Annotated in this window: 67 protein-coding genes; 52 read left to right on the top strand and 15 right to left on the bottom strand. The window is 65.2% G+C overall.

Going from position 1 to position 52,658, the window contains the following annotated elements:
- Positions 1 to 66: 66 nt before the first annotated feature.
- Positions 67 to 867: a hypothetical protein gene (locus BDIM_RS03125; RefSeq protein ID WP_040344639.1), complete on the bottom strand. Its 801-nt coding sequence runs from the start codon at positions 865 to 867 to the stop codon at positions 67 to 69.
- 41 nt (positions 868 to 908) lie between these two features.
- Complete coding sequence (locus BDIM_RS03120) at positions 909 to 1,511, bottom strand: helix-turn-helix domain-containing protein (protein WP_169312118.1); 603 nt, start codon at positions 1,509 to 1,511, stop codon at positions 909 to 911.
- Between the two features lie 25 nt (positions 1,512 to 1,536).
- Here BDIM_RS03120 and BDIM_RS03115 point away from each other — a divergent pair, with 25 nt between their 5' ends.
- From BDIM_RS03115 to BDIM_RS03010, 23 genes are all read left to right on the top strand, one after another.
- Positions 1,537 to 1,755 carry a hypothetical protein gene (locus BDIM_RS03115; RefSeq protein WP_003164116.1) on the top strand — a complete coding sequence of 73 codons (219 nt, stop codon included), beginning with the start codon at positions 1,537 to 1,539 and terminating at the stop codon, positions 1,753 to 1,755.
- Position 1,756: 1 nt separating this feature from the next.
- A complete protein-coding gene (locus BDIM_RS03110; protein ID WP_003164115.1) occupies positions 1,757 to 2,092 on the top strand; it encodes a hypothetical protein in 336 nt (111 codons plus the stop codon).
- 41 nt (positions 2,093 to 2,133) lie between these two features.
- On the top strand, positions 2,134 to 2,586 hold the full coding sequence (locus tag BDIM_RS03105; protein WP_040344638.1) for a hypothetical protein: 453 nt from the start codon (positions 2,134 to 2,136) through the stop codon (positions 2,584 to 2,586).
- 47 nt (positions 2,587 to 2,633) lie between these two features.
- Positions 2,634 to 3,284, top strand: a complete 651-nt coding sequence (locus tag BDIM_RS03100) for a hypothetical protein (RefSeq protein WP_143276843.1) — start codon at positions 2,634 to 2,636, stop codon at positions 3,282 to 3,284.
- Positions 3,284 to 3,724: a RusA family crossover junction endodeoxyribonuclease gene (locus BDIM_RS03095; protein ID WP_040344637.1), complete on the top strand. Its 441-nt coding sequence runs from the start codon at positions 3,284 to 3,286 to the stop codon at positions 3,722 to 3,724. The genes BDIM_RS03100 and BDIM_RS03095 overlap by 1 nt, the downstream gene beginning before the upstream one ends.
- Complete coding sequence (locus BDIM_RS03090; protein ID WP_003164110.1) at positions 3,721 to 4,353, top strand: GcrA family cell cycle regulator; 633 nt, start codon at positions 3,721 to 3,723, stop codon at positions 4,351 to 4,353. Before BDIM_RS03095 ends, BDIM_RS03090 begins: the two co-directional genes overlap by 4 nt.
- Entirely contained in the window at positions 4,350 to 4,709 is a 360-nt protein-coding gene (locus BDIM_RS03085) for a hypothetical protein (RefSeq protein ID WP_040344635.1), read from the top strand. The genes BDIM_RS03090 and BDIM_RS03085 overlap by 4 nt, the downstream gene beginning before the upstream one ends.
- The gene (locus tag BDIM_RS03080; RefSeq protein ID WP_003164108.1) at positions 4,706 to 5,035 is read left to right on the top strand and encodes a helix-turn-helix domain-containing protein; all 330 of its coding nucleotides are present in this window, start codon (positions 4,706 to 4,708) and stop codon (positions 5,033 to 5,035) included. Before BDIM_RS03085 ends, BDIM_RS03080 begins: the two co-directional genes overlap by 4 nt.
- Positions 5,032 to 5,217, top strand: coding sequence for a hypothetical protein (locus BDIM_RS03075; protein WP_003164107.1), 186 nt, complete (start codon positions 5,032 to 5,034; stop codon positions 5,215 to 5,217). The genes BDIM_RS03080 and BDIM_RS03075 overlap by 4 nt, the downstream gene beginning before the upstream one ends.
- Entirely contained in the window at positions 5,214 to 6,635 is a 1,422-nt protein-coding gene (locus tag BDIM_RS03070; RefSeq protein WP_003164106.1) for a DnaB-like helicase C-terminal domain-containing protein, read from the top strand. Before BDIM_RS03075 ends, BDIM_RS03070 begins: the two co-directional genes overlap by 4 nt.
- Positions 6,632 to 7,651 carry an HNH endonuclease gene (locus BDIM_RS17000; protein ID WP_040344633.1) on the top strand — a complete coding sequence of 340 codons (1,020 nt, stop codon included), beginning with the start codon at positions 6,632 to 6,634 and terminating at the stop codon, positions 7,649 to 7,651. Before BDIM_RS03070 ends, BDIM_RS17000 begins: the two co-directional genes overlap by 4 nt.
- The gene (locus tag BDIM_RS03060) at positions 7,648 to 7,884 is read left to right on the top strand and encodes a hypothetical protein (protein WP_040344632.1); all 237 of its coding nucleotides are present in this window, start codon (positions 7,648 to 7,650) and stop codon (positions 7,882 to 7,884) included. Before BDIM_RS17000 ends, BDIM_RS03060 begins: the two co-directional genes overlap by 4 nt.
- The gene (locus BDIM_RS03055) at positions 7,881 to 8,699 is read left to right on the top strand and encodes a hypothetical protein (protein ID WP_040344631.1); all 819 of its coding nucleotides are present in this window, start codon (positions 7,881 to 7,883) and stop codon (positions 8,697 to 8,699) included. The genes BDIM_RS03060 and BDIM_RS03055 overlap by 4 nt, the downstream gene beginning before the upstream one ends.
- Before the next feature lie 4 nt (positions 8,700 to 8,703).
- Entirely contained in the window at positions 8,704 to 9,423 is a 720-nt protein-coding gene (locus BDIM_RS17375; protein WP_143276825.1) for a YecA family protein, read from the top strand.
- Positions 9,424 to 9,580: 157 nt separating this feature from the next.
- Positions 9,581 to 9,928, top strand: coding sequence for a hypothetical protein (locus BDIM_RS03050; protein WP_003164103.1), 348 nt, complete (start codon positions 9,581 to 9,583; stop codon positions 9,926 to 9,928).
- 210 nt (positions 9,929 to 10,138) lie between these two features.
- Positions 10,139 to 10,837: a hypothetical protein gene (locus BDIM_RS17370; RefSeq protein WP_143276827.1), complete on the top strand. Its 699-nt coding sequence runs from the start codon at positions 10,139 to 10,141 to the stop codon at positions 10,835 to 10,837.
- Between the two features lie 138 nt (positions 10,838 to 10,975).
- A complete protein-coding gene (locus BDIM_RS16995) occupies positions 10,976 to 11,554 on the top strand; it encodes a DUF922 domain-containing protein (protein WP_169312117.1) in 579 nt (192 codons plus the stop codon).
- 234 nt (positions 11,555 to 11,788) lie between these two features.
- Positions 11,789 to 12,217: a terminase small subunit gene (locus BDIM_RS16765; RefSeq protein WP_050796576.1), complete on the top strand. Its 429-nt coding sequence runs from the start codon at positions 11,789 to 11,791 to the stop codon at positions 12,215 to 12,217.
- Positions 12,214 to 13,449 (top strand): phage terminase large subunit, encoded by a 1,236-nt coding sequence (locus tag BDIM_RS03030; RefSeq protein WP_003164099.1) that lies wholly within the window; start codon positions 12,214 to 12,216, stop codon positions 13,447 to 13,449. Before BDIM_RS16765 ends, BDIM_RS03030 begins: the two co-directional genes overlap by 4 nt.
- Before the next feature lie 263 nt (positions 13,450 to 13,712).
- Entirely contained in the window at positions 13,713 to 14,846 is a 1,134-nt protein-coding gene (locus BDIM_RS03025; RefSeq protein WP_169312116.1) for a DUF4055 domain-containing protein, read from the top strand.
- A complete protein-coding gene (locus tag BDIM_RS16760; RefSeq protein ID WP_003164097.1) occupies positions 14,843 to 15,280 on the top strand; it encodes a hypothetical protein in 438 nt (145 codons plus the stop codon). Before BDIM_RS03025 ends, BDIM_RS16760 begins: the two co-directional genes overlap by 4 nt.
- Positions 15,280 to 16,275 (top strand): minor capsid protein, encoded by a 996-nt coding sequence (locus BDIM_RS16755; RefSeq protein WP_003164096.1) that lies wholly within the window; start codon positions 15,280 to 15,282, stop codon positions 16,273 to 16,275. Before BDIM_RS16760 ends, BDIM_RS16755 begins: the two co-directional genes overlap by 1 nt.
- A gap of 7 nt (positions 16,276 to 16,282) precedes the next feature.
- Positions 16,283 to 16,513 (top strand): hypothetical protein, encoded by a 231-nt coding sequence (locus BDIM_RS03010; protein WP_003164095.1) that lies wholly within the window; start codon positions 16,283 to 16,285, stop codon positions 16,511 to 16,513.
- Here BDIM_RS03010 and BDIM_RS17365 read toward each other — a convergent pair.
- Positions 16,510 to 16,728, bottom strand: a complete 219-nt coding sequence (locus BDIM_RS17365) for a hypothetical protein (RefSeq protein ID WP_143276828.1) — start codon at positions 16,726 to 16,728, stop codon at positions 16,510 to 16,512. The genes BDIM_RS03010 and BDIM_RS17365 overlap by 4 nt on opposite strands.
- Positions 16,729 to 16,872: 144 nt before the next feature.
- Between BDIM_RS17365 and BDIM_RS03005 the strand changes: the two genes are divergently transcribed.
- From BDIM_RS03005 to BDIM_RS02910, 21 genes are all read left to right on the top strand, one after another.
- Positions 16,873 to 17,655, top strand: coding sequence for a hypothetical protein (locus BDIM_RS03005; RefSeq protein WP_003164093.1), 783 nt, complete (start codon positions 16,873 to 16,875; stop codon positions 17,653 to 17,655).
- A gap of 76 nt (positions 17,656 to 17,731) precedes the next feature.
- Positions 17,732 to 18,736, top strand: a complete 1,005-nt coding sequence (locus BDIM_RS03000) for a major capsid protein (RefSeq protein ID WP_143276830.1) — start codon at positions 17,732 to 17,734, stop codon at positions 18,734 to 18,736.
- A 64-nt stretch (positions 18,737 to 18,800) separates the two neighbouring features.
- Positions 18,801 to 19,151, top strand: a complete 351-nt coding sequence (locus BDIM_RS02995) for a hypothetical protein (RefSeq protein ID WP_003164090.1) — start codon at positions 18,801 to 18,803, stop codon at positions 19,149 to 19,151.
- Positions 19,151 to 19,600: a hypothetical protein gene (locus BDIM_RS02990; RefSeq protein ID WP_003164089.1), complete on the top strand. Its 450-nt coding sequence runs from the start codon at positions 19,151 to 19,153 to the stop codon at positions 19,598 to 19,600. The genes BDIM_RS02995 and BDIM_RS02990 overlap by 1 nt, the downstream gene beginning before the upstream one ends.
- A complete protein-coding gene (locus tag BDIM_RS02985) occupies positions 19,597 to 19,944 on the top strand; it encodes a hypothetical protein (protein WP_003164088.1) in 348 nt (115 codons plus the stop codon). Before BDIM_RS02990 ends, BDIM_RS02985 begins: the two co-directional genes overlap by 4 nt.
- The gene (locus BDIM_RS16750) at positions 19,944 to 20,339 is read left to right on the top strand and encodes an HK97 gp10 family phage protein (RefSeq protein WP_003164087.1); all 396 of its coding nucleotides are present in this window, start codon (positions 19,944 to 19,946) and stop codon (positions 20,337 to 20,339) included. Before BDIM_RS02985 ends, BDIM_RS16750 begins: the two co-directional genes overlap by 1 nt.
- Entirely contained in the window at positions 20,336 to 20,767 is a 432-nt protein-coding gene (locus BDIM_RS02975; protein WP_003164085.1) for a hypothetical protein, read from the top strand. Before BDIM_RS16750 ends, BDIM_RS02975 begins: the two co-directional genes overlap by 4 nt.
- Before the next feature lie 81 nt (positions 20,768 to 20,848).
- A complete protein-coding gene (locus BDIM_RS02970) occupies positions 20,849 to 21,268 on the top strand; it encodes a hypothetical protein (protein ID WP_143276832.1) in 420 nt (139 codons plus the stop codon).
- Positions 21,268 to 21,642, top strand: coding sequence for a hypothetical protein (locus BDIM_RS02965; RefSeq protein ID WP_003164083.1), 375 nt, complete (start codon positions 21,268 to 21,270; stop codon positions 21,640 to 21,642). Before BDIM_RS02970 ends, BDIM_RS02965 begins: the two co-directional genes overlap by 1 nt.
- Before the next feature lie 32 nt (positions 21,643 to 21,674).
- Positions 21,675 to 21,896 carry a hypothetical protein gene (locus BDIM_RS02960; protein ID WP_143276833.1) on the top strand — a complete coding sequence of 74 codons (222 nt, stop codon included), beginning with the start codon at positions 21,675 to 21,677 and terminating at the stop codon, positions 21,894 to 21,896.
- A 24-nt stretch (positions 21,897 to 21,920) separates the two neighbouring features.
- Positions 21,921 to 22,349 carry a hypothetical protein gene (locus BDIM_RS02955; RefSeq protein ID WP_040344627.1) on the top strand — a complete coding sequence of 143 codons (429 nt, stop codon included), beginning with the start codon at positions 21,921 to 21,923 and terminating at the stop codon, positions 22,347 to 22,349.
- Positions 22,350 to 22,533: 184 nt separating this feature from the next.
- Positions 22,534 to 23,055 (top strand): hypothetical protein, encoded by a 522-nt coding sequence (locus tag BDIM_RS16745; protein ID WP_143276835.1) that lies wholly within the window; start codon positions 22,534 to 22,536, stop codon positions 23,053 to 23,055.
- Positions 23,052 to 24,443: an ImmA/IrrE family metallo-endopeptidase gene (locus BDIM_RS16990; protein WP_081461821.1), complete on the top strand. Its 1,392-nt coding sequence runs from the start codon at positions 23,052 to 23,054 to the stop codon at positions 24,441 to 24,443. The genes BDIM_RS16745 and BDIM_RS16990 overlap by 4 nt, the downstream gene beginning before the upstream one ends.
- 77 nt (positions 24,444 to 24,520) lie before the next feature.
- A complete protein-coding gene (locus BDIM_RS02945; RefSeq protein WP_003164078.1) occupies positions 24,521 to 27,082 on the top strand; it encodes a phage tail tape measure protein in 2,562 nt (853 codons plus the stop codon).
- Positions 27,082 to 27,669, top strand: a complete 588-nt coding sequence (locus tag BDIM_RS02940; protein WP_143276836.1) for a hypothetical protein — start codon at positions 27,082 to 27,084, stop codon at positions 27,667 to 27,669. Before BDIM_RS02945 ends, BDIM_RS02940 begins: the two co-directional genes overlap by 1 nt.
- Complete coding sequence (locus tag BDIM_RS02935; RefSeq protein WP_003164076.1) at positions 27,669 to 28,322, top strand: hypothetical protein; 654 nt, start codon at positions 27,669 to 27,671, stop codon at positions 28,320 to 28,322. The genes BDIM_RS02940 and BDIM_RS02935 overlap by 1 nt, the downstream gene beginning before the upstream one ends.
- A 6-nt stretch (positions 28,323 to 28,328) precedes the next feature.
- A complete protein-coding gene (locus tag BDIM_RS02930) occupies positions 28,329 to 28,757 on the top strand; it encodes a DUF6950 family protein (protein ID WP_003164075.1) in 429 nt (142 codons plus the stop codon).
- Entirely contained in the window at positions 28,757 to 32,386 is a 3,630-nt protein-coding gene (locus tag BDIM_RS02925) for a fibronectin type III domain-containing protein (protein WP_003164074.1), read from the top strand. The genes BDIM_RS02930 and BDIM_RS02925 overlap by 1 nt, the downstream gene beginning before the upstream one ends.
- 9 nt (positions 32,387 to 32,395) lie before the next feature.
- Positions 32,396 to 32,731, top strand: a complete 336-nt coding sequence (locus tag BDIM_RS02920) for a hypothetical protein (protein ID WP_040344626.1) — start codon at positions 32,396 to 32,398, stop codon at positions 32,729 to 32,731.
- Between the two features lie 80 nt (positions 32,732 to 32,811).
- Entirely contained in the window at positions 32,812 to 33,147 is a 336-nt protein-coding gene (locus tag BDIM_RS02915) for a hypothetical protein (RefSeq protein ID WP_050796573.1), read from the top strand.
- Positions 33,144 to 33,656, top strand: a complete 513-nt coding sequence (locus BDIM_RS02910; protein ID WP_003164071.1) for a hypothetical protein — start codon at positions 33,144 to 33,146, stop codon at positions 33,654 to 33,656. The genes BDIM_RS02915 and BDIM_RS02910 overlap by 4 nt, the downstream gene beginning before the upstream one ends.
- A gap of 136 nt (positions 33,657 to 33,792) precedes the next feature.
- Here the strand turns inward: BDIM_RS02910 and BDIM_RS02905 are convergent, their stop codons facing one another.
- A complete protein-coding gene (locus BDIM_RS02905; RefSeq protein WP_003164070.1) occupies positions 33,793 to 33,981 on the bottom strand; it encodes a hypothetical protein in 189 nt (62 codons plus the stop codon).
- Between the two features lie 89 nt (positions 33,982 to 34,070).
- A complete protein-coding gene (locus tag BDIM_RS17360; RefSeq protein ID WP_003164069.1) occupies positions 34,071 to 34,223 on the bottom strand; it encodes a hypothetical protein in 153 nt (50 codons plus the stop codon).
- A 49-nt stretch (positions 34,224 to 34,272) separates the two neighbouring features.
- On the opposite strand from BDIM_RS17360, the gene BDIM_RS02900 reads away from it, so the two are divergent.
- Both BDIM_RS02900 and BDIM_RS17355 read left to right on the top strand, forming a co-directional pair.
- Positions 34,273 to 34,893, top strand: a complete 621-nt coding sequence (locus tag BDIM_RS02900; protein ID WP_003164067.1) for a glycoside hydrolase family protein — start codon at positions 34,273 to 34,275, stop codon at positions 34,891 to 34,893.
- Between the two features lie 243 nt (positions 34,894 to 35,136).
- Positions 35,137 to 35,442, top strand: coding sequence for a hypothetical protein (locus BDIM_RS17355; protein ID WP_040344623.1), 306 nt, complete (start codon positions 35,137 to 35,139; stop codon positions 35,440 to 35,442).
- A gap of 92 nt (positions 35,443 to 35,534) precedes the next feature.
- Here the strand turns inward: BDIM_RS17355 and BDIM_RS02885 are convergent, their stop codons facing one another.
- From BDIM_RS02885 to BDIM_RS02870, 4 genes are all read right to left on the bottom strand, one after another.
- Positions 35,535 to 35,882 (bottom strand): hypothetical protein, encoded by a 348-nt coding sequence (locus tag BDIM_RS02885; RefSeq protein WP_143276839.1) that lies wholly within the window; start codon positions 35,880 to 35,882, stop codon positions 35,535 to 35,537.
- 270 nt (positions 35,883 to 36,152) lie between these two features.
- The gene (locus BDIM_RS02880) at positions 36,153 to 38,567 is read right to left on the bottom strand and encodes a TonB-dependent receptor (RefSeq protein ID WP_003164062.1); all 2,415 of its coding nucleotides are present in this window, start codon (positions 38,565 to 38,567) and stop codon (positions 36,153 to 36,155) included.
- Positions 38,564 to 39,565 (bottom strand): FecR family protein, encoded by a 1,002-nt coding sequence (locus tag BDIM_RS02875; RefSeq protein ID WP_003164061.1) that lies wholly within the window; start codon positions 39,563 to 39,565, stop codon positions 38,564 to 38,566. The genes BDIM_RS02880 and BDIM_RS02875 overlap by 4 nt, the downstream gene beginning before the upstream one ends.
- Before the next feature lie 91 nt (positions 39,566 to 39,656).
- Positions 39,657 to 40,190 (bottom strand): RNA polymerase sigma factor, encoded by a 534-nt coding sequence (locus BDIM_RS02870; RefSeq protein ID WP_040344619.1) that lies wholly within the window; start codon positions 40,188 to 40,190, stop codon positions 39,657 to 39,659.
- Positions 40,191 to 40,391: 201 nt separating this feature from the next.
- Between BDIM_RS02870 and BDIM_RS02865 the strand changes: the two genes are divergently transcribed.
- Both BDIM_RS02865 and BDIM_RS02855 read left to right on the top strand, forming a co-directional pair.
- A complete protein-coding gene (locus tag BDIM_RS02865) occupies positions 40,392 to 41,180 on the top strand; it encodes a DUF3313 family protein (protein WP_040344617.1) in 789 nt (262 codons plus the stop codon).
- Positions 41,181 to 41,404: 224 nt separating this feature from the next.
- Positions 41,405 to 41,881: a DoxX family protein gene (locus BDIM_RS02855; protein ID WP_081461820.1), complete on the top strand. Its 477-nt coding sequence runs from the start codon at positions 41,405 to 41,407 to the stop codon at positions 41,879 to 41,881.
- Between the two features lie 112 nt (positions 41,882 to 41,993).
- On the opposite strand, the gene BDIM_RS02850 is transcribed toward BDIM_RS02855, so the two are convergent.
- Positions 41,994 to 44,786 carry a M14 family metallopeptidase gene (locus BDIM_RS02850; protein ID WP_040344615.1) on the bottom strand — a complete coding sequence of 931 codons (2,793 nt, stop codon included), beginning with the start codon at positions 44,784 to 44,786 and terminating at the stop codon, positions 41,994 to 41,996.
- A gap of 399 nt (positions 44,787 to 45,185) precedes the next feature.
- Between BDIM_RS02850 and BDIM_RS02845 the strand changes: the two genes are divergently transcribed.
- Together BDIM_RS02845 and BDIM_RS02840 are read left to right on the top strand one after the other, a co-directional pair.
- Positions 45,186 to 46,469: a dicarboxylate/amino acid:cation symporter gene (locus tag BDIM_RS02845; protein WP_003164054.1), complete on the top strand. Its 1,284-nt coding sequence runs from the start codon at positions 45,186 to 45,188 to the stop codon at positions 46,467 to 46,469.
- A 394-nt stretch (positions 46,470 to 46,863) separates the two neighbouring features.
- Complete coding sequence (locus tag BDIM_RS02840; protein WP_003164052.1) at positions 46,864 to 47,433, top strand: helix-turn-helix transcriptional regulator; 570 nt, start codon at positions 46,864 to 46,866, stop codon at positions 47,431 to 47,433.
- Positions 47,434 to 47,443: 10 nt separating this feature from the next.
- Here BDIM_RS02840 and BDIM_RS02835 read toward each other — a convergent pair whose 3' ends face one another.
- Together BDIM_RS02835 and BDIM_RS02830 are read right to left on the bottom strand one after the other, a co-directional pair.
- Positions 47,444 to 47,695, bottom strand: coding sequence for a hypothetical protein (locus BDIM_RS02835; RefSeq protein WP_003164051.1), 252 nt, complete (start codon positions 47,693 to 47,695; stop codon positions 47,444 to 47,446).
- 172 nt (positions 47,696 to 47,867) lie between these two features.
- On the bottom strand, positions 47,868 to 48,398 hold the full coding sequence (locus BDIM_RS02830) for a hypothetical protein (RefSeq protein WP_003164050.1): 531 nt from the start codon (positions 48,396 to 48,398) through the stop codon (positions 47,868 to 47,870).
- Between the two features lie 149 nt (positions 48,399 to 48,547).
- Between BDIM_RS02830 and BDIM_RS02825 the strand changes: the two genes are divergently transcribed.
- Both BDIM_RS02825 and BDIM_RS02820 read left to right on the top strand, forming a co-directional pair.
- Positions 48,548 to 49,750, top strand: a complete 1,203-nt coding sequence (locus BDIM_RS02825) for a threonine ammonia-lyase (RefSeq protein ID WP_003164049.1) — start codon at positions 48,548 to 48,550, stop codon at positions 49,748 to 49,750.
- Positions 49,731 to 50,273 carry an FKBP-type peptidyl-prolyl cis-trans isomerase gene (locus BDIM_RS02820; protein WP_040344613.1) on the top strand — a complete coding sequence of 181 codons (543 nt, stop codon included), beginning with the start codon at positions 49,731 to 49,733 and terminating at the stop codon, positions 50,271 to 50,273. Before BDIM_RS02825 ends, BDIM_RS02820 begins: the two co-directional genes overlap by 20 nt.
- 83 nt (positions 50,274 to 50,356) lie before the next feature.
- On the opposite strand, the gene queG is transcribed toward BDIM_RS02820, so the two are convergent.
- The 3 genes from queG to BDIM_RS02805 all read right to left on the bottom strand — a co-directional run.
- Positions 50,357 to 51,532: a tRNA epoxyqueuosine(34) reductase QueG gene (gene queG / locus BDIM_RS02815; protein ID WP_050796571.1), complete on the bottom strand. Its 1,176-nt coding sequence runs from the start codon at positions 51,530 to 51,532 to the stop codon at positions 50,357 to 50,359.
- 25 nt (positions 51,533 to 51,557) lie between these two features.
- Positions 51,558 to 52,244 (bottom strand): FtsZ-binding protein FzlA, encoded by a 687-nt coding sequence (gene fzlA, locus BDIM_RS02810; protein ID WP_003164046.1) that lies wholly within the window; start codon positions 52,242 to 52,244, stop codon positions 51,558 to 51,560.
- A gap of 64 nt (positions 52,245 to 52,308) precedes the next feature.
- Positions 52,309 to 52,658 (bottom strand): cation transporter dimerization domain-containing protein (locus BDIM_RS02805; protein ID WP_040344612.1); only part of this gene is annotated, 350 nt, incomplete at its 5' end.

The raw sequence follows: 52,658 nt of genomic DNA, 5'->3' as shown, positions 1-52,658 counted from the left end.
TTTAGCCTCGCCCGTCAGTTCGCCGTCAGCAGCAGGTGGCGCTCTTCGCCGTTGCGGAGGTCAGCTCTATTTTTCGTCGCCATCCGCTGGCTTTGGCGCCTCGTCGAGGAATTCGACAAGCAGATCAACTGCCTCTTTGGGGTAGTCGTAATCAGAGTCCCATTCCTTTCGTGAGCGCCATGATCGGCATGTTGAGCCTACGTCTATGCCCGCCTCACAACCGCGCCAGTACGTCGAATAGAATTTTGAGAGCCCCTGGTAGGTCGCCAGGGATCGGCGGCCATCCTCTGCGACTTCGTAGCCGACACCGGCCAAGATCGACTGAAGCGTGAGGAGGTCACCTCGCGGTATTTTGTCGACTTCATCGACCACGCGAGTCCAAATCTCCCCGTCCTGCGTCTTGGGGTCGGTCATGGGCACATCACATGCCGTGAAGACCTGGCGGATAGCCGCGCCAGAGCCGCTCAACGGCACTGTGTAGCGGTGGGGAGTTCCGGCGAAGTCGTCATGCTCGAACACCATAGAGGAGCCAGCGGCCATGCGCCTTCCAACCTCGCCCGGATCCCAGGCGAAAAGAGCGTCTCGTGAACTGGCGGCGTCCCACACGTTAGAGAACACCTCGCCGCGATCGACGCGGTACCTGACGGTAGCGTCACTCTCGCCGATATAGCCGACAGCGAAGATTGCATCGAGGATGCCGCCGTTGCAGCGAACCGCCACTGATATCTGACGAGAATGGTAGACCGCCCGGACACGACGTTCGTCCGTGAACGCATCCCTATCGGTTTCTACGCGCCAAGCCTGGGCGCTCGCGGTCGTTGCAAAGAGCGCGGCAATAGCCGACGCGATTAAAGGCCACTTCAACATTGCCTCTCCCCCAAGGCTCTGCCGACATTCAGCGTGAATGGTTAGCCGGTCGTTCCGGTGCGCCGCGCCTCGGCTCGCTCAGCTACTTTCGCTTCCGCTGGGCGCACCACTGAGAGGGCGGCCTCCAGCGCAGCAGTGTCGACGTCGGTCGGATCGAAATCCAGAATGAATCCAGCGGTCGTTTCGAGCGGTACGGCCAAGCGTCGAAGCCACTTGTCCGACGGAGGCCGAGGCGTAGTTTCAAGCAGTTCGATCGTGGCGGGCGGCACACCTATTTTGTCGGCCAACTCGTCGATCGTCATGAAGCGAAACTTGCGCCAAGCCGCGAGATGGTTGCGCTCGGGCTCCTCCAGTTCGGAGCCAAAAATGTCTTCCACGGACAGGTCGAACGCGCGGGCAATCTTGGCTTCATTGACGCCCGTGAGGCTGGCTGTCTGCTTGCCCGTTCCGTCTCCGACGTATGACCTGATGGTGTTGTAAGACACGCCGGATGCGCTGGCCACGCGGCTCTGGTTGAGGCCGCTCGCCTTCATCCAAGCGATAAAATTCTCGCGTCGAACATCCTGGAGTGACATTGCCTGTAAGTGTTGCAGGCAATACGGATTCCCGTAACCGCGAAGTTCCGTAGTTCCTATTGCAAACATCTACGATATTCCGTAGATATGGGCCATGAACCACGTCACCACGGCCCTAACCGAGATTGAGCGTGCCGCCAAAGCGGAGGGCCTAGCTGCGCTCTCCCGTCGATCCGGCGTCCCATACACCACCCTGATCGATTGGCAGAAAGCAGGTTGGCGCCCCCGCGCGGTGGCGACTCTGGAGCGTCTGGCCCACGCGGCGGCGGCCATCCCGGCCAACGACGACGCCCCCGCCAGCGAGGCGGCGTGACATGCTGTCATCGGCCGCCCTCCAGTTTCGACGCCAGGAAGCCCTGATCAACGCGGGGACGGTTTACGGCCTGATCATCGGCGCCAATGAACTGGCCGTCCAAGGTCGCGAGGCGGATGCACTGAAGGTGCTGGCGACGATCACCGGCGCGCTTCCTTTCGAGATCGACGCTATCCGCGAAGTCCTCGCCGCCGAGCGTGAGGCCGCAAAGGCTCGTGATCTCACGCAGGGGACGCTCGCTCCCTTCTTCGGTCGCGTACCCGCTGAAAAGCCGAATGCCGCGAACGACGAAACCCAACCGCCTTCTCCCGAACAGCCAACCCCGACCGTCGCCTGAGCGAGAGCGCGGGTCAGTTGGAAACGACCACGGAACGTCCAGTGAACAAGATCAGCCACAGAGAACACGCCCGGCTCGCCGGAGAGCTCATCGAAGCCTGTGGAGGCTTGGAGGAGGCGGCGAGGGCGTGCCGGGTCCGCAGGTCGTCGCTGTCGAACTACGAGAACCCCAATGAGCCGTCGACGATGCCGGCGGACGTGATGGTTGATCTGGAGCGTCATTGCGGGAGGGCGATCTACAGCGCAGCCCTGGCGGACCTCTGCAAGCCCAAGCCGCTCACGGGTTGCCTGAAAGAACTCGCCTTCGACCTCGCCCAGGAGAGCATGGACGTCGTCGCCGTCGTCCGCGAGGCGCTGGCGGACGGGCGCTTGTCCAACAACGACCTCGACGCCATCGCGGCGGCCGAGCGTGACGCCGAAGAGGCCCTTGAGCGGGTGCGCGGCGTCCGCCGAGCCATTGAGGCCGCAACTCCCACTCCGCAGCGAGCGGCGTGACCGAACGGGACTGACCGCCCCGTTGAGCGGTCTTGATGGAGGGCCAGATGGCCAAGAAGCTCGAAGCTGACAATGACCAGTACCCCGACGTTCAAGGGACGATCGGCGCCATTCCGAACGAGCCGGACAACGGCATGCCGTCGCATGACGACATCCGCATGGCCGCAAACGAAATGGTCCAGTGGAACGAGAAGCGGAAGAAGCTGAACGCCGAAGTCAGCGCGTTCCGCAAAGGCCTGAAGGCGAAGGGCATCAAGCTCGGCGTTCTCGACGAACAGGTCCGCCTGCTTGAATGGACCCCGGAAGAGGTCAAGCAGTTCTATGCTGAGCGTGACTGGTTCGCCGAAGCCATGCGCCAGCCCATCGGTTCGCAACTGGAGCTGTACGGCACCGACGCCACGCCCGATCCGGTCCGCGAACAGTTGAAGTGGCGCAACATCGGCTTCCGCGATGGTCTGGCCGGCAAGGGCTGGGCGAACGAGGCGCCCAAGGAATGCCCGCACGACTGCATCCAGTCCTATGGCGAGGGCCATGAGGAAGGGCAGGCCACGGTCCGCCGCGCCTTTGCCGCCCGCTTGGCGCAGGCGCCAGTCACCGACGATGACGACCAGATCGACATCGAGGACGTGGCCAACGACGACCAGCCTGACGCGCGCGAGATCGACGGGCGCCTGGACGACGAAAGCGAGGCCGCCTGATGTCGGGGCTGGCCTTTACCATTCCGGGCGACCCTCGCGGTAAGGGCCGGCCCCGCGCCACGACCATTGGCGGCCATGCTCGCATGTTCACCGACAGCAAGACCGCCAGCTACGAGAACCTCGTCAAGCTGGCGGCGTCTCGCGCTCTCGGCGGCAGGGCGCCGCTCGATTGCCCCCTGACGGTCGTTGTCACCGTCCGCATGACCCCCGCCGCGTCCAGCAGTCGCAAGAAGCGCGCCTCCATGCTGGCGGGCGAAATGGCCCCGACCAAGCTCCCCGACCTCGACAATGTCGTGAAGGCCGTTCTCGACGGCTGCAACAAGGTCGCGTTCAGAGACGACGCCCTGGTCGTCAGCCTGATCGCCCGCAAGCGCTACGCCGAGGTGCCGGGCGTGGATGTCGAAATCTCTCCCACCATCCTTCGAAAGGCCGCCGCATGAGCACGATCCTGAACGCGTGGCACGACCACGAAATCGAGACGATGAAGAAGATGTGGCTGGCCGGGAACTCGGCCACGGAGATCGCGCGGGTGTTGCCGTCCCGATCCCGAAACTCTGTCATCGCCAAGGTGCACCGTCTTGGTCTGACGCGCGAGCGCATGGAGGCGAAGGCGTCTCCCCCGGCTTCGACTGGCCGCGCCCCAGCCGTGAAGCGCAACCGCAGCACCGGCGGGATAAGGATCGACAAGCCTGCTCCTGCATCCAGCTTCGGCCGGTTCGCGCCTTCCAGCCCCCAAGAGGCGGCCAAGAAGCGCGAGCATTTCGCAAAGCATGGCGCCGGGATCATCGACGGCTTTGCCGAAGCTGCGAATGACACCTCGATCCTGCTGATCGACCGCCGCCGGTTCCAGTGCTCATGGCCGGTCGGAGAGGTCTCGGGCGCCGGACAGATGTGCTGCGGTCAGCCGGTCGATCCGAACGCCACCGGCGCGACTGAGACCTACTGCCCGACACACCATAAGCGAGCGGTCGGCAGGGTGCTCGCCGCGTCCAAGGCTTTCGGGTTCGGTCAGCGGCGCCCGGCCCGTCGCGCGGAGTCCACCCCCTGGGATCAGGGGAGGGCTGCGTGAGCCAGCGTGAGAAGTACCTCGTTGAACGGATCGATCGCAGCCGGGAGAACGCGACCAACCAACAGGCCCGCTCGTCTCGCGCGATGTTCCTGCGCATGACCGCGCGCCGGACAGTGCGCTCGCTCATGCAGGACGTGACGGATCCGCAGGAACAGGCGGCGCTTCTGGGCGACCTGATCGACATCGCCGCAGAGTTCCGTTGGCCCCTGATCGGCCGCGTCGAGACCGCTACCGCGCTCAACTCGGTCGCAGCCGATGTGTTCGCGATCTACCGCCTGCCCAAGGCTGTGAAGAACGCGGCTGCTGAACACGCCTGGAGCAGACTGACGGCGGCGAATGATGGGGGTGAGGTATGAACGCCCTAGAGAGGCTGGGCCTTGAAGTCGCTGCGTTTCAGCTTCTCGGCACCCGTACGAAGGCGGCCTCGCTATGCGCGCTGCTGCATGCCTCCGGCGTGCCGATCAGCTACGAGTCCATCGCCAACGCCCGTGCATGGATGGGCCAAAGCGAAGCCGTCGATCCCGGCAACGTCGCCAAGACGCGTATCTGCCTTCTGAGGGAAAGCCTTGAGGACGTGGGCCTGGGCGGTCTCATTCAGACCTACCGGGGCTTTGGATACGCCCTGCCTGAGCCCGGCCGAGCTACGGTTCTAGAAAGGCTGATGGAGGTCGCAGGAGCATGAACCGTCGCGACCTTCTCGACCTCGAACTGAACTACGCCCGGATGCTTCGCCGTGAGGCCAAATCCCGCGCCAAGCGCTATCCAGCCATCGCTGAACAGTTGAACCGCTGGGCGGACGCCGCCGTCGGCCGTGCCGAAGCCATCCGGTCGGGGCCGCTCTTCGACACGGAGCGCGCGGCATGATGGATGATCCCCGCGACGCCGAAGATGCGGCCAACGCGCTCCCGCTGAACCTGGAAGCTGAGCAAGCCCTGCTGGGCCAGCTGATGTTCGACAATGACGTCCACCGGCAGGTGCATGACGTCGTCACGGCCGAGGACTTCAGCGAGCCGTTCCACCAGCGGCTCTACGCGGCCATCGACGGGCTTGTGACGGCTGGGAAGCTGGCGGACCCGACCATCCTTCGGACTGAGTTCGAACACGACCCGGCGTTTATCGAGTTCGACGGGCCGTTCTACCTGATGGACATGGTCGACCGGGCGCCGCCGGCAAACCGCGCCCGCGACTACGCCGCCGTGGTGGCGGATACGGCCGTGCGCCGGCGCCTGATCAAGATGGCTGCCGAAACGATGCATCAGGCGCGCAACCCGGAAGTGACTGGCTATCAGGCCGTCGCCCAGGCCCGCGCCGAGTTGGAAGCGGCAGAGCGCGGTGCTGCGCCCGAAGACGCCCTGTTCGTGAACGCTCATGACGCCGCCTTGGCCCGCATGGACCGGCTGGAGCTGGAAGTCGCTACCGGCAAGCCCAAGGGCGTGCAGACCGGTCTGTCATCGATCGACAAGCGCCTCGGCGGCCTGATGCCCGGATCGGTGATCGTCATGGCCGGGCGCCCCGGCATGGGTAAGACGGCGCTGCTCGGCAACGTCCTCTACGGCGCCGCCCTGCGTAACCCGACCAAGCTGTTTGCGGGCTTCTCGCTGGAGATGGACACCGACCAGCTGAACGACCGGGCCCTGTCACGTCTGACGGCCACCCATGAGCAGCCCGTCAGCTTCTCGGACATCGCCAAGGTGGCGCCGCTGACCTCGTTCGACCTGCAGACCCTTCATGCCGTGAAGGGCGAGATCCCGAAGAACCTCTGGCTGCGAGACAGGGCAGGGGTGTCCGTCGAGGACGTCTCCCGCGCCGTCTGGGCCATGAAGCGCCGCGGCGACCTGGCCGCCATCGGGATCGACTACCTCCAGCTCATGCGCCGTCCTGCCCTGGCTGGGCGCAACGAGGCGTCCGCCATCGCCGAGATGACCGGGGCTCTGAAGACGCTCGCCCGCGAAGCCAAGATCGCGATCATCCTGCTGTCCCAGCTGAACCGCTCGGTCGAGCAGCGCGACGACAAGCGCCCGATGCTGTCGGACCTGCGGGAGTCCGGCTCCATTGAGCAGGATGCCGACGCCGTCCTCTTCCCCTTCCGCGAGGTCTACTACCTCCAGAAGGCCGAGCCGAAGGCCGGGACCGAAGAACACATGCTCTGGGAGGCCGAGGTCGCCCTGAAGCGCACGGTGATGGACGTCATCATCGCCAAGAACCGCCACGGCTCCGAGGGCTCCGAGCCCCAGCAGTACCGGGCTGAGATCGACCTCATCACTGACAGGAGCGCGGCATGAGCATAGCCGACACCGTCCGGCGCTTGGTTGAAGCGGGCGCGACGCCTGAGGTGATCGCCATTGCTGTCGAGGCCATCGAACAGGCTGGGCAGAAGACTGTGCGAGCGAGTGGAGAGAGGACGCGTGGCGCCGAGAGGCAGGCTCGATACCGTGAGCGTTTGGAAGCTTCGGGGCTCACCACAACGGAGTGGAGAGCGCTTTCACGCCGGATCATCGAACGCGACGGCGCATGTGCGTATTGCGGGTCTGAAAGCAGACTTTGCTGCGATCATGTCGACCCGCTCATCCAAGGCGGCGGTAGCGACGAGGCGAACCTTGTCGCTGCCTGTTCAACCTGCAATCAGGCGAAGAGCGGCCGGACTGTCGAGGAATGGAAGGGCGCCGCTTGGGCCTCTGCATGGCGGGAAAAACGTTATGTAACGGCTCGCGAACGTCACGAGACGTTACAGGATGAAGGAGCCTCCCTCCCTCTCCCTCCTTCCCCCCAGACCCCCCAACCACCCACACCCTCCCGCGAATATAACCCCCCTATATCCCCCCAAGCCGGTCAGCCTGCCGAGCCATCTCGCCGGAAGCCGAAACGGGCCATCCCCGATGGTTTCCCGTCTGCCGAGGCCATCGCCGAGCAGCAGGCCAAGGCCCGATCGGTCGGGGCGAACCTCGACGTGTCCAACCAGGCCGAGCGTTTCCGGAACTGGTCGATCGGCAATGACGCCCGGTACGCCGATTGGGCCGCGACGTGGCGGAACTGGTGCGACAGGGCGATCAAGAACGCTCCGAAGACGGCCGTCGCCGCCGCGCAGAGCCGGGCCACCCCGTCCGAGACCGACCGCTGGCGCCGCTGGCTGCGGGAATACCGCCTGAATGGCCACTGGCCGTCCGACGATGCCGGGCCCAGGCCGGGACACCCCGCCTGCCGCGTGCCGGCTGCCTTGCTGGCTGAGTTCGGGCACGCCCCGCCGGCCGGCGCAAACGATCACAAGCCCGACCTGTTCGCCCAAGGAGACGCAGCGTGACCGACCTCTACGAAATCCAGCGGTACGTCGTAGCGCGGATCGACCAGCGCCCGGACGGCTCGGCGTCGCGGTTCGCCCTCATGGATGCGGCCGACGCCATCTGCAGAGCCATCGCCGCAGAGGCCCGAGAGGTCGGCGCCCAAACTGCCCATCTCGACCCTGCGCACCACCCTGAAACCCAGCAATCTCGGGCTCCAGACATTGGCGCCGAACTCGGAGGACACCGCCCATGAGCAAGGCTGACCGCGCCAAGAAGCGCCAGCAACGGAAGCGCTACGCCAGGCCCTCCATGCCGAGGTCCATCGGGGCGAACGACAACATTGAGGCTGCGAACGACAACACGGCGCCGGTGTCGATCCGGGGCGTCCGACTGACCGACAGCCAGGCGCTGCGGTTCATGGCGGCCGAGGCCAAGGTCGCGTCGCCGGACCTGGATCAGCAGCGGGACGGCCAGCGCATGTTCCGCGCCCTGGACGCCGAAATCGACGCGCGCATCCTCGAGCGGGATGCCAAGGAGAACCTCGAAGAACTACGGAGCCTGGAAGCCCTGCGCGGCTTCGACATCGGCGTTTCCGAACATGAGAAGGCCAGGGGGGCACCGCGAGCATCGCGGGATGGCCTGGAGACCCTGCTGACGGCCGGCTCGATCACGCGGACCCAACACGCGGCTGGAATTCTCTATCGAGCGGATTACGAGCGCATCGATCCAGAAAAGCAGCTTACGCCTCCGCAGTTGGACCCTGAGAAAATCAACGTCGTCCGAGGCGGTGACGGATGGGATCAGAAGCGTCGAGAGATTGAGGAGCGTGTCTTCGGCATTCACTTGATGATCTGCGGCGTCAATGCGCCGACCGAGACAGAGCGGCGGGCCGTGCCTAGGCTGCCGGCCGGTCATCCGGCGATGCGCGCGATCCATGCGCTGAACGAGATCGCTGGGAAAGGCCAGAACGTACTGGACCTGGCGCGTAATGGATCAGTCCGCGCCCGCATCCGCGAGGACTTGATTTTCGCGCTGGACGCGTGCGCTATCGCCTATGGATTGGAGTAGTTCATTGGCCAAGAACAAGAAGTTGGCACCCCCGCGCGTCACCGTCAGCGCGGCCCGGTTCCACGAACATCTCTCCGAACAGATCGGTTATCTCGAGTCATCCTGTTCAGGATTCGATGGTGGTCGGACCGCGGAGTTCAAACGCATCGCCGCAGCCATCCGCACCCTGGTTCACGACACGGGGTCGTCTACCTCTCTGCTCGCTCACCTAGGGGAGAAAAACATACCCTTCGTGAACACCGCCTTCCCTTACGACGAGCGAAATCTACTAAATCACCACGGTTTAATTGGATTGGGCATGACCGCAGACCGAAGCGGTTACGTAGCCCACTGTCAAATGCCTGGCGGACGACCGTCGCTGGACGATCAGTCTTTCGAGGATTGGTGGAGTGAGCCGGTTATCAAAGATGGCTCAAACCGGTTCTTGACGCGGCGAGACCTCATTCTGATTGCTGCAAACCAAGACGGCGGCTCGCATGTCGATGGAACGATTGACCAGACATATGACGACTTAGCGCGGCAAAACTCTCTGGGCTGGATGGCAAGTGATGGCCAAATCGAGACGCCGCTCGCACAAGCCGAAGCGTATTCAATCCGTCAGATTGGGTGGGAGGTGCTTGAGACGCTTCGCCAGCGGGAAGCTAGGTTGCTGGCCAACGAGAAATGCGCTTGCGGTAGTGGCAGGAAGCATCGTTACTGTTGTGGAAAGCTGACCAAGGCTTGACACCGGACAGGTAATCCCTGACATCAGGCAAATCGGGCGTTTCGCCCAAAGCAAGGCTCCTCCCTCTCGGGCGGGGCCTTTTCTTTTGCCCGCTGCATAGACGGGGGCCGAGGCGTTTGCCGCGCCTCAAACCGCAGGCTGGACCCCTGCACCTTGGATGGCCGTCGCCATCCTCAGTCCCGTCACCGATGCATCCGGCGGGACAAGCAAGAGCAGTCCAAACGACATGGAGTCAAAACCAAACGGGGCGCCGCTCGGCGTCCTGCGACCGATTCTGACGGTGGCCAGCCAGGCGGACTTTGCGGAGGCGATGAAGCAAAGGCGGCTAGAGCTAGGGCTAACCCTATCCGACGTCGATCACATGGCTGGTTTCCATGATGGCTACGCTTCACATCTGGAGCGTCCGTTCACCCGAACTGGCAAAAAGAGCTTCAAGCTGACCCTGATGGCGGGGGTCTGGCTTGATACGCTCGGTTTGGACCTTTGCCTCTTGAGGTCGAGATGAGGGTCGTGACATCCAGGAAGGCCTGGTCGACCAAAACAAAAAATGGGCGATGGACCTTGGAGGCGGGCGTCCCGCGCTACGTCCCAGAAATCGTCGCACTGGCGGCTGAAGCCGAAGGCGTGCTTCGCCAGGATCTGCCATGCAGATCGAGTGCGTTGGAAAGCGCAGTCAAAGGCCATCTTTAGGGGGCTCCATCAACAGGAGCTCCCCATGTCCAACCCTACCGACCTCGGCGAAATCGTTGTCAACGGACAGCGCCGCCCGAACGGTTCGAGCAGCCCGTTCCCGTCATTGCCATCTCCTGGCGTGGTGCTGCCCACCCCGGAAATTATCAAAGATCCGAATGGGGGCGGCGGACCAAGCCCCTGCAGCGTTCCAGCTCGCAAGCGCGAATGGAACATGGATGCCACTGCGGCCTCTGCAGTAAGCGCATTTCTTGCGGATGCACTGAGCGCTGGTGAAGCCAATCTCGAGTTTCGCGAACGCGGAGCCTACATTTTGCGCAATCCGGACGGCACTTACTCGCTAGGACCGATCGCTCGTGGTTCCACTTTTGGGCCAGCCGGTTCTAGCGAGCAGCCGATCACGAGTCTGGAACCGGCGCTTGTCGGTGACAGGTCCCGCATTGTGGGTGTAATCCACAACCACAACGTCGGTCAGCATCTGCCGTCCGCTCCCTCGGGCACCTATCCTGGCGACCAGGGCGGCATGCAAACGCTGCAGAACATCATGAACACCTACAGCACGGGGAGCGGCTCCAAGGCTCGGATGTACATCATCGCGAAGGCCGCGGATGGATCCTACAAGATCTCGGTCTATTCCCCGACGACCATTCAGTACGATGAAAACGGAAATCCCCCGCCCATCGGGCCTGAGGTCAATCCGAACGCTCAGAACTGTCCGGCCTGATTCTGATGGCCCCGCCCGTTCACTCGGGCGGGGCTTCCCCTGACCAAGTTCGGTCCTACGGGAATGGCTGGATCAGGGTGGGATTTTCCTTTCCGCGATTTCTGTTATGCAACGCATCTTCGTTGGGAAGAGTGTTCGATGATCGCAGTTGTCTTGCTGTCTGTTGGGCTCGGTTTGGGGGCTGATGACGCGCCCCCTCCTCCAAGCGCCCGCTTAATAGAAGCGGCCCCCGCTGCGGCGAGCCTGCCCAACACCACTATTATTGGTTATTCGGTGTCAGCGCGTAATCGCAGCGCTGTGCGACGTGCGATTAACAATTCACGTCCGGCTGATCGCTCGGGCGCTCGTCATGATGCTTACACCACCTGGTATTTTCAACCGACATTCATGCGTCGAAACGGCGAGTGCGTCCCCGAGAGCGCCGATGTACATTACAATATCACAATCACGCTGCCAGATTTGGAAACCCGAGATCAACTCAGCCGGGGAGACAGGGCAGCTTGGGATCGATATTTCGGCGCTCTAGTCAATCATGAAGTGAATCATGCACGCATCGTCAACGAGGGGGCGAGGCGCATGCTGGCGGCGATGCGTGCATCCACTGACTGCGAAGCCATGCAAGCGGCTGTCCGGGCTGGCAGGGAGGAGGTCAGTGCTGCGTCTGCCCAGTACGACCGTCAGACTCGCCACGGTGCCCTAGAGGGTGCGATCTTCTAGATCGCCACTAACCCGTGATCAGCCAGCAAGTGTGGATCGGCGGATACTAATAGGAGATGGCTATGGTCCCCATGAAAGCCCTCGTCGGCTTCTCCCTGGCTGACGGATCGGCCGCCGCTGGCGCCACCTTCAACGCCAAGGACGCTAAGGCTGCTGATCGCCTAGAGGCGGCAGGCGTTGCGGAGCGGGTGAAGGCTGACACGCAAGCATCGCCGAGGACCGAAGCGAAGTCGGATGGCCGCTCTAAGTAATAGCCGCCACGAGCGGTTCGCCCAGGCGCTCGCCAAGGGGTTAAGCCAGAGCGAGGCCTACGAAGAGGCAGGCTATAAGCCGAGCCGCAGTGCAGCAGCTCGCCTAGCCGCCGATGTGAACATTTGTGAGCGGGTCTCCGCCATTCAGACCAGGGCGGCAGAGCGCACCGAGATCAGCGTCGCCAGCATCACTGAGCGGCTCCTGGCTATTGCGACCAAGGCAGAGAAGAGCGGGGATGCACCGATGCTGCAAGCTGCCCGCGCCAGCCTCATGGACGCCGCGAAGCTGAACGGACTCGTCGTCGAGAAGGGCGACCATCAGCACAAGCATACTGGCCTGTCGGTCACCTACGTCACGTCGGATGATCCATTGCCCGCGCCGAGCCCTGAGGACTACGAGACGGAGGGATGATCTACGAGCCCATCCCGGCCTTCCGGTTCCTGACCGCGAAGCCGCTGGGCTCCTACCGCTTCCGGGCGGCGCACGGCGGACGGGGCTCAGCCAAGTCCTGGTCAGTCGTTGATGCGGCGATCTTCCATACGGTGACAACGCCTCGGCTGCGTGTGGTCTTCCTGCGGGAGATCATGGCGAACCTGACGGAGTCGTCGCTGGAGTTGGTCCGCAAGCGGCTGGAGCACTTCGGACTGCTGGGGTCCTATTTCCGCGAGGTGAACGGCACCTTCCAGGGCCTCGGCGGTCAGAAGATCATGTTCATCGGCCTCTGGAAGGGCGGGAAGCCCGAGGGCATCAAGTCGCTGGAGGGCGCGGGGCTCACGATTCTCGAGGAGGCGCAGGAGGTCCGCCAGGCGTCGCTGGACGTGCTGCTGCCGACCATTCTGCGCACCGCCATATCTGAGCTTTGGGCGATCTGGAACCCGCGCCTCGATACGGACCCGATAGACGTTTTCTTCCGAGGGCCGGTGAAGCCCAAGGGCGCTATCGTCCGCAAGATCAACTACGACCAGAACCCACACTTCCCGGATGCTCTGCGCGAGCTGATGGAGTTGGACTTCTCGAAGGACAAGCTGCGGGCCGCATGGATTTGGCTCGGCGGCTACATGCCCTCGGTTCAAGGGGCGATCTGGAACCGCGAGGGGCTAGACGAGGCCTGGCGTGAGGGCCGCCACGCCCCGGAAGGAAGCTGGGGCCGCGTAGTCGTCGGGGTCGACCCCTCGGGCGGCGGAGATGACGTCGGGATCGTCGTGGCGGCCGAGTACGGCGACGGCGCCATCATCCTGGAGGACGCGACCTGTCCGGCAACCTCGCCCATGGCCTGGGCCACGGCCACAGCCAAGGCCGTGGATCGCTGGGGCGCTGATTGCGTGGTCGCGGAGAAGAACTTCGGCGGCGACATGGTGGAAAGCACCCTGCGCGCCGGTGGCGTCAAAGCCCGCGTCGTCATGGTCACGGCCAGCCGAGGCAAGCAAGTCCGCGCTGAGCCTGTTGCCGCGCTCTACGACCAGAAGCGGATAAGGCACCGCGAGCAATTCCCGCTGATGGAGGCCGAGATGCTGATGACCACCCCGGCCGGATATCAAGGCGAAGACTCGCCGAACCGCATGGATGCTCTGGTGTGGGCCGTGACCGACTTGCTGGTAGTTGAGCAGCCGAAGCCCGCCCGCAAGGTGAAGGTCAGTTTCTGATGGCGGTGAACGATCGCGATCCGGCTTGGGCTGTCCATGCTGACGCCCGAAAGAAGGTCCATGACCTCCTGAGCGGCCGAGAAGACGCTCTGAGCTATGTCCGTGCGCTGCCGGGTCATGATGACGCCACGGCGAAGCGGTTCAGAGAAGGGGCCTACTATCTCCCGGTGACGGCGCGCACGGCCGAGGCATTCAGCGGTCTGGTCTTCGGCAAGACCCCTACACGCTCGAACCTCGACGCTCTGGACGCCTATCTAGGCGACGTGACCGGCTCGGGCCAAGACATCGATCGGTTCGCCGAGCAGGGCTTCGACGGAATCCTATCGACCGGCGCCGTCATGGTGCTGGTGGACTATCCCGACGCTCCTGCGGGAGCGACGAAGGCTGACGCTGAGGCCGATGGGGTCAGGCCCACGCTGAAGCTCTACGACGCTACGGCGATCCTTGCGGCCCGCGTGCAGAAGATCGGAGCGGCGCTGAAGCTCTCGCACATCCGGGTGGCTGAGGTCGTCGAAGAGAAGGACGCGGCGGACGAGTTCAAGCTGAAGCAGGTCGGTCAGGTCCGCGTGTTGGATCTGGATGTGGCTGGCTTCTACCGGCAGCGCATCTTCCGTCAGATCAACGGCCAATGGGCGCAGTTCGGTGAGACGATTGAGCCCAGGCGCCAGAACACCCGGCTACACGTCATCCCGGCCTTCTTCTCTAACCCGCGCGACGGCGAACCCAGCCCGGCCCGCCCGCCATTAGACGACATCGCGGACATCAGCGTCGCGCATCTGAACAATTCGGCGGCGCTGGAATGGGCGCTGCTGTGGACTGCCAACCCGACGCCAATCTTCAAGGGGCTCGCCCTCGGCGATGATGAGGAGATCAAGCTGGGGTCGTCCGAGGGTATTGCGGTGTCCGCGGATGGCGACGCCAAGTTCATGGAGTTCACCGGCTCGGGTCTGTCGGAACTGCGTCTGGCGCTGGAAGCCAAGCGGAAGGACGCGGCTCTCATGGGCGCCCGGATGCTGCTGGAGACCGGTCGGGCGGCTATTGCGGCAGAGACGGCGCGTATCGAACGGGCGGGTGAGACGTCGGTCGTATCCGGCATAGCCAATGCCCTGTCGGACTGCCTGACGAAGGCGCTGACGTTCATGGCCGATTGGGCTGGCGTGTCGAGCGAGGGCATCCAGTATTGGCTCAACACGGATCTGAACCCGGCCGGCCTTTCCGCACCGGAACTGACCGCTCTCCTTGCCGCCTGGCAGTCGGGCGCCATCACGCTGGAAGACCTGTTCGAGAACCTGCAGCGTGCCGAGATCGTGGACCCGGCGAAGAGCTTTGAGGATCACCGCGAGGCGCTGGACGAGGAAGGCGAAGGGCTCGGCACCGTGAAGGACGACGCAGTATGACGAAGGCCCCGGCGCGAGACGCCGCTGTCATCTGGTGCGATCGGGGCTGGCAGCCGGTCTATTTCGGCTTCTGCCCCTCGCGGAAGGCCTGGGCCCGTGAGATGCGCCGGATGGGCTGCAAGGAGCCGTATCCGGGCAGTGACGGATGCGCCACGACCTTCACGAAGAAGGACGGCAAGGTCTGCATCATCGTGACGCTGGGCAAGGCGCAAAACGCCGAGGGTCGCACCCGCGTCGAGATCGCAGGTCTGCTCTGTCACGAAGCCACGCACATCTGGCAAGAGGTGCGCAAGGTCATGGGCGAGAAGGATCCTTCCATCGAGTTCGAGGCTTACGCCATGCAGGCCATTTTCCAAGGGCTCTATCAGGCGTGGCTGGATACGGCGGCGCCCGACGAAATGCTGGCTCGGGGCGCTAAGCGGGAAGCCGCCTGATGGCCTCCCCGGCCGAAACCCTGATCGACGAGGCGGTCAAACACCGGATCGCCTTGTCCCGCTATTCCACGGCGACTGTCCGCAAGGTGCTGGCCCTGTTGAACCGCACCGACGCGAGTCTGGTCGAACGCATCCTGCGCGCCGACAACGAGGGCCGCGATCCCGCCCAACTGGAACGCCTGCTGGAAGAGGTCAGGGCGCTTCAGTCCGATGGCTGGAGCGTGCTTCGCGGCCGGCTCAACGAGGAAGTGGCCGCTCTGGCGGATGCGGAGCGCCTCTTCACTGAGCGCATGGTTCACTTCGGCCAACGATCGGCAGGGCTGGCCACGGTCACGAACGCACCGACGACGGCCCAGGTTGTGGCGGCCGTGAACGCTAGACCGTTCCAAGGCCGGTTCCTGCGGGGCTGGCTGGACGAGGCTGAAGCTGGTGCCACCAAGCGCGTCAGGGAGACGCTGAGGCAGGGGTTTGTTGAAGGCCGATCTGTCACGGCGCTGGTCCGCGAGATCAGAGGGACGCGGGCGCTCCAATACAAGGACGGGGTGCTGGAGATCAGCCGACGCGGAGCCGAAGCCATGGTCCGCACGGCGCTTACGCATACGGCCGCCGTCGCATCCAAAGAGACCTACGCGGCCCTCGGCGTGGATCAGGTCCGCTTCATCGCCACGCTGGATGCGCGGACGACCATCACATGCGGCGCGCTGCACAACACGGTGCACCCGCTGGAGAGCTTTCCCTGGCCGCCTCGGCACGTGAACTGCCGATCAACAACGGCTCCGGTCATCAAGGGTCTACCGCCCATTGAGGCGCCATCCTATTCGGATTGGTTGATGCGCCAGCCGGTCGAAGTGCAGAACGAGGTGTTGGGCGTCCGCAAGGCCCAGCTGTTCCGCTCGGGCAAGCTGACGCTGGATCGCTTCGTCGACAGCAAGGGCCGCGTCCTCACGCTGGAGGAACTGAAGAAGCGTGACGCGGCGGCGTTCGAGGGCCTATAGTCTCGGGGTGAGCACGCCCTTCAAGGTCATCGACGGGACGCTGGAGCCGGAAGGCCCGCTGAAGCGCATGAAGGCGTCGGTTCCTGATACGCCGCTTGTCCGCTGCCCTCGCTGCACGGGCCTCGCGATGATCGAGGTGAAGCTCGGCATGGTCTGGAAGAACGGGAAGCCGACCGGCGGCCAGAAGCAGATCGTGTGTGCGACCTGCTTGGCGCGCGGCGAACACGTGGTCGTCTAGCGACGACCAATACCTTTGAAGGCTTTCCTTGCCGAAGCTAAAGCCGCCTTCCGCACCGCCTCGACGGCGGCCTTTCTAATCGCGCCAAACCGGCCCACGTCGATGCCGCATTGCGGGCAAGAAACGATCTGGTCGTCCGTCATGGAGTCTGAAAGCGGAACACCGGCGCCACACTCCTTGCAGGTGGCGGTGACTGGAATTTCATGAGTGGTCATTGGGCCCTCCTATCCATTGATAACACGGTTTTGGCGCGTCGTTAGCGGCGGGTCTTTTCATGTCCCGAGCAGAGCCGGGGCATCCACCAGGGCGTGAGCTGAGCAGCGCCCCCTCTGTCCGCTGAGCGGGAGGAACTACCTACCATGAACACCACCAAGAACCGCCTTATGGGCGGCGGCTCCGTGCTGCCTGTCATCGGCCGGATGACGCCACGCGAGCGCGCCATGGGCCGCTATCTGCGCGGGCCCGACGATCACCCGCCCGCTGGTCCCGGAACCGGCGAGGAAGACGAGCCCAAGCCGATCGATCCTGCCGCTCACGCTGCGCTGGCCTCGGCCCATGAGCGCCTGAAGAAGGACGCCAAGGCCGACCGCGACGCGCTGAGGGAACTGAATGACCGGCTCGCCGCCATCGAGGCCGAGAAGGAACAGGCCGAAGCCGACAAGGCCAAGGCCAGCGGCGATGTCGAAGCCGTCCGCACCCAACTCGAGACCAAGCACGGCCGGGAACTGAAGGCCGTCACCGACCGCGCCGAGAAGGCCGAGCGCCAGGTCGAGAAGCTGGTCATCGACAACGGCCTGTCCGCCGCCTTGGACGAGGCCCGCGTGAAACCTGAACTGAAGCGCGCGGCAGCCGCCCTTCTGCGCGAAGGCGTCGAGCTCAAGGACGATGATGGCGAGCCCGTTGCCTACAAGGGCGGTCTCCCGCTGGCCGAAGCCATCAAGCTCTGGGCCGAAGGCGACGAGGGCAAGCCCTTCGTGCTGGCCGGCAACAGCGGCGGCGGCGCCCCGGGCGGCAAGGGCGCTCACTCCGGCCCGAACCCCTGGAAGTCGGGGCCGACCTTCAATCTCACGGATCAGGATCGGATCGAGAGGGAGAAACCCGACCTCGCGGCCCGACTGAAGGCTGAAGCGGGCGCGGCCTAAGCCGCCCGCGCACTCGATGCGCGCGCCATCACGGCCGCGTCTGAACCCTTACCTCACATAGGAGACGGACATGGGCGTGACCCAGCTTTCCGACCTGCAATTCGGTCCCAACTGGGAGCGATACACCACTGAAGCGGCCACGCGCCTGAACGCCTTCGCGGCGTCGGGAGTGCTGGTGCGCGATCCCTACCTGGACAGCCTCGCGGCTCAACAGGGCATCACCTACAACCTGCCGCACTATAAGCGCCTGGTGAAGAACGAGCCGAACATCTCGTCCGACGACCCGACGCAGAAGGCCACGCCGCAGAAGATCGGGACCGGCGTCGAGGTGGCCCGCAAGCTGATGCGGAACAACGGCTGGTCCTCGGCTGACCTCAACACCGCCTTCATCGCCAATGACCCGATGGCAGCGATCGGCAACCAGGTCGGTGAATACTGGGCCGCGGTGAACCAGGATACCGTGCTGAACACCGCCCTGGGCCTGCTGGCGGACAACATCGCGAACGACAGCGGGGACATGCTGATCGATGTCGCGACGGACGCCAGCGGCACCCCGACCGACGCTGAACTGTTCGGCACGGACATCATGATCAACGCCGCTCAGACCATGGGCGACGCGAAGTCCAAGCTGGTAGCCATCGGCATCCACTCCGTCATCCATGCCCGGATGCAGAGGCTTGGCGCTTTGGTCGATCATTACGACCCTGAGACCGGCGCTCTGGCCTTCCAAACGTTCCAGGGCAAGCGCGTGATCATGGATGACGGCATGCCTGTCACCGTGGGCACGAACCGCGTGACCTACACGTCGATCCTGTTCGGGGCCGGTGCTTTCCGCCACGGCGCTGGCTCGCCGAAGACCCCCACTGAGGTCGAACGCGAAGCCGCTGGCGGCAACGGCGAGGGCATCGAGACCCTGTGGAATCGTCGCCAGGACATCGTGCATCCGACCGGGTTCGCCTGGAAGGAAGCGAGCGTCGCCGGTGACAGCCCGACCTATGCCGAACTGAAGGCCGCCGAGAACTGGGATCGCGCCTTCGAGCGCAAGAACGTCCCGCTGGCGTTTGTCCGCACCAACGGGTGAGCACCATAACAACCTGAGCGACAGGGCGGCCTCCGGGTCGCCCTTCGCCTTTCTGGAGGCCTCTATGGCTGACCTGAACTTCCTCAACCGGGTGGCGCAGAACGGCGGGACGATCCCGACCGACCTTCGCACCGAACCCGAGATCAACGCCGATCAGGACGAGATCGACCGCCTGCGCGCCCGCATCACGACCCTGGGCGGCAAGGCGCACCACAAGGCAGGCGTCGACAAGTTGACGGAGGTGCTGAACGCCCTGCTGGACGACACGTCCGAGGGCCTGTCGCGCCGCGAAATCAACGCCGATCTGGAAAACCTCAAGGTCGAGTTCGATCCTTATGGCCCGCGTGAAGAGCTGTTGAAGCTGCGCGACGAGGCCAAGGCCGCTGCGGCTGCCTCCGAAGGCGGCGGCGCCTGATGCTGATCGTCGAGAATGGCGTGGTGAGCTGGCCCTCGGGTCCGCTCGCTACGGTCGATCAGGCCGACGCTTACGCCCAGGCTCGCGGCTGGTCCGATTGGGCCGTCCTGACGCCTGAGCGTAAGAGCGGCGCCATTCTCGACGCCAGCACCTATGTCCGCGCTTCCTGCCGACCCCCGGCCAAGGTCAACACTGCGGTCGAGGAACAGATCAGCGAGGCCATCGTCGAGGCCGCCCGGCTGTCTCTGACCTCGCCCCTGCTCGGCGGCGACAAGGCAGCCCAGGCGGCGCGCAAGTCGGTGAAGGCCGGCTCTGTTGCCGTGGAATACGAAACGTCATCTGCGGAAAGCCGCAGCGCGGCGCGGCTGGCGCTGGTGGCGGGCCTTCTGCGCTATGCTGGCGTCTATGCGATCGGCTCCGGCGTCAACGTCAGGCTGGCTAAGTCATGAGCATCCTCGACGATCTGCCCGACGTGATCGCCGAGGCGCTGGACGACGTGTTCCGCGATGGCGTGCTGAAGGTGCCGGGCGAACCGACATCGGACGGGCAGGGAGGCTGGATACCGGGCACCCCGACCTCATACCCCTGCAAGGCGCTGGTCGATGACTACAGCGACATGCGGAGGGCAACGGCGGGCATCCCGGCCCATGACCGCAAGATCATCATCCTGGCGGCCAGTCTGAGCGTGGCTCCGGCTGTCGGGCACACCATCACCGCTGAAGGTCGGGACTGGCAGATCGTCGCCCTGTCTCGCGACCCGGCTAAGGCGACCTGGGAGGTTCAGGGGCGCTGATGGCGACGGTCACGATCAACCTCGCCGCTCTGGAGCGCATCGCTGAAGAGAAGGCCGTGAAGGGCATCCAGCGCGCCGCCTTGGCGGGCGAAGCAATCACCAAGGCTAACCTGTCGCGCCCCGGCACCGGCCGCATCTACGGCAAACATCAGGCCTCGGCCCCAGGGGAGCCGCCCGCCGTCGACACCGGCCGTCTGCGCAACGCGACCCAAGCCGACACGCAAGTCCGCCGGGATGGCGACGACATTGTCGGCCGCGTGGTGGCGAACACAGAATATGCCCACGCGCTGGAAGTTGGGACCGAACGGATCGCGCCGCGCCCCTTCCTCGGCCTGCTGGCCACCGACCATACCGACGACCTGCGGGACGCCTTTGTCGCGGGAGCAAGCGATTGAACTCCACCGCCACGATCTTCGCCCGCCTGGCCGCCGTCGCCTCGTCTCTGGCGACCTGGAACAACGCCCCGGCCATCTTCAACGAGGCGGCGCCCGACGACTTTCTCAGCCACGAGCCGAAGCCGTCGAAGCCCTTCCTCATCATCGCCGTGCCGAGTCGTGACGAAGCGCTGGAGACATTCACCGAGACCGGCCGCCTGATCGTCCAAGACGTGCGCGGTTATCAGCGCCGGACCGGCTCAGCCGCCCAACTGGACGCCATGATGCGTCAGGTCCGCGACCTCTTCCACAACCGCCCCGGCGACCTCATCGTCTCCGGCGGCAAATGCGACGTGGCCCGCGTCACCGGCCCGGTCCAATCCCCGACAACGGACGAGGCCTACACCGGCCGCCGCGTCACGATCCGACTGGATCTCCGCAACACCTGAACCCCGGCCCAGCCGGTCATCCCCAACGCGCCCAGGGCAGGCTGTGCGCGGCCTTTTCCATGCCTGCAAAGGAGCTGAGCAATGGCAACTCTTGTCCAAGGCGCTGTGAAGGTCGAGATCGATACTTCAGCGACCGAAACGCCCGACTGGACCGTCATCCCCGGCGTCACCACGGCCTCGTACACGGGCGGCACGCCGCGCGAGACCGACGCCACCGATTTCGACACGCCGGTTGGCGAGACGGAGACGCTCTACGGCGCCCGGACCAACCCGCCGTTGACGTTCCAGATGCACCTCCAGCCCGGCGATGCGACCCAAGAACTGCTGTTCGCGGCATACGCCTCGGCCGAGGACGTGAAGGTCCGGCTGAAGGCGTTGACCAAGGCGACCGAATTCGTCGGCCGCGTCGTCATCGGCGAGAGCCACAGTGTGGATGGCAAGATGATGTCGGACGTCAGCGTCATGCCCAAGGCGGCGCCGGTTCGTAGGTCGGCCACCTGATGAGCGATGATCGTCGTGGGGTCGTGGAGTTGCCTCTGGGCGACCGAACGATCCCCCTGCGCTTCACCTGGCGGGCGATTGACCAACTCGGCCGCGTCGGGGTCATCGAGACGCTCGACGTGGCCGCGTCTGGCAAGCCGGGCGACATGGAGGCGCTGGCCCGCCTGATCGTGGTCGCCAGTGGCGGCCAGATCCGTGAGGAAGAGCTGCTCGACGGCTTCGGTCTTCCGGCCGCTGAGGCCTACCTCGCCGTCCTGAAAGCGTGGGCCTTGGCTTCGCGGCGGCCGTCTGGGGTTGAGCGTGCCGTAAACCCTCTGATCCGCCTCTGGACGTCGTTGAGGACGCTTTGGAGGCGGCTTTTTCGGTCGGCCTGACTGAGGCTGAGTTCTGGGACCAGACGCCCTACTTGACCCATCTCGCCATTCGGTCGCGGGGGCACCGAGCCATTGAAATGGCGACGGCCCACGGATGGATGAGCGAGCGATTTGCTCGGGAGCCGCGCCTTTCGCGCCTGTCCTATTATCTGGAGGATCGCGAGGAGGAGGTTGCAGACGCGGGTGATGCGCTTATCGCCAGCTTTGCGATGATGCATGGGCTTGGAGTTGATGAGGCTTCCGACGCCGAATAGGGTTCGCCGAGCGGAGGGTGAGTCATGAAGCGATGGGCGGCGCTGGCGGCGGTGGGGGTTATCTCGGGGTGCGGACAGCCACTGACGGGCGACATCAAGGCTGATTACATCGAGTCTGTCTTCTCCGACGCCAAGCGGGAGGCTCTCCGGCGCGGAAAGCGCGACACCCTGGATAGGTTCTCCGTGAGGGTCGAAACCTCTGATAAGTTCGGCAACGACGGCGATGCTCCCGCTCTGTCGTTCTCATGGGGGCGATCTGACCTCGAAAAGGTCAACTGGAAGGGGATCGCTGATTACCAATTGCTGGATCTGGCGTCGGTCCGCATTGATCATCCCAACGGCGTCGTGGCTTTCCACGACTGGTGCGACGAAAACGGTCGGTCCCTAACGCCGAGACTTTGTGGCCCGGAACGCGCACGTGCGGAGGAAGAGTGGGTATCTCGAAACGGATAGCCGCCACCCAGGAGATCACCATGACTGAGGAGGGGACTATTGACTGGAGCTTAAGCGTGTTTAAATTACAACGTTCGATGCGCTGCCCGAGGATTCGGCTACCGTAGTCCTATTGCCGCTTGGCATTGCGGAGCTTTTGGGCTTAGTGCGCCGTTCGCTGGAGGGGGACAGTGTGGCGACCATCTTGACCGAAGCAGCCTTTGCTAATTACCGCCTCAGCTATGGGCCTGCTCGCGACCCTATCACAGACAAGATTGCGAACGATGACGAGCTGATTCTCCAAACGGAGGACCAAGGGCTCGAGCCTTGGGAGGATGGCCCAGGACAGCATCTAATGCCTCCGCCGCCAACCAGCAGCCAGTTGGAGGGGAACCCTAGATATCTCTGGGTCGTTCGGGACACCGACGTAGTCGCGTCGCCTGAGTATTGCAGCTTCGGTCAACAACTGTGCACCGGATCAGTTAAGCACACCAATTTAACCGGCGGATCGGCCGCTTACGCTGGTGGCGAAATGATTAAGATTGATGACCGCACCATTTGCGTGATCGGATGGTCCGGGCGCTATCCCGTGCGGTGCGCCGCCGAGTTGGATGCTTTAGCCAAGGCGTTTCGCGAATCTGGCTATTCGGTGTGGTCGATGGGCTTTGACGAGGAAACGATGATGCCCAACCCCTTCGTAGGGGTACAGCCGAGGCTGGTCGCATGATCCAGGCCGTGGATCTAGACGCAATTTTCGGCCCTGGAGAGGGGTCGGCCAGTGACCGCGCCAAGCGTTCGACCCGGCAATACGTCAGGAGCCAGGTCCAGATCGGTCCTTATCGCGAAGGCGCGAAGGGGCGGGTGCTAAGCGCGTTTGAAGTCCTAGTCGCTTATGGCGAAGGTGCCCTTTCGGCTATCCACGCAAATGGTGCTTTTCCGCTCATAGCGAGGAGCGGCGAGCCTGCGGCGACGCTGAAGGGGCGTCGTGAGGAAATGGGAATCGAGGTCGCTCAACTGTCTCGAGCGGCGGGAGTGCCCGAGAAAATGATCCGGCAGGCCGAGACGCCAGACGCCGTCGTCCCTGTAAGAGATCTTGAAGCCATTTCTAGATACCTTGCTCTAGATGAGCGCATGGTCGGCCACGTTCCCAAAGCTAAAGGAGACCAAGCGCTTGGTGTTAGGCTGAGAGAACTTAAAGAGCAAAAAGACGCGGTCCGTTTTAACCCGCCTACTGTATTGAAATTAGCTGAAGCGGCTTGGGTAATATCAAAGCAGGCCACTCTTGCGAAGGCGTGCTCCGAGCCCGTCTTCTGCCGGTTTGCGGAGCCTGATACTTCCTACCATTATCCAGCTTGGCAGCACGGCTTTAGACTTGCGACGAAGACCAGAGACCATCTCGGACTGGGAGATGCCGAGCCGGTTAAAAGTCTCCGAACTCTTCTCGAGAGCCAACTCGCCGTGCCTGTTGTTCAACAAGATTTGGGAACTGTCTTTGCTGGCGCTACCCTGGCGAATGGCAAGACGCGAGGAGTTGTTGTAAACCAGCAAGGTGCGAATAGTAACGTTTGGGTTAGGCGGATGACGTTGTGTCATGAGCTTGGCCACCTGCTGTGGGATGATGATAGTCGACTAAATCGCCTCACGGTCGACAGTTATTCGGATTTGAACGCAGGCTATGGGAATAGAGTAGATCCTGTAGAAATTAGAGCAAACGCGTTTGCGGTTGCGTTCTTGGCTCCCCCTGTTGGTGTGAGGGGGCTGTTCAGATCTGACTCTGATGATGTTTCGGCTTTGACCAAGCTGTGCAACGTCTATGGAATTAGTTTCACTGCCGCCAAATATCATGCTTCGAATGTTTTGGGGCGTGAAGTGTCCTGGCCTGACGGAGTGGATACGCCTCTTCCGTCAGACGAGTGGGAAGCGGCAGAGAATATGGCCGTCGACTATTTTCCTATTAAGTCAACGCCAATCACCCGTCGTGGTCGTTTCGCTTGGTTGGTCGCAAACGCAGCTAAGAATAATCTAATCAGTTTTGACACAGCCGCCAGTCACCTCAACGCTAAGCCAAGTGAGGTTCGAGGTAGCTTAGATGCTATTCTAGATTTGACGCGTTAATACACTAATCACGGCCCGCCCCGGCGGCTCTCTTTTCTCAAGGCTCGCTCCGGCGGGCCTTTTTCTTTGGAGGCTCCATGGCTGAAGGCAATGTCGTCGGCTCGGCCGAGTTTGAACTGCGAGCGACGACCGACAAACTGAAGTCCGACCTGGCCCGCGCCGAGCGCGAGACCAGGGCCGAGATGAAGAAGGTCGAGGATGCCGCTAGTCATGCCCAGGCGGAGCTGAAGCGCGCATTCTCGGATGCGGGGCATAGCGAGTTCGAGCGCTCCATGCGGATCATCCGCAACGCCTCCGACCACACCGAGGACGAGGTGCGGGCTGCGGCCGAGCGTGTCGCCAAAGACCTGAAGGGTCGATACCGCGACCTCGGCTCCGATATCGGCCAGACGTTCGCGGGCATCTCGCGATCCGCCCAACTCGCCTTCGCAGCAATCACTGCCTACTCGCTGAAACTAGCAGCCGACGCCGAGGAGATCGAAGCGTCGTTCGATATGGCGTTTGCCACTGGAGCACGGGGCGCCCGTACCTTCTCCGAAGCTCTGGCTGACGCCTCGGGCCGTGACGCCGTGGTTCTGCGAGAGCAGATGACCAAGCTCCAACTGGTTCTGACCGGGACCGGCGTTGCTGCTGAAACCGCGACGAAGATGGTCGAAGCTCTGGCGGCGCGCGGCGTGGACGCCGGGGCGATGTTCAACGTGTCGGACGCGGAGTCCCTTCAGAAGATTGTTTCCGGCCTTACGGGCGAGACCGAACCACTCAAGGCCTTCGGCGTCGTCATCAGCCAAGCGGCTGTCGAGGCTGAGCTTCTTCGCCTTGGCTTCAAGGGCAACGCATCGGAAGCCGACGAGGCTGCGAAGTCCATCGCGCGGGCTAACCTCATCATCGAGAAGCTTGGGGTGTCGGAAGGACGCGCGGCTTCGGAAGCGGACTCGGCCACCGGCAAGACCCGCGCGATGACAGCGGAGTTCAACAAGGCTGCGCGTTCGCTAGGCCAAGAGCTTCTCCCCGCCATGACGCAGGTGTTTGGCGCGGCCACGAACGTCTTGAAGGCCTTCAACGACCTTCCGGGAGGTGTCCAAGTGGCGGGCCTTGCGTTGCTGGGCTTGGTCGCAGCCGGTGGGCCGATTGCAGGCGTCCTCGCCGGTCTGGGTAAGATCATCAAGCTCGCAAACGATACGCGCCTCGCGCTGGCAGGCGTAGTAGCAGGTGGCGCAAAGGGTGGGGCAATCCTTCCGCTGGCCGGTTCGGCTGCCCTTGGGGCGGGTCTGCTGGTCAGCCAAGGGTCGTTCGCGCCGGCCCCAACACGCGATGAGGCTGCGGTTCAGCGAGACCTGGCATTCAATCGAAGCAACCTCGCTCGCCTGGAGCAGGAAGGCGCCTCAGCAAGCCGTCGCCAGAGGATTGAGCGCCGGATCACGTCAAACTTGGCGGAACTGTCTCGCATCCAGAAGGCCAGCGACGCCGCAATCCCGTCCGCTCCTGAAGTCGATACATCGGTGCCGGGCGGCTTCTCGCTTCCCCCGGCATTGCTGCAACCAGGCGGGGCCAAAGAGGATAGCCGCAGCGGTCGTGGCCGCACCGGCCTGACAGAAGCCGACATCGCCGCTATGCGCGAGGCGCTCGACCTCCAGAACGCCCTGGACCTAGCCCGAGCCAGCGGCAACAGCGCTCAAATCAAGGCGCTGGAGCGTAAGCAGGAGCTGGCGCGACTGACTGCCGATTTCGAGCGAGCTGGATATGCTGACGCCGCCACCAAGGCGCAGGATCACCTGAAGGCGCTTGATGCCATTCGCGATCGTTCCGAACAGATCGCTGATTGGGAACAGAAGAGCCTTGCATTCTGGGAGGAGCTTGGTGAAAGCGTCCGTCGCCAGAACGACCTCCTCCTCGATCGCCTGGGCTTCGAAGCCGAGATCGCCCGACTGGAAGGCGACCCCGACCGCATCAAGGAGCGGGAGCGCGAACTCTGGATCGAACAGCGGATCAACGACCTGCTGTCACTGCGGCCCGAACTGACAGCGGAAGCGCGCCGCGCCCAGGCCGAGAACGAATGGCAGCGCCTGGACACAGCCGACCAGACCGGCCGGATGCGTGACGAGTTCCGCTACGCCTTCACCGATGGGATCAAGGCCGCCATCGACGGCGACCTGGGCAGCTTCTTCGACAACCTCGCCGACCGCTTCACGACGCGGATGCTCGACAATTTGGCGGACGACTTGTTCGACCTCCTGACCGATGCGGCCAAGGGCCTGGGCAAGGAGGGCGGCGGCTTCTGGTCGTCAATCGCCAGTGGGATCGGTTCTCTCTTCAGCTTCGGCGGGGGCAGGGCGACCGGCGGCGCCATGAACGGCGGCAACTGGTATCGCGTCGGTGAGCACGGCCCCGAGGACATCCTCATGCCGCGCAACGGTTTCGCGATGCCGTTGGGCGCTCTGGCCTCTGGCGGGTCAGGACAGGCTCAAGTCCAGCGCGTCCAGCACGAGGTCATCGTCAGGCCGGAGCGGGACAGCTTCATTGCGCTATCGACGGAGACGGCCGCGCCCCTGTCGGCCCAGGCCGGCGTGGCCTCCTATCAAGCGAGCGAGGGGCAGCGGCAGCGGGCCGTTCGGATCGCGCCGTATCGCAGGGGGCGTTGATGCCGGTTCTCACCCTCCCATCCACGCCTGCGCCTGCGGGCATGGGCATCGAACTGCTGACCAACAAGAACGTGCTGGTCTCGGCTCTTGGGGGCGATGAACAGGAGCGTCAGCGCAAGGGCTCACGATACGCCCTGACCTTCACCATGCCGCCCATGAGCTACGTCACCTCAATGGCGTGGGATGATCTGAACGCCGAGGGCGCGACGGTTCTGATGGCGGTCTATCAGCCGGGGTTCGACGTTGGGTCTCCCGGCGCTCCGCGCGTGAACGGGGCAGGGCAGGGCGGCATCTTCCTGACGGTTGATGGCCTGACCCCCGGCTACGTGGTCCGCAAGGGCCAGTTCCTGAACGTCGTCACTCTGGGGCGCCACTACCTCTATCGGGCGGCTGCGGATGCGACCGCGAACGCATCGGGCCAGGCGCAAATCCAGTTGCGGACCATGCTGCGCTTCCCGCCCCAGGACAACGACGTTGTGAAGCTGGCGGAGCCGATGATTGAGGGCTTCGTGCGCGACATGAAAAGCTGGGAGGTCGGTGTCGACCGGCTGGTCGCGATCCAGTTCAAGGTGAGGGAGACCGCCTGATGGATCCTGTCCTTTCCAACGCACAGCGCCAGCCCGCCTATGTGCCGTGCGTGCTGGTTCGGATGGAGTTGCGCTCTGGCGTGGTGCGGCTGACGGACGGCGGGTTCGCGGTCTACGGCGGCGAACTCTACCTCGCGGCGCATCCCGGCATCGGCTCGCTGGACACCATCGGCCAACTGACCGAGGGCGGCTCCGGCACGACGACCCGCTCTGAACTGATGATCAACGCCGAGAGCGACGTCGCTGTCGCGGCGCTGGCCGATCCGCTGAACCAGACTGGCCTTGTCCAATGGTGGGAAGGCTCGATTGATCCAGCGACGGGTCTGCTGATCGGCCAACCCCTCCTGAAGTTCCAGGGGCAGTACGACAAGGCTCGGTTTAGCGTCGACGAGAGCAGTTGGTCGGTCGTCATCGAGTGCGGCACCGAGTCGGAGCTGCAGTTGATCCCGAACACGGACTGGCGCGCGAACGACGCCATGCACCGGAAGATCTGGGGCGAGCTGGGCCACGCCAATGTCTCGCGCCTGACCGATGCTGACTACTGGCGCACCGAGGCGCCTCCGGGGGCGATCAGCTCCAGCCGTCCCGCGCCCGGCGGGGGAGGTGGCGGCGGATTCCGCGACTGGCCTGGCGTCATCCAAAACCAAGTCTGAGGTCTCATGAACATCTGGGATGAAAGGGTGCGTGTCGCCCGGCAATGTGCTGCGCGCTTCATCGGCAAGCCCCTCGACTTCAAGCAGTACGACTGCGTGCGTCAGGCCCGCTACGTCATGCACCTGCGCAAGCAGTCCACGGGTCTGCTCAAGGGTGTGAAGTGGGGATCCGAAGCGGGGGCCTATCGCGCCATGCGCAAGCTTGGTTTCGCATCGCTCATCGAGGGCGTGGACGCGGCGGGCTTGCTGGTGATCCCGTTCTCCATGGTCCGCCCCGCCGATCTGGTGGCGATGCAGGGTGACGACGCCTTCGGCTGCAGCATCGGGGTCTACCTCGGGGACGGCTACGTCAGCGGCTACCAGGACGGCGCCGATGTCGGTGTGTCGATCAAGCTCGCGCCCGATTTCGTTCCTCTGAAAGTCTGGATGGTCTGATGGCGAAGGCTGTGAAAGCGGTCGGCACGGCGATCATGATCGTCGGTGCAGTCGTGGCGACCGGAGGCATGGCGCTGGCGATGGGCGCCGGCGTCGGTTTGCTCGGTTCGGCCAGCCTCGCGACCAGCGCTGTCCTGTCGGTGGGAAGCTTCAGCGTCTCCGCGGGTGCCTTGCTGTCGGTCGGCAGTCTTGTATCCAGCATCGGCGGTTCTCTTTCGCAGCCGAAGGTGTCGAGCGCGGGAGGCGCGCTTGGCTGGGTTGGTGATCCGAACGGCCCTCTGCACTTCGCCGCCGGACGGATCGCGGTAGGTGGCGATCTGCGCCACAAGGCCGCCTATGGCCCGAACGACCGCATGTATTTCAGCGCGGTCACGGTCGTCTCCGATGCCGGGCCGATCGACGCCTTCGAGAGCTTCACGGCGAACGACATCCCGGTCACCTTCGACGCCAGCGGCAAGGCTAACAGCTCCTACTATGCCAATGTCATGTGGCGCAGGACGCAACTGGGTTTCCAGCCTGAGGGATCGTACCTCGCCTCGCCGTCGGGCCTTCAAGGAGGGGCTTCACTCCCGAACTGGGGTGCGAGCCACAAGCTGTCAGGCAAAGCGGCTTTCATCCTCACGCTGTCCGAGAACAGCAAGCAGTCGGCCTACAAGGGGCAATATCCCAAGCCTCGCACGATCATCCGCGGGCTGCGCGTCTATGACTGGCGACGCGACAGCACCTATCCGGGCGGCTCCGGCCCCCAGCGTCTGAATGACCCGTCCACCTGGGGCTACAACGCGAACCCGATCCTGTGGTCGGTGAAGTGGCTGCTCGGGCTCTGGGAAGGTCCGACCGGCAAGGGCGCGCCGCAGGTCGACTATCAGGTCGGAGGCATCGGCACCCGCTGGGAGAATATCGACGTCGCCGCCTTCACTGAAGCGGCCAACATCGCGGACACGCACGGCTGGACCTGCGCCGCCTGGCCCTCGACCGACGACGACAAGGCTCAGGTGCTGGATGCCTTCCTGCAGGCGGGCGGGGCCTATTATATCGAGCGCGCGGGCAAGGCGTCGTGCATCCATCGTGCGGCTCCGCGCGTCAGTGTGGCCACGATCACGGCGGCTGACACGGCCGGGCCTATCGAACTCGACACCAGCGCCAGCTACCTCGACCGGAAGAACACCGGCGTCGCGACCTATCTGTCCGAGGCCGACGGATGGAAGATGACGGCCCTGCCGGAAGTCTCTTCATCCCAATGGGTGACGGAGGATGGCGGCCGCAAGCGGTCGGTGCCTGTCACCTACAGCTATGTCGACAAGGCCAAGCAGGCCGCCGAACTGATGTGCTTGGCGCTCGCTCATACGCGAGAGGGCATCTCTGGACGCATCCCGCTCAAGTCCTACATGCAGGGCATCGGGCCCGGCTCGGCCTTCACGATCACCGAACCTGAGTTCGTGCTGGATGGGCTGAAGTGTCTCTGCCTGGAAACCAGCTACGACGCGAACACCGGCGTCCACATGGTAACGTTCGTGTCGGAGACGGACGCCAAGTATCCCTACGCATTCGGGCAGACGCCCAATCCCCCGCCGCCGCCTGCCTTGACGCCGGTCGACCCCACGCACGTGTCGCCCCCGCTCCCCGGCGACTGGACGATCACCCCGCGCCCGCCTGCGCCGGGCGGCGGCCAGCTTCCCGGCTTCGACCTCGGCGGGATCGTTTCGAACGAGACGGCGACTGCGGTCATCGTTGAGTACGGGCCGACAGCGACGGGGCCGTGGACACAGGCCTATCAGGGGCCTCCGACGGTCACGACGATCCCGATCGACGGCCTCCAGCCGGGCGCGACCTATTTCGTCGCTGTTCAGTACCAGCGGGACCAGAACTACTCCGAACGGTACATCTACGGCCCCTACACGGCCCCGCTGCTAGATCCGTCTCCTACCGCCCCGACCATCGTCAGCATCAGGAACGACATAGAGGCGGCCTTCGGCGACATCTTCGACGTGTCGGAGCTGCTCGCCGATGCCCGGACCCAGTTGGACGCCCAGGGCGCAGAGATCGCGGCAGCACGGGCAGGGGAGGCCAACCTCAGCGCCCGCATTTCTGGCGTCAACCAAGCGCGCATCGACGGCGATGAGGCCAACGCCCTGGCGATCAGCGGCGTGGCGGCCCGAACTGCCAAAACCGAGGCCGACATCATCGATCTCGAAAACGCCCTGGCCAATGAGGTGACAGCACGGGCGGAATCCGTGAGCCAGGTGACGGCCAAACTCGCGGGGCGAGCCAATATCCAGATCAACGGCGGCTTCGAAAAAGGGCTCGCGGGTATTGGCTGGGGCGGCGCGTCAGTCGTTGTAGATGACGCCTGGGGCCGCAGCGTGCGGTTCATTCCTGGAGGCGGCGGAACGCAGGTCATGACGTGGCCCGCAACAGAGGTCTTTCCGTCCCGGCAATACGTCTTTTCGGCGGATATGGCGCTCTTCATGGCCGATCCCAACGAGCCGGTTGAGTCATTCTTTGCCGTTGACGGGTTCAGTGGATCGACACCGCTAGGCGCAATCCCGACTACAGTTCAAGGGCAGCTCAAAGGCACCCATGATTTCGACGGCAGCGATGCGCGTCGGCAAGCTTACGCGATCTCCTTCACGACGCCCCAAAACTGCGACCGCGTAGTTATCAAGGGTGTGGTGGCTGACCCGATCAGCGCGATCAACTATTGGTCGATCCGACAAGGCAAGCTGGAACTCGGAGGGCTGCCTGCAACGCGCTACTCGGCAGAGGCCAGCCAGGCGCAGCTTTACGCCTCCGTCACCGAGCAGTCCCTCGCCATCATCGATCTAGAGAACCAGCAGGCGCTGGCGAGCTTCCGCAAGATCGCTGAGGCTAGCGGAGCGGCGCCCGCCTATTATGAGTTCGTCTCGTCCACGAGCGGCGGGTATGCAGCCATTGCAGCGCCGGTCGTCGCTTTGCTCAACACCGTGCCTGGTGGCGATCCCCTGGTTGCGATGGAAGCCGAAGACGGCCGCGTGCGTTTCTCGGAGCCCGCCAGCGTGGTCAAGGACGGGCGCCGAGCGACGATCGGGCCGGGCTTCGGGGTGGCTGGCGACCTGCTGCTTTGGTCTGGTCCCACGACGGTCGGTTACGGCTCCGAGACCGTGGACAACGGCATTCTGGGCATCTCGGCTACGGACGGCTTCTTCGGGGGTAAGACGTCCAACGGCCCTTTTGACTCAGGCCCTCCGAGCGCGTCGGTCATAGGTCTTCCTGCTGGCTGGAACACGGTCGCAACTGTGGCGAGCAAGTACGTCTACACCAACGGCGCTTTCCTGTTGCGCGCTGACTGGCAGGCGACCCTGACGCCTAAATCTCCGCCCTCAGAGGCGCCTGTCTACGGCCTGAACTGGCGAGTGATCAGCACAAACCTGGATGGCGGCGATCAGCGGGTAGTGTCCAACGGCTATGTCGCTGGAGCAGGCGGCATTGCCAACGCTCCCATGGGCCAGCCCTACACCCTGATCGAGGGGCACGTCAGCAACAGAGGCAACCGTCGCTTCCACCTGCAACTCGCCATGAGCGGGACCGACGACGTGGTCGCCGCGTCGGCCAGAAACGCCCGCTTCCAGGGCGTCTACTATCAGACCTAGGAGATTGTGATGACAGAATTGACCGACGCCGAGAAACTGGCTGCCGCCGAGGCTGCCATGTCCGCAGCAGCAGAAGCCGCTAAAGCCGCGCGCCTGCCATCCGCCAGCGCCGCTGTGGCGCTGCTGGAAGGAAAGACTGGATCCGCCTTCCTGTCTGACCTGAAGGCCGCCATCGCCGCCAGCGTAGACGACCTCCCGCGGCCTCTCGGCACGCCCGGCGCAGAAGGCACGAAGCAAATGCTCCAGCGCATCGTCACATCGATGCAGAGTGGTCTGGATGCCGCGCAGGCTCGTGTTCAGGCGCTGCAGCCGACGCCCGCACCCGAGGCTGCCCCCGAAGCCTGACGAACCCGGTTCGTCCCCTGAAGCCCGCGCCCTGAGCGTCGGCTGCCTCTCACCTATGGCCGACATTCTTGGAGGGGCGGATGCTCGACCCGAGGGATTTCCCCGCGTTCTGGGGGCTGTGCGGCGGCGTGCTTTTCGGCGCCGTCGGTCTGGTCACCGCCTATTCCGCCAAGGCCGGCAATCCGCTGGCCCAGCGCAAGGCGTGGCTGCATCTGGGGCTCGGCGTCGTGGCCGGTCCCATTCTGGCCGAAGCGTTCACGCCCAGCCTGATCGCCGTCGTTCCCGCGCTCGACATGCGCGGGGTGGCGATGACCTTGGGCTGGATCGCGGCGAACGACCCTCGCGGCTTCTTCGGCTTCACCAAGCGCCTGGTCTATGCGGCGCTTCACGCGGTTCTAAAGGAGACACAGCGATGACCGCTCACGACTGGATGGTTCTGGCGACGGGGCTTGTTTTCCTGTCGGCCGGGGCGGTGCTGAGCCAGGTGTTCCGCCTGCTCGGGCCGACCTATCACACCAAGATCACGGCCCATTGGGCGGTGCGGGGCTTCTTCTTCGCCTCGACGCTCATTCTCGTGGCGCGGGGCCTGTCGTTCGTCTTCCCCGGCCGGGCTTTTGCGGTCCAGCACATGAGCGCCCTTGTTCCGGCATCCGCCTTCGTCGTGCTTGGCCTCTCGCTCGTCCTGCTGGAATGGGTGATGCGGGACCGGGCGCCGCCGCCGTGGACGGAGCGCCTGCTGGGCTTCGCTGTCCGCCGGGGCGTCTCTGATCAGGTGGTGGCGGAGATGGCCTTCGCCCTGCCGCCTGAACCCCACGGGCGATCGGCAAGCGAGCGGGAACCTTGCCGCTGTGTGCGCCTGTGCATGATGGCCGGGGCCGGTCTCGTCATCCTGATCATCGTGGCCGTGCTGCTTACGGCGGCGTGACGGCCCCGGTCGCTAGAGCAGGCGCTCGTTCCCGGTCAGTCGTTTGAAGAGGCTGTCAAGCGCCGCAAGCAGGTATCCACCAAGTCCAGTCATATCAGGCCAACAGGCTGTGCAGGATTTGGTTGCTAACCGGCCATCAGCTGTGATTGTCGGCCTTCTGCTTGGCGGCGCTCCCGCACCGTTCCCGAAGCTGTTGCCACGTGGCCTTGCCTTCCAGCCCGAACAAATCTGACTGCGTGTAGCCTTCCCGCAAAAGAGCCCTGCGCACTTCGCTGGGAATGCGGAAGTTGCCGCTGTCGGCCAACTCCAAGGCGCGCTCGATCACTGACGTTTGCCTCATTCCAGACCTCCCCTGTCAGGCGAGTCTGAACGCAGATGTCTCGGCTAAGGTTGCGGCGCGGGGCGAGGCTGGGCTCAACCCACGGCGATCCAGAAGAGCACGCCGAAGATCGCCAGACACAGGGCGATCAGCACAGACTCCATCACCCAGCCGACCCGGTTTCGATGCTTGCCCGGCATCTCGCGCCCCTTTTGCTGAACGGTGGTTTTTAGGCGGGATCGACGCACCTGTCCATCCTGCGAGCCGCCCCCATCACAATCTGAACTGGAGACCGACATGGACCGTAAGGCCCTGTTCGACGCCGTGCGCCCCCATGCGCCGGGCGGAAAGCTGAAGCCCGACTGGGTGCCGATGATCGACGCCCTTGCCGATGCAATGGGCCTGCCTCGGGCGGCCGACGCTCCTGGGGATCCCGACCCAGAACTGATCGCTGCATTGAAGAAGGACGAAGGGCTGCGGCTCAAAGCCTATCCCGATCCGCTTTCGCCTCGCGCAAGGACCGGCAAGGGCTCCGGCGCCCCATGGACGATCGGGTACGGCCGAGCGCGCGGCATTCAGGAAGGCCAGGTCATCACAGAAGCCACCGCCGAGGCTTGGCTGATCGAGGACGCCCGTGAGCACAACCGAGTGATCCACGCCGCCTTGCCCTGGCTGAAGCGCCTCGATCCGGTCCGCCGCCGCGTGATCGAGAACATGCACTTCAACATGGGCTGGGACGATCCGAAGACGCCGCAGCGTGAGGGGCTGTCCGGCTTCGTCAACACGCTGGCCCACGTCGAGGCCGGCCGTTACGCTCAGGCCGCCGCAGGGATGCGCGCCAGCCTGTGGGCCAAACAGGTGAAAGGCCGAGCGGAACGCCTCGCGCGTGAGATGGAGACCGGGAGGGCTGCGCAGTGATAGCCGCTCTGCTCGCACTCTGGCGCACCTTCCCGCCGCGCACCTGGCTGATCTTCGCTGTCGCCGCCGCCTTCCTGATCTTCGGGGCCTATTGCGCTCACAGGGGCGCGCAGGGCGTCCAGGACCGTCACGCGACCGAGCAAGCCAATACCGAAGCGAAGGCCGCCAGCGCACGGGAAACGGCCGCCGGCGAACGCCTGACCGACACCATCACCATCCGTGACCGGCAAGAGGAGAGAGACCATGCCGCGCAAGCCCTTCCTGACGGCGTGCCTGATGAGCGTGAGCTTAGGCGCCGCTGTCGCCAGCTGCGGGACGCTGGGCGCATCCCGCCCGCCTGTCGAGGACTTGAGGGTCCAGCCTAAGCCGGTCCCGCCGGACGACGTGCTGACCAGCCGGATCGCGGGCGAGAAGCACGACAACGCCGTAGAGGCCTGGGGCGAGGCGGGCTGGGCACAGGTCGGACGCCTGTGCCGGTTCTTCGATGAGATGGGAATGAAGGGCCTCAGTTGCCCGCCGCCGCCCGAACTTCCGCCCAGGCCAGGCTAATCCATTAGGCTCCATTACCGTCCATTAGCGTCGAGCCGTCAGGCTCCGCTACGCCCCGCCGCCCCTCACCGGGTGGCGGGGCTTTCTTCGTTTCAGGCCTTCTTCCTCAACTGGAACAGGTGGCGCGCCGTCGTCAGGTTGTCGTCCAGAGAACGCCATGCCTCGCCCTTGATTGTCCTGGCCTCAAACCGCGTCCGGCCGCTGCATCGGTTAGGCCCCATCATCACCTTGCACGACCCTCGGCGCCCCCAGAAGAAGGCGTGCGGCCCCATCACCGCAATGAGCGGCTGGGGGTCGACCCAGAGGTAGATCGCGCAGCGCTCGCACACAGAGCGGACCTGCCACTTCCGCCCGACCATCTCGCCAATGGTCAAGGCAAGGCGTGGAGATGGCTCACGCTCAGGTGGAAGTGCGGAATAGACATTCGGATCGGCACCCATGATGGCCGACACATCTACACGAGAACAAAATCAGAACAAGCTGTGCGGTTGGCGTCTGTATCCAGTTGGGAAAACGCCCGTAACCCATTGATTTATAATGCCCCGAAATCAGGCCAGTTGGGCGCTATCGTGTTGTTCTGTATAGGAGCTTTGGAGCTTCCCAAGCTGAATGTCGCGAGTTCGATTCTCGCTACCCGCTCCAATCATTTCAATGATTTATGGGCAGCCAGCCAAGTCGCCACAGGCGACAGGGTGCGGCATGCCCCGCCGTCAGAAGCTGCGCGTCAGCGACAGGGCGAAACTGCGCGGTCTTTGGGGCGTGGCGACGGTTTCTCGGCCGACGAGGAACGGGTTGCCGTAGCCGAAGGTGTCGCCCGAGCCGTTGAACAGATTGTCTATGCGGAGGGTGGCGTCCCAGGCGCCCATGGCGACGCTCGCGGCCACTTCGGACGTCACATAGTCTCCCATCTGGGTGGTGGCGACGGGGGACAATTGCTGGCTGGACGGGCCGACATAGCCGACCGAACCGCTGATCCATCCGGGCAGGCCGCCCAGCGACACCTCGCGGCGGGCGCTGGCTGCGCCCAGAACCCTGGGCACGCCCGGCAGATGGCCGCCTTCTTCTAGGGGGTAGTTCTTGTCCGCGGTCTCCAGGCGGGCGTCATTGGCCATGAAGTTGAAGTCCAACCGCCACGGGCCGTCGCGCCAGACGCCCTCGACTTCTATGCCGGTGCTGCCGCCGGAGCCGATATTGGCGGTGAAGGGAAGGCCGTCCGGAGAGACGCGGTCGGATTGAATCTCCTCCCATCGGGTCCGGAAGGCGGCGGCGCGGAGCATGAGGCGGTTGTCGAAGCCCCGCCAGCGCACGCCCGCCTCCAGGCTATAGAGCCTGTCCGGGGCGAATTCGCGAAAGGGCGGGGCCCCGGAGCCCGGTTGCCCGTACGGTTTGTCGATCAGCGCGCCGCCGTTGAAGCCGCCGACGCGATAGCCCTGGCTTTGCTGCACATAGGCGAGCAGGCTGTCGCTCACATCATACTCAAGCACGCTTTTCAGCGCGAAGTCCGCATCCTTATGCCGTCCCTCGAACTGGTCTTCGGACGCGCGGCTCTGCTGATAGGTGTGGGAAAAGATCGCGACGACGAAGTAGCGTCCGCCGACGGTGAGCTTGATGCGATCACGCGGATTCCAGGTCGCTTCGCCGAACAGGGCGGCTTCCCAGGTTTTGTCCTGCTTGACGGCCCGAAACAGTTGTTGGTCAGGCTTGAGATCGCGCAGTTCGCCGGCCCGGTCATGTTCGTATTGCGAGGCGTAGACGCCGGCGATGCCTTCAAAGGGGCCGCCTGGATGGGTGGCGACGGACATCTCCAGCGCGATCGCCTCGATGCTGTCCGCCTCGTCATAGATCAGCGGCCCGTCGCTTGCGCCCAGTGACGCGGCGGCCCTGGTCGCATCGTAGCGACGGCCGAGGTTGTGCGCCTGAAAGGCGTTGGTGATCTTCACCCGCCCCCAGCTCAAATCCCCCGTGACGGCCAGCGCCATGCCGCTGAAGTTGTTGTTGCTCGGCTCGCGTTTCGACAGGGCGCGTTCGTAGGCTCCTTGGGATTCGAAGGCGTACTGGCTGTCGTTGATCCTGATGTCCTGCCGCACCCAGCCGAGCCGCGCCTGCCACTGGGGATCAATGCGCCATAGAAACGTCATGCGCGTTCCCGAGCGCACGGTGCGGCCGGTGTCGATCAGGCCCAGATTCGTGTCGTCGATGACGCCGCCGAACCTTTCCTGATAGATGACGGTGCGCATGGCCAGGCGGTCGCGGATCAACGGCGCGTTGAAGATCACATCCGTCGAATTGCCGGAGATGGAGCCTTCGGTGAAGCTGACCCCTGCGGAGGCCTTGCCGCTGTAGGCGTCCAGTTCGGGCGGTCGGCTCACCAGCTTCAGCACCCCTCCCATGGCGCCGGCCCCATAGAGCGAAGCCTGGGGGCCGCGCAGGAGCTCGACGCGTTCCAGGTCGACCAGGCGCAGGTCCGGATCGGGCGCGTCGTAGGTCAGGCGGGTTTCGTCGAGGTACAGCCCCACCATCGCCTGCGTCTGGCCGGTCAGGGGGCTGTCGGCCAGTCCCCGCACGAACAGTTTGTTGCGGCCGGAGCCCAGGTTGGTGACGGTGAGCCCCGCCAGGCGAATGGCGAGGGCGGCGGTGTCTTGTCGCGCCGCGGCGTCAAAGACGTCTCCGTCCAGCGCGGACAGGGCGTAGGGGGCGTCGGCCAGCGCCAGATCGCGTTTCGTGGCGGTGACGATGACGTCATCGACGGCGAAAGGGACGTACTCGACCGGCGGCGCTTCGGGGGCTGTCCTCAGGGAGGGCGCAGGGCGCGGTTGGGGGCGCGGCGTGGTGATGATGTAGGTTCGATCGTCGATGCGCCGGAAGGCGCAGGCGCTCCCCTCCGTCATCAGGCGCAAGGCCGATTGGACGTCATGAGAGCCGCGGACGGCGCGCGAACGGCCGCAGGCGGCGGCGGCTCCGGCGTTGATCGAGACCCGGGCCTGAACGCCGAGTTGCAGGACGGCCGCCGTCATCGGCTGGGCGGGGATGGACAGGCGATGTCGCTCCCCGGCCTGCGCCGTCTGGCCGCCCAGCGAGAACGCAATGCCGAACAGGATGAACCCGCGTCGTCCTCTGCAGATCATCGAGCGGCTTCGCGTGACCTGAGCTGGACGGCTCCATCCGCGCGGGATGCGGAGATGGGAAGAAAGGCCTCGAGACGACGCAAGGTCGAGGCCTGGTCGTCGAGAACCAGGGTGCCTGTGAAGCGGATATCGGCGGCGTCGCCGACGGCGCGTACGGGCGTCGGATAGGCGCGGCTGAGGTCGGCGGCGACGTCCGACAGGGGGCGGTTGTCGTAAACCAGCCGCCCGGCGCGCCAGCCGGCGGTCTCGGTCGAGCCTTGCGTCACCTCGAGGGCGTGGCTGCCGTCCACCAGGGTGACGGCCTGTCCCATGGTCAGGCGGACGTTGTGGGCGGGGTCCGCCAGTTCGGAGACCCGCACGACGCCTCTGGAGACGTTGACGGTCGTGGAGCGCCCGTCGCGACGAACGTCGAAGGCCGTGCCCAAGACCTCGATCCGGCTCTCGCCGACCGTCACGCGGAAGGGGCGCTGGGCGTCGTGCGCCACGTCGAAGGCGGCTTCGGCCGACTTCATCTCGATCAACCGCTCCTTGCCGGACAGGCGGACCGAAAGTTCCGAGCCGCCGTTCATGGCGATGGACGAGCCGTCGCGGAGGGTGATCGTCTTTTGTTCGCCGGGCGCGGTGACATAGGTGGAGGGCCGATCGCTCAACAGGGGCAGAAGCAGAAGGCCTGCGGCCAGGGCGGCGGCCAGGCCTCCGCCGGCCCACCGCCAGCGTCGATTGGGCGAGCCTTTGCGGGGCGCGAGGGCGGATATCGTCGGCGCTGTCGCGGCGGCGGCCTGCGTCAAGGCGGCGTCCAGCGCGCCGCGATCATCGTCCAGGGCCGCCCATAGCTGCTCGGCTTCGGTCAGGGCGTGAGGATGATCGGGCGAGGCCGCCAGCCAGGCTTCAAGGTCCAGGTAGTCCGCCTCGGACATGTCGCCGCCGCCCAGCCGGACGGCCCAGGCCGAGGCCTGGTCGATGACGCTCTGGGAAAAGGGCGAGGTGTGGCGTGTCATGCGGCTTCAGCCCGTAGGACGAGGGGGCGTCCAGAGAAAGAGACGCCGCGGAGCGCGACGACCCACAATGAATAGCGGTGAAATCTTGATTTCATGGCCATCCGACCCGTTTCAACAGGTGGGCCAGGGCGGTGCTCAGGTACTTTTCGACCGAGCTGCGCGAGACGCCCATGCGTGCGGCGACCTCTGCGTGGGTCAGGCCTTCGATCCGGTGCAGACGAAGGGCGATGCGGACATTGGGAGGGAGCTCCTCGACGGCCGCCGCGACCCGATCGAACTTCAACCGCGCCCAGGCCGCATCCTCGGGAGAGGGGGAATCGGCGACCGATACGCCGTCAGAGCTTAGGCTCGACGCATCGGACCAGGCCTGATCCCTGGCCGAGGCGCGCTGTCGTCGCCGAACGCCGTCCAACATCAGATTGCCGCCGATCCGGTATAGGAATGCGGCGGGATTGGCGATTTCGCGCGCAGAGGTTTCCGGCAGGGCCTGAAGTCTAACGTAGATGTCCTGCACGATGTCTTCCGCACGATCAGGGCATCCGGTCCTCGTCGCAAAGAAGCGGACGAGCGCGGGGCGTCGTTCCAAGTAAACGGCCAGAAGTTCGGCTTTCGCGTTCGACGTCACGTGTGAATAGACCCCTCGATGTCAGACGTCGCCATATCCAGAAGCGGCCTTCTCCAATGCGCTGGCGTTTTCCGCAATGCGTCAAGTTGGAGTCCGGAAGAATATTTTGAATTCGATTGAGGGGAAGGCGGGGCGGCGGCGTCTCAGGTGGAGCGCCGGCATCAGGGCGCTGTGAGCCAAGACGACGACCGGAGACATCTCATGAACAGAGCGCTCATGATCGCCCCCATTCTCGCAACGGCGGGCCTTGCCGCCTGCAGCACCAAGCCGGCGCCGAACTCCGGCTTTCTCAGCAGCTACGCCGACATGCAGAAGCGCGGCGGCATAAACGAGGGCGCCTCGATTCAGCAGCGGCGCGACGACGCCGCATCCGACAGCGTTGATAGCGTCTTCTTGGAAAAGGCGGTTTTCGCTCCCCGCGTCGGCGAAGGTCTGACGGAGACGGAGCGTTCGATGGTGCTGCGCGAGGTGGATCGTCAGATCTGTTTCGAAGTCAGCGAGCGTTTTGCGGTGGTGACGACGCCGACGTCGAAGACCGCGACGGTCCGCACGGCCATCGTGCGGTTCGAAGCGACCGGCCGCGTGGGGTCCGTCGTCAGCGCCGCCAGCGGCTTCGTCGTGCCTGTCGTCACTCTGCGCGTGCCGGGTTCGACCGGCGGACTGGCTGTGGAATCGGAGTTGCTGGAGCCGGGCGACGGACGCCAGATCGCCGCCATCTCTTGGGCGCGCACCGCCCAGGTGGTGGGCATGGACACGCCTTCGCTCTCGCGCGTCGGCGACGCCTTGCAGATGGCCGAGCCGATGGGAGACGCGGTGAGAGAAGCCTTCGCCACCAAGGCCCGTAAGGAGATCAAAATTCCCTCACCGGACCCCTGCGCCGCCTACGGTCCGCGCCGGGACATCGGCCGCATGGCCGCGAGCATGGCTGTGGATTCCGTGACGGGGCTCTATTTCCCCGAAGCGGCCGGAACCGGGCCGCAGAAGGACTGATTGACCATGCGTTCTCGTTCTTGGGGGGGCATGCAGCGTGTCCTGCGGATCATGCAGACCTGGCTGGCCATGTTCTACATCCACCTGCTGGGGGTGCACCGCCCAGACGCCGGGCGTCGGCACGCGCTGGCTTTCGCGCGTCGTCGCCGCCTTGCAGGCCGGACCGCAGGGCTGAACCGACCGGCCGGGCCTTTTCTGTCAACTTCCGCCGATTGAGATCGATCATGCTTCCCCGTTCCTGGGTCGCAGGGGCGCGCCGTCCTGGGCCGACATCCCCCGCAGCGCGGCGTTCACGCCTGTACGCGCACCTGTTCCTGTGGGTCATGCAAAGCTGGCTGGCCATGTTCTACATCGGGGCCGGATACGCCAAGCTCACTCAGAAGCATGACTTGCTGGCCCTGATGATGACGTGGCCGGCTCAGGTCGATACGGAACTGCTGCGTGTGATCGGCGGGATCGAGACGGCGCTCGCCCTGTTCATCGTGGCGCCGCTGATGTCCTGGTCGCTGTTCCGTTCGGTCATGCTGGTCGGCGCTACCGGCCTTCTGGCGGTCGCCGGCGGCATGGTCGTCTTTCACACGCTCAACGGCGACATCTTCCTGGCGGCCGTGAACTGCGTGCTCCTGCTGATGTCCTTGATCATTCTTCTCGGTCGGTGGGAGTGGCGCGACCATGCCCAGCTTCGGAACGCGACCTCATGACGACCGCCCCCAGTGCGTCGGCGAATCCGGACGCGTTCACTCTCCACGACTGGGCCGCGAAAAAGGCCGCCCGGTTGATCGCCGGGCGGCCTGTCCTGTTCGGTCGGTCTGATTAGCGGGCCGCGTCGCGCGATGCAGCCGGGCCGTAGAACAGGGCGTTGAACAGCAGGCGGCTGGAGGCGCGGGCCTGGGCGCGGTTGACCACGTCGGGGCCCAGGACGATGACCCGGCCCTGACCGTGCTCCAGATCCAGCACGGCGTCGGCGCCCGCCAGCTTGTCCGAGCCGATGGCCCAGCCGCTGGAGACGGCGACCTGCTGCGGATAGCGCACCAGGGACGCGCCGTCGCCCGCGTGGCGGAAGCCCGCATTGCGGTTGAAGAAGATGTCCATCTGACGCGGCGCGCCGAAGGTCAGGGGGCGGCTGTTGTCGACCTCGGTCTTCATCACCGCGCCGGGGATGAAGAAGTCGGTCGAGGCCAGAGGCTTGCCGTCGGCGCCCGTCAGCACGTCCTGCACCGGCGCGCCCATGGCGGCGGCCAGGCGGTGGGCCGAGCCGATGGTGACGACGCTGCCGCCTGCCCGCGCGAAGGCGTCCAGCTGGGGCACGGTCTTCTCGGCGGTGATGTGGCCCAGCCAGCTGCGGTATTCGGCGGGGATGCTGTCCGGCGCCGGTTGCGGGCGCTGGGCGGCGGCGGACAGGTTGGCCGGGATCATGTCCGAGGCGAACAGCAGGACGTCGAAATCCTTGTTCAGGTCGCCCGCGTCGAGGCGCTGCGGATAGACGACCTCGAACGGATATTCGAACTGTTCGAGCATCCACTTGGTCCAGCCCGAGGCCATCGAGCCGCCGTAACGGTCGACCAGGCCGATGCGGACCGGCTTCAGCGTGATCCGCTCGCCGCTGGGCGCGCGGGCGACGGCGTGGGCGTTCAGGCCCAGGTCGCGCACGGCCGCCTCGACGATCGGGCGGGCCTTGTCGTCGGCCGGAATCCACAGGGCGCCGGGCGCCAGGGTCGCACGGCCTGCGGGGGTCTCGCCTTCCTGCCAATAGACCGGCACGCCCGCCGCCAGCAGGCGGTTGGTCAGCAGATAGCCGTTGATCGGCGCATGATCGATCAGCCAACCGGCGCGGCCCGTGCCTTCGATCTTGCCGGGCGGCGGGGCCATGACGTCGGCGACGCGCTCGGTCGGCGCCTCGAAGCCGTCGAGGATGCGGTCGAACTGGACCCCCATCTGCAGCGCCAGGGTGTAGCCGGTGGCGTCATAGGGCAGGGCGGGCGGGCCGCCCGGATACTGCAGGTCGTGCGGGTGGTCCTGCGGCTCGAACATGTCCAGCACATGCGGGCGATAGGCCTGGGCCGTCTTCACGACATAGGAGCCCGCCGGATAGGTCTTGCCCCCGATGGCGAAGGCGCGGACAGCGCGCTCGACGTCCACGCCGGTCTTGATCAGGCTGTTCAGGAAGGCGACGGCGGTGGGCAGGTCGGCCTGATCCGCCGGAATGACATAGCCGCGCGGGTCGCGACGGGCCGGGTCGCGCATGATGCGCTCATACAGGGCCGGATCGACGCCGCGTCGGGCGTCGGCCTGCGTTCCGGCCGCAGCGTTCAGCGCATCCACCGCTGAGGGGGTGAGGCGCCAGGTGTCGGTATTGCCCTTGTCGATGGCGTTCTGACCCATGCGCCAGATGTTGAACAGCGTCCGGTCCTTGTTGCGCGAGGCGTAGTTCAGCACGGCGCGGTTGATCGACTGCGAATAGTCGATCGACTGGGCGAAACGCCAGGTCTGCGGCGCGACCGGCATGGGCAGGTCGTTGCGCGGCAGCTGGTTCTGCGGGATCAGGCTGATCTGGCTGGGCGTGGGGTGGCCGGTGATCTCGGTCAGCAGGCCGACGGCGTTGTGGAAATAGGTGACGGAGCGCTCCATCCCGTTGTTCCACGTCGAATAGTTGGCCCCGCTGCGCATGGTCGAGCCGGGCTTGCCCTCTTCGATCAAACGGCTGTGCATGGCGGCCCCGACCTCGGACAGGGTGCTCATGACCAGCGGGTCGTAGTTGTAGTTGAAGGGGTCGCGGAACGGCGGCATGAAGACCACGGTCCCCGCCGGCGCCGTCTGGTGGTGGTTGTAGATGATCTGCGGGAACCACTCGCGGAAGAACTGCCGGTTGACGTTGGTCGTCTCGGCCATGGCCGACAGGTAATAGTCGCGGTTGTTATCGTGGCCGACGTACTTCTGGTACAGCACCGGGATGCTGTCGTACTCGCGCTTCAGCGGGTCTTCGTTGCGCATGTACCAGGTGGAGACCAGCTCCCACCCGTCGGGGTTCAGCGGCGCGAACAGGATGACCACATCGTCCAGGATGCGCTTGGCCTCGGCGTCCTCGGCGGTCAGCCATTCATAGAGGGCGGCGATCAGGGCCTGGGGCGGCACCGTCTCGGTGGAGTGCAGGCCGCCGTCGATCCAGACCACGGCCTTGCCCTCGGCGGCCAGGGCGCGGGCTTCCTCCTCGCTGACGCCCTCGGCCTTGGCCAGGCGGCGCGCGATCTCCTGATAGCGGTCGATATTGGCCAGGTTCTGCGGCGAGGAGACGACCGAGAGGTATTGCGTCCGCCCTTCCGACGAGCGGCCGATCTCCAGCAGCTTCATCCGGTCCGACTGCCCGGCCAGGGTGTGCAGATAGCGCTCGAACTGGGTGTAGGTGATCAGGCGATAGTCCGCGCCGACCTCATGGCCGAACGCTTCCATCGGCGTGGTCAGGGCGCGGGCGGGCGCAGCGGCCGCCGCGGCAGGGGCGGGAGAGATGGAAGCCGCCGCCTCCAGCGCCAGGGCGCTGGTCGACGAGAGGGCCAGGACAGCCAGTCCGGCGGCCAACCGGCGTGCAGAACCAAGGATGGGGCGGGACATGCGGACTCCTGATGCGTTCACTCGATCAGCCTTCTGCGAGGCTTGAGCGCAGCTTGGCGTCTTCCAGGCGTGAACGCAATTTGCATCGATCCGGTCGTCGCCGTCTCAAGAGAGTAATTTTCCTGCGCTGTCTCGGACAATTCGGGAGAGATCGCCCCTTTCCGGAATATGTTTCAGACATGAACGAATTTTCGGACTTCAGGCCGGAAAATATTCGTTTCTAGGCCGAAATTCGGCGGCCGATCCATGTCTCCCCCGCCTGGGCCTCGAGGAGTTCGTTGGAGCTCAGAGGATTTTCGTTTATTCGCTGCCTCTTCCTTCTGGGCGGGTGGGGATCCTCCATCGGTTTGTAACTGCGGTCCGGCGACGTCGGGCCTGCAAAGCTGGACGACTTTTTGTATGAAACGCTTGTTCGCCTATTTCATCGTCGGAGCCATGATATTGGGGGTTCTCACAGGGTGGGGCCTCAATCATTTCCTGACGGCGGATCAGGCCTCGGCCGCAGCGTCGAACCTGAATCTGATCACCGACGTCTTCCTGCGCCTGATCAAGATGATCATCGCGCCGCTGGTGTTCACGACTCTGGTGGCGGGCATCGCGCACATGGAGGACGCCGCTTCGGTGGGGCGGATCGGCGTCAAGACCATGACCTGGTTCATCGGCGCCTCGATCGTGTCGCTGGTGCTGGGTCTGGTGATGGTTCAACTGCTGCAGCCGGGCGCGAACATGCATCTGCCTGAGGCCGTGGCGGCCAGCGCGCCGGCGGCTTCGACGGACGCCTTCTCGCTGCATGGCTTCATCACCCATCTGGTGCCGACCTCGATCTTCGACGCCATGGCCAAGAACGAGATCCTGCAGATCGTCGTCTTCTCGGTCTTCGTCGGCACGGCGGTCGCCGCCCTGGACGACAAGGCTCCGGCGGTGCTGCACCTGGTCGAACAGGCCGCCTCCATCATGCTGAAGGTGACCGAGTTCGTGATGAAGCTGGCGCCCTTCGCCATCTTCGCCGCCCTGGCCTCGACCATCGCCACCCAGGGTCTCGAGATGCTGGGCACCTACGCCAAGTTCGTGCTGGGCTTCTACGGCTCCATGGGCGTGCTGTGGGGTCTGCTGTTCCTGGCCGGCGCCGTGGTGCTGGGCAAGCGGGTGATCCCGCTGTTCCGCGAGATCCGCACCCCGACCCTGCTGGCCTTCTCGACGGCCAGCTCGGAAGCCGCCTATCCGCGCATCCTGGAGGCCCTGCCCAAGGTGGGCGTGCGCCGTCGCATCGTCAGCTTCGTCCTGCCGCTGGGTTATTCGTTCAACCTGGACGGGTCGATGCTCTACTGCACCTTCGGCACCATGTTCATCATGCAGGCTCACGGCGTGCAGTTGAGCGTGTCGCAACAGATCTTCATGCTGCTGCTGCTGATGGTGACGTCCAAGGGCATCGCCGGCATTCCGCGCGCATCGCTGGTGGTGATCATGGCGACCTTGACCTACTTCGGCCTGCCCGAGGCGTGGATCGCCATCGTCCTGGGCGTCGACCACCTGCTCGACATGGGCCGCTCGGCCACCAACGTCGTCGGCAACTCGGTCGCCGCCGCGGTGGTCGCCAAGTGGGAAGGCGAACTGGACGACATGCCTGTGGGCGACGGGCCTGTGGACGGGGCTGACGGGGCGGAGCGCCCGGCGGCGGCCTGACGGTCAGATAGACGATCAAGCGAGAGCGGCGGCCCTGCGAAGGGTCGCCGTTTTCAATTGCGTTTCGGGCGACGCGCTGCGGTCGCCTTCAGTGAGCGGTCAGATGGGTCGCGAATCTGTCAATTGCAGCGAGGCTTTGTCTTGAAATGTGAAATTCAAGACTCAAAAAGCAATAAGCGTGCGTCTTCTGTGGATATGCGTTAAGGTATCGTTAGTGCTCAGGCGTTGCTTACGTTGAAGATGCCGCCGGTTTCGAGCGAGGCCGTGCGCCAGTCCTGGAGCGTTGGCGTTGGAACAATCTGTGTGGGAGGCCGGTCGGGCAGGACGCCGGGCCGCAGAGGGGGCGTGGTTCGCCCCGGACAGACGATCGAACCCGGATCGCCGTCGACGGCCATTGACGGCGGCCGCCGACGATGTCGAAGGGCAGTGCAATCGCGCCCTGGCCGCCTGGATCGATCACGAGATGCGCGCGCGCCTGCTGGTCACGCGGATGCTGGAGGTGGTGTGGCTGAATGAGGCCGCGCGCGCGCTCCAGGAAGACGGCGACCTGTTCGGGGTCGAAGGGGGGCGGCTGTCCCTGCGGTCGCGCGCCCTGCCGCGTCTGATGGCGCAGGCGCGATCAGATGAAACGCGGTGTCTGGCGACGCCGGGGTCTGACGGACGGACCTGGGTGATTTGGGCGCGCGAGGTGGCGTCGGCACCGACCTGCCTGATCGGCCTGACCCTGCAGTGCGTCGGCGGCGAAACGCGCTTCCAGGCCCTGATCGAGACCCACCTCTTGTCGCCGTCCGAAGGGCGGATCGTGGAGATGTTGCTGGCGGGGAACGAGACCGGCCGCATCGCCCAGATCATGGACGTCTCGCTGGAGACGGTCCGGTCCCACCTCAAGCGCGCCTATCAGAAGATGGGCGTGCGCAGCCGCGGCGAACTGTTCGCCCAGGCTCTGGCTTTCGTGGTCCCTTGAGCGAAGGCGTTTAGCGCGCGCTCGGCGTCGTCAGCGGCGCGACCGCCGTCGGCGTGGCTTCGACGGCCTTGTCGATCAGCAGAGGCCCCATGGCGAAGGCGGCCACGGCGGCGCCGGCCGACAGGGCCAGCACGGCCACCACCCCATAGGCGATCAGCGAGCGAGACCGGCGACGGCGAAACCCGCCCGGCCGCACGTTTCGCACCAGCACATAGGGGCGGTTGGTGAAGGCTTCGGAGCCGATGATGTTGTGCTGGGACAAAGAAGACGCTCCCGACTTTTCCTTGAACGGAACGCCTCAGAGAGCGGCTTCTTGGGGCCAAAGGATGGCGAACGCCGGTCAAACGACGACGGCCGCGCAGAGGCGCGGCCGTCGAAAAACTGCTCAGCTAACGGCCTAGTTTACGGCCCAGCTAACGGCTCAGCTAAGGGGCTCAGCCCCCCAGGGTGACGTTGACGGCGCGGCCGCCGCGCGTCTGCACCCGACGCATCAGCACCATGACGCTGTCGCCGGCCTTGACCGGGGCGATCAGGAACCAGCTTCCGTCCGGCAGGCCGGAGAAGCGGAAGCCGCCGTCGGCGCAGGGCTCGGCCCGTTCATAGGAGCGATAGTCGGCGCCCTGCTCGCCGGCCGATCGGGCGCGCACCACGGCGGCCGGGACGGCGGCGCGATCGGCGGCGCCATACAGGCGGTCGATGCGGGCGCGGGTGTAGCGGGTGTCAGGGATCAGGCCGACGTTGCCGGCGCACTGAAAGACGCGACCGTCCTGAGCGAAGGCCACGCGGCCCTCGATCGAGGCCTGCCCCGCGCGGGTCGACCAGGCGAAATCATCGGCGTTGAAGACGGCGGGGCCGACGGCGCTGCCCCCCATCGGGGTCGTGGCGCAGGCGGAAAGAGCCAGACCGCCGATCACGAGGGCGGCCAGCCCCTTGAGGCGGGCGGGCGAGCGCGAGAAGGTGGTCATGGTGGCGGCTCCCGGTTTCAGTTCAGGCGTCGGCCCGGCATGACCTTGCAGGGCAGGGCGAGTCAAGGTTGCTCGCCGTCGCGCCCTGTTCCAAAAGGGGGCCGTAGACCGGACGAAAGAGGCCGGCCGTAAACAAAATCAGGGAATTCATGACCGTCACCATCGACGACATCCGCGAGGCGCAAAAACGCATCGCCGGTCAGGTCGACCGCACGCCCGTCCGCTATTCGCGCCGCCTGTCGCAACTGACCGGCGCCGAGATCTGGATCAAGTTCGACAATCTGCACTTCACCGGCAGCTTCAAGGAGCGCGGCGCCCTGAACCGGCTGCTGCAGCTGACGCCGGACGAGAAAAAACGCGGCGTCGTCGCCGCCTCGGCGGGCAACCACGCCCAGGCCCTGGCCTATCACGGCGGCCGTCTGGGCGTGCCCGTGACCATCGTCATGCCCGAAGGCACCCCCTTCGTGAAGGTGGACGGCACCCGCGCCCACGGCGCCAATGTGGTCATCCACGGCCTCGACTTCTCCGGTTCGACCGAGGAGGCCAAGCGCCTTCAGGCCGAGCACGGCTATGTCTTCGTCTCGGCCTTCGACGACGAGGGCATCGTCGCGGGGCAAGGCGTCTGCGGCCTGGAGTTTCTGGAGGACGCGCCGGACCTGGACGCCCTGATCATCCCCATCGGCGGCGGCGGCCTGATCGCGGGCAGCGCCATCGCCGCCAAGGCGATGAAGCCGGAGATCAAGGTCTTCGGCGTCGAGGCCGCCCGCTATCCGTCCTTTACGGCGCGCCGTCGCGGCGAACCGGCCAAGTGCAGCGGACAAACGATCGCCGAGGGCATCGCCATCAAGGCCGTGGGGGAAATCCCCTTCGCCCTGGCCGACAGCCTGATCGACGAGGTCTTCGTCTGTGAAGAGGCCGACTTCGAAAAGGGCGTGGCCCTGCTGGCGACCTTGGAGAAGACGGTGGCCGAGGGCGCCGGGGCCGGCGGCCTGGCCGCCATCCTAGCCAATCCGGAACGCTTCAAGGGCATGAAGGTCGGCGTCGAGCTGACCGGCGGCAACATCGACGCCCGCATGTTGGCCGTGGTGCTGAACCGTGAAATGGTCCGCGAGAAGCGGCTGATCGTCTATCGCATCCTGGGCGACGACCGCCCCGGCATGCTGTCGGCCATGGCCGCCGTGATCGGCGGGCGGGGCGGCAACATCATCGACGTGGTGCACAACCGGCTGGCGCTGGACGTGCCCGCCAAGGGAGCCGAGTTCGACATCATGGTCGAGACCCGCGATTCCCGTCATGCCGAGGAAATCGGCGCCGCCTTGAAGGACCAGGGTTATGAACTTCGCATGGGCTAGGCGCCCCCTCGGCGCCGCCATGGCCGTGACGGCTCTTCTGGCCCTCTCCGCTTGCAGCCGACCGTCCGGCGCGCCTGAAGACCTGGCCAAGAACGCGGCTGAATCCGCCGCCTTCATGAAGCAGAACGCCTCGGAAGAGGGCGTGCAGACCCTGCCGTCCGGCCTGCAGTACAAGGTCGTGGCCTCCGGTCCGGCGGGCGGCGTCAGCCCCGATCGCAATGACCTGGTCAGGGTCGACTATGAAGGCACGCTGACGGACGGCACGGTGTTCGACAGCTCGTTCAAGCGCGGCGCCCCGGCGGTCTTCTCGCCCGAGGGCGTGGTGCCCGGCTGGACCGAGGCCCTGCAACTGATGAAGCCCGGCGACGAGTGGATTCTCTTCCTGCCGCCCGAGCTGGGCTACGGCGAGATGGGCGGCCCGCCGATGATCCCCGGCAATGCGGTGCTGGTGTTCCGCCTCAAGCTGCTGGACGTGGCTCCCGTGCCCGGCGGCGGCCGCGGCGTGGGCCAGGCGATGGGCTGATCTTCCTTCTCCCCTTGCGGGAGAAGGTGTCAGGCGAAGCCTGACGGATGAGGGGTTTCTCCGCGGGGGAAGCCCCTTTTTTGCTAGGTTTGAGGGCGGCGAGACCCCTCATCCGACCCGCTGCGCGGGCCGCCTTCTCCCGCAAGGGGAGAAGGACGCCATTCCTGCTTCACAGCTTCATCTGTCTCGCTTGCCCGCCGCGTCTCGCGCAACTCGGCGAACCGCTCCGGCGATAGCTGCGACAACGCCCACACCGCCGCCCCGCGCACTACGGGGGCCGGATCGTCCAGCAGCCGCTCGACCGCCCCGATCAACGTGGCCTCGCCCGAGTTCCCCGCCGCATAGAGCGCATTGCGAGTGAAGCGATCGCGGCCGATCCGCTTGACCGGGCTCTTGGCGAACAGGGCGCGGAAGGCGGGGTCGTCCAGCGCCAGCAGGTCCGCCAGCGGCGGCGACTTCAGCGCGTCGCGGGCCTGCAGCCGCGTCTCCGAGGCTTCCTGCGCGAACTTGTTCCACGGACAGGCGGCCAGGCAGTCGTCGCAGCCGTAGATGCGGTTGCCCGTCGCGATGCGGAACTCGTGCGGCCAGGCGCCGGCATATTCGATGGTCAGGTATGAGAGGCAGCGTCGGGCGTCGATCTGGAACGGCGCCGGAAAGGCCTGCGTCGGACAGGCGTCCAGACAGGCGGTGCAGCGGCCGCAATGCTCGACCTCGGCCTCGTCCGCCTCGATCTCGGCGGCGGTCAGTATGGTCCCCAGGAACAGCCAGTTGCCGTGGGTGCGGCTGAGCAGATTGGTGTGCTTGCCCTGCCAGCCCAGGCCCGCCCGCTGGGCCAACGGCTTCTCCATCAGGGGGGCGGTGTCGACGAAGACCTTGACCTCCTGGCCCAGCCGCGCGGCGATCTGGCCGGCCAGGATCTTCAGCCGCCCCTTGATGACCTCATGATAGTCGTCGCCGCGCGCATAGACGGAGATATAGCCCGCCGACGCCTCCTCCAACTCGGGCCGGGGGTCTTCGTCGGGGCCGTAGTTCATGCCCAGGACGATGGCGGTCTTCGCCCCGTCCCACATGGCGGTGGGGTGAGCGCGGCGCTCAAGCGTCGTCTCCATCCAGCCCATGTCGCCGTGACGGCCCGCGTCGATGAAATGGGCCAGCTTCTCGCCCGCGCTCCACGGATCGCTGGCCGAGGCGAAGCGGCACACGCCGAAGCCCAGTTCGGCGGCGCGCTGTCGGATGAAGATGCGGGGATCGGCCGCCATGAGGGCGCTTTAGCCCTGAGGGGCCTCAGAAGTCGAGGTCGGCGTACCAGGGCGCCGGGTGCACGCCGGGGAAGCGGTCGCCCAGCAGCGGCCGGAAACAGGGGCGCGACTTCAGCTTGGAGTACCACAGCTTCAGCGACGGCCAGGACGCCCAGGCGATCTCGCCGAAATAGTCCAGCACTGACAGATGGCCCGCCGCGATCAGGTCGGCCTGGCTGAGACGGCGTCCGGCCAGCCACTCGCGTCCCGCCGCCAGCGGCTCCAGCACCGTCAGATGGCTTTTCAGCGCTTCGCGGCCTTCACGCAGCATCCGCGCGTCGGGCGGGCCGAGCCGCAGCAGGGGCTTCTCCATCCGCTCATGCAGCAGGACGGCGTCCACTTCGTCGGAGAAGCGACGGCTGAACCAGGTCGCCAGACGGCGCGCCTCGGCCCGCTCGGCCGCATCGGCGGGCAGCAGGAAGTCGCCCTTGGAACGGTCTTCCAGCCAGCCCAGGACGGCGTCCAGCTCGCACAGGGTCAGGGGCCGGTTCTTTTCCGTCGTCGTCAGCACAGGCGGCATGCCCGAGGGGTTCAGCTCGAACAGGGGGCAGTCGTCCTCCCACGGGCGGACGGCTTCCTCGCTATAGTCGACCTTGGCCTCGCCCAGCGCCAGCCGCGCCGTGCGCGAAGCCGGGTGATAGGCGAAATGATAGAGGACGGCGGGCGTGGTCATCGTGCGCCTTCATGCGCCCGCGCGCGTTAAGGCTCCGTTTACCGCGCGCGATTGTCGCAGGGGGTCAGGACCAGGGGCCGCTGCGGGCCACAGGCGCGTCGGGCGCGGTCGATTCCGGCGCCGTCGGGCGGGGCGGAGTGAAGGCGCCGCCGTGCGGTTCGGCCGCGCCGCGCGGGTCGGCGTGGATCAGGATGTCGGCGTGGGGAAAGACCTTCAGCACCCGCTTCTCGGCGTCCAGGATGATGTCGTGCGCGGCCTTCAGGCTGAGGTCGGGGTCCAGGTCGACGTGCATCTGCACCATCAGGGCCTGGCCCGCCATGCGGGTGCGCAACTGGTGGACGTTGGCGACGCGGGCGTCCTCGGTCACGGCGGCGACGATGGCGGCGCGCTCCTCGTCCGAGGCGGCCCGGTCCA

Source organism: Brevundimonas diminuta ATCC 11568, from assembly GCF_000204035.1.
GTDB classification, from domain to species: Bacteria; Pseudomonadota; Alphaproteobacteria; order Caulobacterales; family Caulobacteraceae; genus Brevundimonas; species Brevundimonas diminuta.
This window is presented reverse-complemented; position numbering and strand designations above follow the sequence as displayed.

Excerpts from the sequence above, each read along its gene's own strand:
- BDIM_RS03115 (WP_003164116.1), top strand. The coding sequence starts at position 1,537 with ATGAACCACGTCACCACGGCCCTAACCGAGATTGAGCGTGCCGCCAAA.
- BDIM_RS17370 (WP_143276827.1), top strand. The coding sequence starts at position 10,139 with ATGTCCAACCCTACCGACCTCGGCGAAATCGTTGTCAACGGACAGCGC.
- BDIM_RS16750 (WP_003164087.1), top strand. The coding sequence starts at position 19,944 with ATGGCGACGGTCACGATCAACCTCGCCGCTCTGGAGCGCATCGCTGAA.
- BDIM_RS03100 (WP_143276843.1), top strand. The coding sequence starts at position 2,634 with ATGGCCAAGAAGCTCGAAGCTGACAATGACCAGTACCCCGACGTTCAA.
- BDIM_RS03080 (WP_003164108.1), top strand. The coding sequence starts at position 4,706 with ATGAACGCCCTAGAGAGGCTGGGCCTTGAAGTCGCTGCGTTTCAGCTT.
- BDIM_RS02945 (WP_003164078.1), top strand. The coding sequence starts at position 24,521 with ATGGCTGAAGGCAATGTCGTCGGCTCGGCCGAGTTTGAACTGCGAGCG.
- BDIM_RS02830 (WP_003164050.1), bottom strand. The coding sequence starts at position 48,398 with ATGACCACCTTCTCGCGCTCGCCCGCCCGCCTCAAGGGGCTGGCCGCC.
- BDIM_RS17355 (WP_040344623.1), top strand. The coding sequence starts at position 35,137 with ATGCCGCGCAAGCCCTTCCTGACGGCGTGCCTGATGAGCGTGAGCTTA.
- BDIM_RS02915 (WP_050796573.1), top strand. The coding sequence starts at position 32,812 with ATGCTCGACCCGAGGGATTTCCCCGCGTTCTGGGGGCTGTGCGGCGGC.
- BDIM_RS02920 (WP_040344626.1), top strand. The coding sequence starts at position 32,396 with ATGACAGAATTGACCGACGCCGAGAAACTGGCTGCCGCCGAGGCTGCC.
- BDIM_RS16990 (WP_081461821.1), top strand. The coding sequence starts at position 23,052 with ATGATCCAGGCCGTGGATCTAGACGCAATTTTCGGCCCTGGAGAGGGG.
- BDIM_RS02820 (WP_040344613.1), top strand. The coding sequence starts at position 49,731 with ATGAACTTCGCATGGGCTAGGCGCCCCCTCGGCGCCGCCATGGCCGTG.
- BDIM_RS02995 (WP_003164090.1), top strand. The coding sequence starts at position 18,801 with ATGGCTGACCTGAACTTCCTCAACCGGGTGGCGCAGAACGGCGGGACG.
- BDIM_RS02850 (WP_040344615.1), bottom strand. The coding sequence starts at position 44,786 with ATGTCCCGCCCCATCCTTGGTTCTGCACGCCGGTTGGCCGCCGGACTG.
- BDIM_RS02935 (WP_003164076.1), top strand. The coding sequence starts at position 27,669 with ATGGATCCTGTCCTTTCCAACGCACAGCGCCAGCCCGCCTATGTGCCG.
- BDIM_RS03095 (WP_040344637.1), top strand. The coding sequence starts at position 3,284 with ATGTCGGGGCTGGCCTTTACCATTCCGGGCGACCCTCGCGGTAAGGGC.
- BDIM_RS02970 (WP_143276832.1), top strand. The coding sequence starts at position 20,849 with ATGGCAACTCTTGTCCAAGGCGCTGTGAAGGTCGAGATCGATACTTCA.
- BDIM_RS02925 (WP_003164074.1), top strand. The coding sequence starts at position 28,757 with ATGGCGAAGGCTGTGAAAGCGGTCGGCACGGCGATCATGATCGTCGGT.
- BDIM_RS02900 (WP_003164067.1), top strand. The coding sequence starts at position 34,273 with ATGGACCGTAAGGCCCTGTTCGACGCCGTGCGCCCCCATGCGCCGGGC.
- BDIM_RS16760 (WP_003164097.1), top strand. The coding sequence starts at position 14,843 with ATGACGAAGGCCCCGGCGCGAGACGCCGCTGTCATCTGGTGCGATCGG.
- BDIM_RS02930 (WP_003164075.1), top strand. The coding sequence starts at position 28,329 with ATGAACATCTGGGATGAAAGGGTGCGTGTCGCCCGGCAATGTGCTGCG.
- fzlA (WP_003164046.1), bottom strand. The coding sequence starts at position 52,244 with ATGACCACGCCCGCCGTCCTCTATCATTTCGCCTATCACCCGGCTTCG.
- BDIM_RS17000 (WP_040344633.1), top strand. The coding sequence starts at position 6,632 with ATGAGCATAGCCGACACCGTCCGGCGCTTGGTTGAAGCGGGCGCGACG.
- BDIM_RS03090 (WP_003164110.1), top strand. The coding sequence starts at position 3,721 with ATGAGCACGATCCTGAACGCGTGGCACGACCACGAAATCGAGACGATG.
- BDIM_RS02955 (WP_040344627.1), top strand. The coding sequence starts at position 21,921 with ATGAAGCGATGGGCGGCGCTGGCGGCGGTGGGGGTTATCTCGGGGTGC.
- BDIM_RS17365 (WP_143276828.1), bottom strand. The coding sequence starts at position 16,728 with ATGACCACTCATGAAATTCCAGTCACCGCCACCTGCAAGGAGTGTGGC.
- queG (WP_050796571.1), bottom strand. The coding sequence starts at position 51,532 with ATGGCGGCCGATCCCCGCATCTTCATCCGACAGCGCGCCGCCGAACTG.
- BDIM_RS03075 (WP_003164107.1), top strand. The coding sequence starts at position 5,032 with ATGAACCGTCGCGACCTTCTCGACCTCGAACTGAACTACGCCCGGATG.
- BDIM_RS02825 (WP_003164049.1), top strand. The coding sequence starts at position 48,548 with ATGACCGTCACCATCGACGACATCCGCGAGGCGCAAAAACGCATCGCC.
- BDIM_RS03005 (WP_003164093.1), top strand. The coding sequence starts at position 16,873 with ATGAACACCACCAAGAACCGCCTTATGGGCGGCGGCTCCGTGCTGCCT.
- BDIM_RS02985 (WP_003164088.1), top strand. The coding sequence starts at position 19,597 with ATGAGCATCCTCGACGATCTGCCCGACGTGATCGCCGAGGCGCTGGAC.
- BDIM_RS02845 (WP_003164054.1), top strand. The coding sequence starts at position 45,186 with ATGAAACGCTTGTTCGCCTATTTCATCGTCGGAGCCATGATATTGGGG.
- BDIM_RS02885 (WP_143276839.1), bottom strand. The coding sequence starts at position 35,882 with ATGGGTGCCGATCCGAATGTCTATTCCGCACTTCCACCTGAGCGTGAG.
- BDIM_RS03050 (WP_003164103.1), top strand. The coding sequence starts at position 9,581 with ATGGCCGTCGCCATCCTCAGTCCCGTCACCGATGCATCCGGCGGGACA.
- BDIM_RS03030 (WP_003164099.1), top strand. The coding sequence starts at position 12,214 with ATGATCTACGAGCCCATCCCGGCCTTCCGGTTCCTGACCGCGAAGCCG.
- BDIM_RS03110 (WP_003164115.1), top strand. The coding sequence starts at position 1,757 with ATGCTGTCATCGGCCGCCCTCCAGTTTCGACGCCAGGAAGCCCTGATC.
- BDIM_RS03055 (WP_040344631.1), top strand. The coding sequence starts at position 7,881 with ATGAGCAAGGCTGACCGCGCCAAGAAGCGCCAGCAACGGAAGCGCTAC.
- BDIM_RS03125 (WP_040344639.1), bottom strand. The coding sequence starts at position 867 with ATGTTGAAGTGGCCTTTAATCGCGTCGGCTATTGCCGCGCTCTTTGCA.
- BDIM_RS02910 (WP_003164071.1), top strand. The coding sequence starts at position 33,144 with ATGACCGCTCACGACTGGATGGTTCTGGCGACGGGGCTTGTTTTCCTG.
- BDIM_RS02990 (WP_003164089.1), top strand. The coding sequence starts at position 19,151 with ATGCTGATCGTCGAGAATGGCGTGGTGAGCTGGCCCTCGGGTCCGCTC.
- BDIM_RS16995 (WP_169312117.1), top strand. The coding sequence starts at position 10,976 with ATGATCGCAGTTGTCTTGCTGTCTGTTGGGCTCGGTTTGGGGGCTGAT.
- BDIM_RS02940 (WP_143276836.1), top strand. The coding sequence starts at position 27,082 with ATGCCGGTTCTCACCCTCCCATCCACGCCTGCGCCTGCGGGCATGGGC.
- BDIM_RS02855 (WP_081461820.1), top strand. The coding sequence starts at position 41,405 with ATGCTTCCCCGTTCCTGGGTCGCAGGGGCGCGCCGTCCTGGGCCGACA.
- BDIM_RS02880 (WP_003164062.1), bottom strand. The coding sequence starts at position 38,567 with ATGATCTGCAGAGGACGACGCGGGTTCATCCTGTTCGGCATTGCGTTC.
- BDIM_RS02875 (WP_003164061.1), bottom strand. The coding sequence starts at position 39,565 with ATGACACGCCACACCTCGCCCTTTTCCCAGAGCGTCATCGACCAGGCC.
- BDIM_RS03120 (WP_169312118.1), bottom strand. The coding sequence starts at position 1,511 with ATGTTTGCAATAGGAACTACGGAACTTCGCGGTTACGGGAATCCGTAT.
- BDIM_RS02965 (WP_003164083.1), top strand. The coding sequence starts at position 21,268 with ATGAGCGATGATCGTCGTGGGGTCGTGGAGTTGCCTCTGGGCGACCGA.
- BDIM_RS16755 (WP_003164096.1), top strand. The coding sequence starts at position 15,280 with ATGGCCTCCCCGGCCGAAACCCTGATCGACGAGGCGGTCAAACACCGG.
- BDIM_RS16765 (WP_050796576.1), top strand. The coding sequence starts at position 11,789 with ATGGCCGCTCTAAGTAATAGCCGCCACGAGCGGTTCGCCCAGGCGCTC.
- BDIM_RS03070 (WP_003164106.1), top strand. The coding sequence starts at position 5,214 with ATGATGGATGATCCCCGCGACGCCGAAGATGCGGCCAACGCGCTCCCG.
- BDIM_RS02865 (WP_040344617.1), top strand. The coding sequence starts at position 40,392 with ATGAACAGAGCGCTCATGATCGCCCCCATTCTCGCAACGGCGGGCCTT.